The sequence below is a fragment of the Ensifer sp. VA4 genome, assembly GCF_055710065.1.
In genome coordinates this window covers 112,813-168,469 of the sequence record NZ_JBVQPO010000015.1, presented here as the reverse complement: position 1 = coordinate 168,469, position 55,657 = coordinate 112,813, and the positions used below count along the sequence as shown (strand labels likewise).

The following is a 55,657-nucleotide window of genomic DNA, read 5'->3' as shown; positions in this document are numbered from 1 at the left end:
CGGCGCATGGTCGAAACTGGAATGGCCCGTTTCGCAAGACTCCGGGGCGGCTGATCGGGATGGCGCTGATCCGCGCCTACCAGCTTACGCTTTCGAGCTTCATCGGCAATTCGTGCCGGCACCTGCCGACCTGTTCGGAATACGGCTATGAGGCAATCGCGCGTCATGGCCTCTGGGCCGGAGGTTGGATGACGCTGTTTCGCGTCGCCCGCTGCGGGCCAGGCGGGACGCACGGTTTTGATCCGGTGCCGGAACGGCTCGAGTCTCGCCTCGTGTGGTATGCGCCGTGGCGCTACTGGCGACCGCGGCCGAAGGTTGGTTGATCACGATGCCCATGCCGATGGAATACCGCCAGGCCTCGGTCGACTTCGACCGGTTCATCCTCGACGTGCGCGAGCTGGCCGGGCTGCAGACGACGAACCAGGCCTATACGATGGTTCAGGCGGTGTTCCAGACTTTCCGGCGGCGATTGGATCTTGAGGAGGCCATCCTGTTCGCAGATGTCTTGCCGCCGGTGCTGCGCGCGATTTTCGTCGCCGAATGGGACCTCGAAGAACCGAAGAGCCCGTTTTCGGGCCGTATCGCCATGACCCGCGAGGTGCAGGCGTTCCGGCCCGATCACAATCTTTCGCCGGACAGCGCGATCGTCGATGTGGCTGCCGCCCTGCGTCGCAACATCGACGAGGCAAAGCTCGATCGGGTTCTCGCCCGCCTGCCGGCGGGCGCCGCGGATTTCTGGCGTGCATGAACGGAGAAGAGATGAACAGCTACGTTGCCTTGCTCTACAGCATCGTTCTTGGTGCCGGGCGACGGGTCGTGATGGCCGATCTCAGAGAGATGGCTGAAGGCCTCGGCTACCGTTCGCCGCGAACGTTGGTTGCGACAGGCAATCTTGTGTTTGAGGCCGGACAAATGTCCACTAGAGACCTCGAATCGCCGCTTGAGACGGCTTTCGCGAAGACATTTGGCCGGCATGTCGACATAATTGTCCGGTCCGGCGCCGGCTGGCGGAAGCTCGCGGCATCAAATCCGTTTCGCGATGAGGGCGAAGAAGACGCGACGCGTGTCCATGTGCGGGTGATGCGCGATCCGCTGACGGACGCCGCGCTCGCAGGTCTCGAGCGTTACTGTGTCGCCGGCGAACGGCTGGCAATCGTCGACGGCGATCTGTGGGTCCATTTCACCGGCAAGGCGAGCGAATCGAAACTCCTGGGTGCGATGACGACCAAGCGTCTCGGTGTCGGAACGTTCCGCAACTGGAATACGGTGAAGGGGCTTGCCGAGATGCTGCGCCGCTAGGCTCCATCGCTGCCTTCACCTTTACTCACTTTCGAAAACCCTTTATCAGGCTACGCGTGTTTCCCCGGGTCGCCTCCGGCCTGGGGCAAAACATGCAGCAATCCAAAGCACTACAGCGATCTATGCGCGTCCGACGGATGCGACGCTGTATCGTCATTCACCGGTCGTTGCCGGTCAACCATACCACCCGCATTCGTTGGCGGGACTGGATAGGAGATCATTATGTCGAATTCCGTTTCCCTTACATTTCCCGATGGCTCGGTGCGCGAATATCCCTTCGGCACGACCGGCCGTGACGTAGCAGAATCGATTTCGAAGTCGCTCGCCAAAAAAGCCGTGGCGATTGCGCTCGACGACGAACTGCGCGACCTGTCCGATCCCGTGACCGATGGCAGGATCGAGATCGTCGTGCGCGACGACAAGCGCGCGCTGGAACTCATCCGTCACGATGCCGCGCACGTGATGGCCGAGGCTGTGCAGGAATTGTGGCCGGGAACGCAAGTGACCATCGGCCCGGTCATCGACAATGGCTTCTACTATGATTTCGCCCGCAACGAGCCCTTCACTCCGGACGATCTTCCGCTCATCGAAAAGCGGATGAAGGAGATCATCGCACGCAACAAGCCTTTCACCAAGGAAGTCTGGTCGCGCGAGAAGGCTCGCCGGGTCTTTGCTGAAAAGGGCGAGAGCTACAAGGTCGAACTCGTCGACGCGATCCCCGAGGGACAAGATCTCAAGATCTATTATCAGGGCGACTGGTTCGACCTTTGCCGCGGCCCGCACATGGCGTCGACCGGTCAGATCGGCACGGCCTTCAAGCTGATGAAGGTGGCCGGCGCCTATTGGCGCGGCGACAGCAACAACGCGATGCTGACCCGCATCTACGGTACCGCCTGGCACACCCAGGAAGAGCTCGACCAGTATCTGCACGTGCTCGCCGAAGCCGAAAAGCGCGATCATCGTCGCCTCGGCCGCGAAATGGACCTGTTCCATTTCCAGGAAGAGGGCCCGGGCGTCGTCTTCTGGCACGGCAAGGGCTGGCGTATGTTCCAGACGCTGGTGGCCTACATGCGCCGCCGGCTCGCAAACACCTACCAGGAAGTCAACGCGCCGCAGGTGCTCGACAAGTCGCTCTGGGAAACCTCGGGTCACTGGGGCTGGTACCGTGACAACATGTTCAAGGTGACGGTCGCCGGTGATGAGACCGACGACGACCGCGTCTTCGCGCTGAAGCCGATGAACTGCCCCGGCCATATCCAGATCTTCAAGCATGGCCTGAAGTCCTATCGCGAACTTCCGGTTCGCCTGGCCGAGTTCGGCAACGTCCACCGCTACGAGCCCTCGGGCGCGCTCCACGGTCTGATGCGCGTGCGCGGCTTCACGCAGGACGATGCCCACGTCTTCTGCACCGACGAGCAGATGGCGGCGGAATGCCTGCGCATCAACGACCTCATCCTCTCGGTTTACGAGGACTTCGGCTTCAAGGAAGTGGTGGTCAAGCTCTCCACTCGCCCGGACAAGCGCGTCGGCTCCGACGAGCTCTGGGATCGCGCCGAGAGCGTGATGATGGACGTGCTGAAGACGATCGAGGCGCAGTCGGAAGGCCGCATCAAGACCGGCATCCTGCCGGGCGAGGGTGCCTTCTACGGGCCGAAGTTCGAGTATACGCTGAAAGACGCAATCGGCCGCGAATGGCAGTGCGGCACCACCCAGGTCGACTTCAACCTGCCGGAGCGTTTCGGCGCATTCTACATCGACAAGGAATCGGAAAAGCGCCAACCGGTCATGATCCATCGCGCCATCTGCGGTTCGATGGAGCGCTTCCTCGGCATTCTGATCGAGAACTTCGCCGGCCATATGCCGCTCTGGGTTTCGCCGCTGCAGGTCGTCGTCGCGACGATTACCTCGGAAGCCGACGACTACGGTCGCGAGGTTGCCGAGCTCCTGCGTGATGCGGGCTTGACCGTCGAGACCGACTTCCGCAACGAGAAGATCAACTACAAGGTCCGCGAACATTCGGTGACCAAGGTTCCGGTCATCGTCGTCTGCGGCAAGCGCGAGGCCGAAGAACGTTCGGTCAACATCCGCCGTCTGGGTTCCCAGGCGCAGACCGCGATGTCGCTCGACGAGGCGATTGCATCGCTCGCGTCGGAAGCCATGGCGCCGGACCTCAAGCGCAAGGCCGAAAAGAAAGCCCGGGGTTGAGACCCCGGGCACTTGCTTTGTCAGCAAACTGTCATATTAGCGGAATATCCGGATACGAGATGATCCATCGGAGAATTCCGTGCAGTTCAAAGAGCTGTCCTACGCCAACGCAAACGACCGGCGTCTGAAGCGCTGGTTCATCCGCTCCATCGAAGGCCTGTCGGGCCGCAACCGTTACGCAAAGCTCTACACGCGCTGGCGGTCCGACATCGTCGGCAAGAGCGATCGGGTCTTCGGCGAGATGCTGCAGCTCATCGATGTGAAGCTGCGCACCCAGGGCGAGTGGCCGCCGCGGCATTTGCCCGACACGCCGATCGTCATCGTCGCCAATCACCCGTTCGGCATCGGTGACGGCATCGCCGTATTGGCTCTCGCCGAACAGCTTGGCCGACCGTTCCGCGTCCTCATCAACAACGAACTGCTGAAGGTGCCGGAAATGGCGCCGTACTCCCTGCCGGTGTCGTTCGAGGAGACGAAGGAGGCGCTGGCCGTCAACATGGCGACGCGCCATGAGGCGTTGCGGCTGCTGAAGGAGGGCGTGACCATCGTGATCTTTCCCGCCGGCGGCGTCGCGACCGCGCCCAAGGGGTTTGGCCGTGCCGAGGACCTGCCCTGGAAGATCTTCCCGGCGAAACTGATCCAGGCGGCGCGCGCGAGTGTCATCCCGATCTACTTCGAGGGGCAGAACGGTCCCATCTTCCATCTGGCGAGCAAGATTTCACTGACGCTGAGGCTGTCGCTACTGATCCGCGAGTTCCGCCGTCTGTCCGGCACGACGATCGCGGCGCGCATCGGCCGGGTTCTGACGCCCGAGGACCTCGGCGTCTGTAGTGATCGCAAGGATCTGCTGGCCCGCATCTATGACGCGGTCTTCTCCATGGCGCCGCCGCGCCGGCGGTTCATGCGGCGAGCCGGCTGACGTAGCGTCAATCGCTTACCGTTACGCTGGGGTTAGTCCTGTGCTTCAGAGACGGCGCCCGGATTGGTGTTCGCGTCGTTGCCGCCGCTGCTGAGCAGCACTTCGACGTCCGTGTTGACGCCGGCCTTCACGGTGAAGTCCCGTTCGTAGATCTTGTCCTTGTAGCGCGCGACGGCGGAGTAGCTGCCTTCGAGCAGAACCAGCGTCGGGAAGGCGCCGTTTTCTTCATCCACCGTGTCGCCTGCCGACGTCAGGATCGTCCAGGCGGTGTTGGCAATGGCTTCGCCGCCCGGTTCCGACACCAGCTTGAGCGTCAGCTTGGCAGCGCGGTGCTGAATGGTCGCTTCCGTCAGCTTGCCGGCCTCGACCTGGATGTCGGCGGCTGTCGAAGCGTTGGTCGCACCGTAGCTCGAGGTCACGTGATAGGTTCCGGCGCCGAGCCGGATCACCGTATTCGGCTTCACATCCGACATGATGAGCGCCCGCTCGCCGTCGCTTTTGGTATCTGCGGAATAAACGGAGAAGCTGAGTTCTGCCGGCGGTATGCGGACATCGCTGCCGGAGACGGCGTTCAGCTTGATGCCGCCTGCATCCAAGACCAGAGTCTGCTTTTCGAGCGTGCCTTCCTCGGGCACGCGGATCTTGCGCGTTGCTGAGGCGCGTCCGAAGGAAACGTTGACGAAGTAATCACCCGGTGCGACGTTGAATGCCGTCGAGCCGCCCTCCGACGTCGCCAGCAGCGGCAGCTTGCCGTCGCTTCCCGGGATCGGGCTGAACACGCGCCAGGTCAGGCCGGCTTCGACGGGCGCGCCCTTCTCCGTGAGCAAGGCTTCGAGCTTGACATCCTTCAAGGTGCCTTCCGCGATCGGATCGGTCGTCATCGGGCTGAAGCCCGTAAGCTTCGGCATCTTGCGCGGGCCGGCGATCGAGGGAAAACTCTCGAAGGCCTGGGTCGCATCCTCGGCACGCACACTTTCCGCGGCAGCGCCGGCGACAAGGATCGCGAGCCCGGTTCCGAGGAAAATACGAGAGCATGCACGCATGAGAGCAGTTGACTTCCTGACTGAGTGACTCCACTTGGGACGCCGATATGGCATTTTCGTGGCTTCCGATGCTGCGGCAAATTAGTGGAATTCATCCGACATGAAAACCGAAATTAAGCTTGTTGACTACCTTGCGTCCCGCCGCTCGATCCCCGCTTTCCAGATGGGCGAACCCGGCCCCAGCAGGGCCGAGGTCGAGGAGATGCTGAAGCTCGCCTCCCGTGTGCCGGATCACGGCAAGCTCGCTCCCTGGCGCTTCATCGTCTATCGCGGCGAGGAAAGGGCGCGCATCAGCGCCGAATTGAAGGCGCTGGCGCTGGCGGTAAAACCGGATCTTTCGGAGGAAATGATCAAGGTCGAGGAAACGCGGCTGACGCGGGCGCCGGTCGTCGTTGCCGTGGTCAGCAAGGCTGCGCCGCATTTCAAGATCCCGGAATGGGAGCAGTTGATGTCTGCCGGCGCCGTGTGTCTCAATCTGCTGATGGCCGCAAACGCACTCGGCTACGCCTCCAACTGGTTGACCGAATGGTTCGCCTTCGACGAACGCGCCTATCCCTTGCTGGGTGTCAATCCGGGTGAGAAACTTGCCGGCTTCATCCACATCGGTACCGCGATGGTGCCGCCGACGGAACGGCCGCGGCCGGAACTCGCCGAGATCGTCACCTGGGTCGGAGAGGACGCCTGATGTTCTACGATACGGCCTCGAATCGTCACGGCCTGCCGCATGACCCCTTCAAGGCCATCGTCTCGCCACGGCCGATCGGCTGGATCGGCACGCGCGGGGCCGACGACACGCTTAACCTCGCGCCCTATTCTTTCTTCAACGCCATCAGTGATCGGCCAAAGCTCGTGATGTTCTCGTCCAGCGGCCACAAGGATACGGTCCGCAACATCGAGGCGACGGGTGAGTTCACGGCGAGCTTCGCCAGCCGCAATCTTGCCGAGGCTGTCAACAAGACGTCTGTTCCCGCACCGCATGGCGAGAGCGAATTCGAGATCGCCGGGCTTACTCCGGTCGATGGCACCTTGGTGAATGCGCCGTACGTCGCCGAGGCTTTTGCTGCGCTCGAGTGCCGGATGACCGAGATGTTTCAACCAAAAAGCCTGGAAGGCGCGGTGACCGACAACTATGTCGTCATCGGCCAGGTCGTCGGCATTCATATCCGAGAAGAAGCAATCCGCGACGGCCGCTTCGACATGGCGACGGTCAAGCCGCTCGCCCGTCTTGGTTACATGGATTATTGCGACGGTGGTGATGTCTTTCAGATGACCCGCCCGACGCGTTGAGACCCGAGACTTTGGCCGCGTGATGGGTCACGCGTTGCTTAGAATGGCTGCCTGTTCGACCGAGTTGCAGACGACCGAGGCAAAACCGTTGTCACGGCTCTGCGATCGCACCCACCGTGCCGCGGCTTCGTCAGGGGTGGCAGGCAATACTTCATAGGCGGGCACGCCGGCTTCGAACGCCCTCAGGACCACATTCGCGCGTCCGGTGAGGATCGGCGCTGCGACGCGCTGATGGCGAGCGCTGGTCGGCTCCTGACAACCTACGGACTTTGCCAGCGCTAAGCCATTGAAGATCAGAGCCTTCAGGCGGGGCGACGAGTCCGTCAGCGGATGGGGCGACAAGAATCCCTCCGGCGAACCGCCGTATTCTCCATAGATCCGGATAGGATTGGGCGCGGTGCCGTTGGCGGCTTCCGCAACCCGCAGCATCACATCGAGCTGCTGTATATCGGCACGCCCACGACATCCGGAAAGCACGATGCCGTCGGCACCGCTATCGAGCAGCTGTTGCAACGCGTCTTCGCTCAGCCGCTCCAGCGGTCCGACGCGCGCGAGAAGCGCGAAGGTGCGGCCTGCCAAACCTGCCATTCCGGCAAGCGTATCGGTGTCGGAACCAATATCCACGATGATACCGGCGAGCGCATTGAGTGCAACGATGTCCATGGCCGGGAGGGCGCTTTTGACGATCAGCAGCGGCTTCATGGTTTGGGAGCGGTTAACAGACATGGTGAACCAATCTTAAACCTTTGCCCGCTAGGGTTTGAACATCGGTGGCATTGGCGTGGTCTAGTGGGGCGTAGGTGATCATACAAGCATTTCTTCGCTGGGTGGAAACGGCGAGAACGGGTGAGCGCACCCGCGCCGCCAGTGCGCTTGGTCGCGCCTATGTCGATGCGCAGATGAATGGCCTGGATCGCCGCGCCGCGGAGATGGCGATGACCTTCCTGCTCGATGACCCGTCGCCAAAGGTTCGGCACGCACTTGCCGATGCGCTTTGCGGCTGCTCGTCCGTTCCGCGCGCCATTATTCTCGGCCTCGCCGAGGACCAGCCTGAAATTGCCTATGTCGTCATATCCCGCTCGCCGGTCTTGACGGATGAGGACCTCGTCGACCTTGCGGCCAGAGGAACGCTCGAAACACGGGCTCTGATCGCCGCGCGCAGCTTCGTCTCCCGTGCCGTATCGGCCGCGATCGCCGAAATCGGCGGCGAGGAAGAAATTCTGATCCTCCTGGAAAACGCGGGCGCCAACCTGTCGCGCCGGTCGTTGAAACGCATCGCCGAGCGACTTGGCTGTTCCGCGGCCGTGCGTGACCTGTTGCTTGCACGGCCGGACCTGCCGAGCGACGCCCGCCACGCGCTGGTGGAAGAGGTGGGCGCGGCACTGGCCGCCTTCGGCCTGGTGCAGACGGCGATCGGAGAAGCCCGGGGCCGGCGGATCACCCGGGAAGCCTGCGACATCGCTGCCGTCGGCATGGCCGGCACGCTGGCGGTGGAGGAATTGCCTGGCCTCGTGGCACATCTGCGCGAGACCGGGCGCCTGACCCCAGCCTTCCTGCTCCATGCGCTCGTTACCGGCCGCGCGGAATTTTTCTCGGCGGCAATCGTCGATCTCTCCGGCGTTTGCGAAAAGCGCGTGCGCTCCATCCTCTCCGGCGGCCGCATTCATTCGATCCGCGCCCTGTTCGAAAGCGCCGGCCTCGGCCATGATGTCAGCGAAACCTTCGCTGCGGCCGTGCTTCTCTGGCGCCAGGATGCTTCAGCCGGAAACGACAGTGTCGCTTCCGTTTCCGCAGCACTGCTTGCACGCCTTCGGAATGCGCGGACATCGTCGCCGGTCAATTCTGCGATGATCGACCTGCTCGAGCGCCTGGCATTTGCCGAGGAGCGGCAGTCGGCCCGCGACTACGCGGAACTCGCGGCGCGACAGGCCGCGTGACTTTGGTTGCGGTCGATTGCGTCCCGCAGCGTCTCCATCTACTTCTCCGCAGGCGCTCCGGCGACCGGCGCACCTCCGGTAGTACGAAGGCCGCCGCAACCGTCGCTGTGACCGGTATAGGAAATCGCCGTTTCCGGCGCGACTGCCCGCGGACAACCTGCTGAAAGCTCATTTCTCGTTGGTGAACCGGCGGGCGACCCAGGAATAACCGTCTTCGATGTAGTGCACCGGCTTTGTGACGATGGCCTTGAGCTTTTCCCGATCCGGGATGGCACCCGACAGGAAGGCCAGTGTCCGTTTCGGCAAGGTTGGTTCAGGCTCCGGCTCCGCCACCTGCGAGGGCGGCATCCGGCTCTGCTGGGAGCCGGCCGGTGGCGGCGTCAAGTCGGCGAGGGTCGGGCTGGAGCTTTCGCAAACGGCGACGACGACCGGATAGTTTGCGTTCGAGAACTTTGGCAATTGCGCCTGCGAGTCCGTGTCGCATTGGGCGATAGACGGCCATGTGCCGTTGACCGTCGAGATGTACTGGCATTGGCTGACATCGTGGTCGCAGCCGAGAATGGTCATGACAATCAGCGCCGCTTGCATGGTGTTCCTGTCGTTGGTCCCTGGAGCTTGTGAGGGATCAACCTATGCCTGTGCGATTCTCTCCGAATTGCGGCGGAGCAGCGGGTGGCGCGGAACAAATTGTTTCGGCCCGTTAGCCGGATTGATAAGGCGGGACCGGCGTCTGCGTCATTTGACGTATTGGCTGGCGGAAAAGCTGACACTAACGTCCGGCAGAAATAGCTGAGATCGAGAAGGACGAAACAAGTGCCTGCCGTAACCATAGCCCTGGAGTCGCCGCGCCAAGCTCAGGTCGTGCGTCTATTGGAACTCTCCGACGCCTATGCCGCTTCGCTCTATCCCGCCGAGAGCAATCATATGATCGACTTGTCGAGCCTGGAGCAGCCTGGAGTTTCCTTCTATGTGGCACGGCGTGACGGCGACATCGTCGGTTGCTGTGCCCTGGTGAAAGCCGACGACGGCACGGCAGAGATCAAGCGCATGTTCGTCGATCCGGGGGCGAGGGGGCTGAAGATCGGCAAGCTGTTGCTGCAGGCGCTGGAGGCACGCGCGGGTGAACTCGGATATACGGCAATTCGCCTCGAAACCGGCATCTACCAGCCCGAGGCGATCGGGCTTTACAAGGCGGCCGCCTATGTCGAGCGTCCGCCCTTTGGTGGCTACCAGCCGGATCCGCTGAGTCTGTTCATGGAAAAGCCCGTTCGCCGGGCGGTATGATCTCGGCTCGCCGAACCGCGATGCGCTGAAAACCAAAACGGCAGCACTCGTGCCGCCGTTCTCGATCTCGATCGCTGAGCGGTGGAGTGCGACGCGCAAGAACGTCACGCGTCTTCGCGTCCATCCCGCGATCAGATGTCCAGGTTCTCGGCGAACACGGCGCGCTCCTGGATGAAGCGGAAGCGGGCGTCGGCCTTCGTGCCCATGAGATTGTCCACCGCCTCGCGCGTGCCCTCGAAGTCGATCTCGTCGATCTCGACCTTCAGCAGCGTGCGATGGGCCGGGTCCATCGTCGTTTCCTTGAGCTGCGCGGGCAGCATTTCGCCAAGACCCTTGAAGCGACCGATCTCGACCTTGCCGCGGCCGGCAAATTCGGTGCGCATCAGCTCTTCGCGATGCGCGTCGTCGCGGGCATAGAGCGTCTTCGAGCCCTGGCTGATGCGGTAGAGCGGCGGTACGGCGAGATAGAGGTGGCCGCCGCGGATCAGCTCCGGCATCTCCTGGTAGAAGAAGGTGATCAGCAGCGAGGCGATATGCGCGCCGTCGACGTCGGCGTCGGTCATGATGATGACGCGCTCGTAGCGGAGATCCTCGCCGCGATACTTGGTTCTCGTGCCGCAGCCGAGGGCCTGGACGAGATCGGCGATCTGCTGGTTGGCGCTGAGCTTTTCGCGGCCCGCACTCGCGACGTTGAGGATCTTGCCGCGCAGCGGCAGGATCGCCTGGTTGGAGCGGTTGCGCGCCTGCTTTGCCGATCCGCCTGCCGAATCCCCTTCGACGATGAAGAGTTCGGCGCCTTCTGCGGTGTTCTGCGAGCAGTCCGCCAGCTTGCCGGGTAGGCGGAGCTTACGCACCGCCGTCTTGCGGTTGACTTCCTTCTCCTTGCGCCGGCGCACGCGCTCTTCGGCGCGCTCGATCACCCAGTCGAGCAGCTTGGCGGCTTCTCCCGGATTGTCGGCCAGATAGTGATCGAAGGGGTCACGAAGCGCGTTTTCGACGATGCGCTGCGCCTCGACCGTCGCAAGCTTGTCCTTCGTCTGGCCGACGAACTCCGGTTCGCGGATGAAGACCGACAGCATGCCAGCCGCCGAGATCATCACGTCGTCGGTGGTGATGATCGCCGCCCGCTTGTTCTGCGTCAGTTCGGCATAGCTCTTCAGGCCCTTGGTCAGCGCGATGCGGAAACCCGCCTCATGCGTGCCGCCCTCGGGCGTCGGGATGGTGTTGCAGTAGGAATGCACCTGCTGGTCGCCGCCGTACCAGGTGACGGCCCATTCGAGCGAGCCGTGCCCGTTCGCTTTCTCCGACTTGCCGGCGAAGATCTCGCGGGTGACGGTGAACTCCTTGCCGAGCGTCGCGGCGAGGTAGTCCTTCAGGCCGCCCGGGAAGTGGAAGACGGCCTTGTCCGGGATTTCGGAGCCTTCTTGCAGGAGCGACGGATCGCAGGACCAGCGGATCTCGACGCCGCCGAAGAGATAGGCCTTCGAGCGCGCCATGCGGAACAGCCGCCCGGGCTCGAAATGTGCGTGCGGCCCGAAGATATCCGGGTCCGGATGGAAGCGAACGCGGGTGCCGCGGCGGTTGTGCACGTCGCCGAGTTCTTCGAGCCCGCCCTGCGGAATGCCGCGGGAGAAGCGCTGGCGATAGAGCTTGCGGTTGCGGGCGACCTCGACTTCGAGCGCATCGGACAGCGCGTTGACGACGGAAACGCCCACGCCGTGAAGACCGCCCGAGGTTTCGTAGGCCTTGCCATCGAACTTGCCGCCGGCATGCAGCACCGTCATGACGACTTCGAGCGTCGACTTGCCCGGGAATTTCGGATGGTTCTCGACCGGGATACCGCGGCCGTTATCGGTCACGGTCAGGAAGCCGTCGGCATCGAGGTTGACTTCGATGAAGTTCGCGTGGCCGGCGACCGCTTCGTCCATCGAGTTGTCGATGACTTCGGCGAAGAGGTGGTGCAGCGCCTTCTCGTCGGTGCCGCCGATATACATGCCCGGACGACGACGAACCGGCTCCAGACCCTCGAGCACCTCGATCGCCGAAGCGTCATAGTCGCTGCCATCACTGCCTTTCGGCGCAGGGCGCGGCTCTTCGCGCGCGACTGGTGCCGCTGGCACCGCCGGCTTGGCGCTCGGCTGTGCAGGCTTCGGTTGCTCGGGCATTGAGAAGAGGTCGCTGTTGTCGTCCATGGGGCCGTTCGGGTCGTTCCTGTCGTCTGGGGATGCCGGAGGCCATAGCAAGACCTCGGCTTTGCCGCCATCCCCCGGCGGTCGAATCACCTGAATTCTGCCAGACTCTCGCGGGATACGCGAACAAAAGGAGAATGCTGGCCTTGGCCGGGGGCGAAATGCCGCCTTCATGGCCATGTCATGGAGCAAGTGTTGCTTTGGCGTCCGGGCGATGGCAAGGCTTTCGGCGAACGAGGGAGCCCGTCATTGGCCGTGTCCACAATTGTTTTTCCGTTTCGTCGGCTTTTGCTGGCCGTTGCCTTGCTTTCCGCGGCTTCCGTCGCCCAGGCACAGGCTCTGAAGCCCTTCAAGGACGAACTCTTCTCCTATGGCAAGGTGCTGCAGCAGAATGATGACGGCGACGACCTGACCGTCGATTACCAGGAACTGCGCGACATCAACGAACGGGACGAGATCCCGGAGCGCCGGGTGAAACGTGCCTATGTTTCGCTTGGCGTGAAGAGCGAGCAGGTCAACGAGACGCTGGACATTGGCGGCCGTTCGCTCGATGTGACCCGCGTCGGTCCCGACCGTGGCGCTGCCTTCACGGTGATCTTCGTCCACGGCCGCGGCGGCGATCGCCGGCTCGGCACCAACGATTTTTCCTTCGGCGGCAACTTCAACCGGCTGAAGAACCTTGCCGTCGCCAATGGCGGCACCTACTACGCGCCGAGCGTCCGCTCCTTCGATACATCAGGTGCTGCGGATATTGCCGGCCTGGTGAAGCAGGCTTCCGAGCGGTCCGGCGGTCGCCCCGTGGTGCTCGCCTGCGCCTCGATGGGAAGCTTCATCTGCTGGGGCGTTTCGCGCGATGCCTCTGCCGTGGCGGCTCTCGGCGGCATGATGGTGATGGGGGGCGTGAGCGACCCCGATTTCACCAAGAGCGCTGCCTACAAGGCGAAGCTGCCGATGTTCTTCAGCCACGGCAGCCGCGACAGCGTCTATCCGGCCGAAAGCCAGAGGGCGCTCTACCGTGAGCTCAAGTCCAAGGGCTACCCGACACGCTTCGTTCTCTTCGAAACCGGCTCGCACGGCACCCCGCTGCGCATGACCGATTGGCGCGATGCGTTGAACTGGATCGGTCGCCACTGACCTTTGTCGGCGCCGCTGACATTTGTTAACCAGCCCGACAGTTTCCGGGCGAGATTGTGGGCCGTGTTTCCACTCTGGAAAGTTGAAGACGTCATCATGCCCGGCAATTATGGCTGGGGTGGAAATCATGGACGCGCGCACCGAAACACGGCACGTTCCCCTGTGTGTGGATCTCGACGGTACTTTGTTGGCCGCCGATACGCTGTGGGAAGGTGCGGCGATCATCCTCTTGCGCAATCCCCTGATGCTCATTCCCATGCTGTTCTGGCTGGCGAAGGGCAAGGCGCGGCTGAAGCATGAGGTGGCCTTGCGTTCCGGCCGCCAGGCTCAGGACTGGCCTTACCGCCAGGCCGTCATCGATCGGCTGGCGGAGGAGAGAAAATCCGGGCGCGAACTGGTGCTCGTCACCGGAGCGGCGCCATCCGTCGCCAGAGACGTTGCCGATCATGTCGGGCTCTTCTCCTCGGTCATGCATTCGACCGACGCGCTCAATCTTACGAGCAGCCGCAAGCGCCAGGCTCTGGTCGACCGCTACGGCGACGGTGCCTTCGACTACATGGGCAACAGCCGTGACGACATCGCCGTCTTCGAAGCGGCGCGGCGCGCGATCGTGGTTGCTCCGGACGCGGCCGCCGAAAAGTGGCGCCGCAATCATGATTCCGAGCGCCTGGATACCGGCAAGGTGAGCATGCTCGCGCCGCTGAAATCCATTCGGGTGCATCAATGGGCGAAAAACGTGCTCATCGTTGTGCCTATGATCCTCAATCACGAGGTCCTGCATCTCGACGCGATCGTCAGCGTCATCATTGCCTTCTTCGCGTTCAGTTTCCTCGCCTCGGCGGTCTACGTCATCAACGACCTTTCGGACCTTTCGAATGACCGTCGCCACGCGAAGAAGCGTCACCGGCCGCTCGCAAGCGGCCAGATGTCGGTGCCGACGGCGCTCATTCTTGCCGCCTGCCTCGTCCTGGCGTCGCTGTCGCTGACGCTCTTGCTGCCGTGGAAATTCGCCGGTGTGCTGGCGTTCTATGCCTGCGCGACGACGGCCTATACCTTCGTGCTGAAGCGCAAGCTGCTGGTCGACGTCTTCACGCTTGCCGGCCTCTACACCACGCGCATTGTTGCCGGTGCTGCGGCCACGGGCACGGAACTCTCCTTCTGGCTGGTTTCCTTCGCTATCTTCTTCTTTCTCAGCCTGGCGCTGGTGAAGCGCTACGTCGAGTTGCACGATTTTGACGACAAGGACGGCGGCAACGTTCCGGGCCGCGGCTATCTTGCTGTCGATTTCGAGATGGTGGGGCAGGCCGGCGTCGCTTCCGCCTTCACCTCGGCCCTGGTCCTTGCGCTCTACGTGCACAGCAAGGAACTCCAGGAAATGTACACCACGCCCTGGGCGCTGTGGCCGCTTTGCCCGCTGGTGCTCTATATGTTGTTGCGCATCTGGATGCTTGCGCGTCGCGGCATGCTGCATGAAGACCCCGTTGTCTTCATCATGCGTGACTGGCGCAGCCAATTGACCATGCTGGTCGGCGCGCTGTTGATCCTGTTTGGAGCCATCGGGCCGCAATGAGTTTGCTAGATCATGAAAGCTGGGGTCGGCTCGACAATCGCGCGCGGCCGGCCATCTCGCCCGACGACTATGAGGACCGTCTCGGCAGCCTGGAGGCCGGTGGCTACTTGCCCTTCGGCAACGGCCGCAGCTATGGCGACAGTTGCCATAATGACCGGGGCACGCTGATCGAAAGCCGCCGACATGGCCGGATCATCGCCTTCGATCCCGGCACCGGGAAGATGACCTGCGAGGCCGGCGTGACCTTGCGTCAGGTGCTCGAACGCGCGATCGAACATCGCTTCTTCCTGCCGGTCACCCCTGGTACGGCTTTCGTCACCGTCGGCGGCGCCCTTGCCAACGACGTCCACGGCAAGAACCACCATGCGCGCGGCACCTTCGGCAATCACGTGACGGGTTTCACGCTCCTGCGTTCGAACGGGGATCGGCTGACCTGTTCGCCGGAAGAGAACTCTGAACTCTACGCCGCGACCATCGGCGGCATGGGCCTGACGGGCTTGATCCTGACCGTGGATCTGCGGCTGATGAAGGTGCCGTCGCCGCATGTCCAGCAACATGCGATCCGCTTCGACAACCTCGACCAATACTTCGCCCTCGTCGATCGCGTCGACCAGGAGCACGAATATTCCGTTGCCTGGATCGATCAGCTCGCAACCGGTTCCCGCGCGGGCAGGGGTGTATTGCTGGCCGGCGACCACGCCGATGGCTCCTGCGAGTTGCCCGACATCCCAAAGGGACTGAAGCTGTCGGTGCCCTTCGCGCCGCCTTTCAACCTTCTGAACCGGGCAACGCTCAAGGCTTTCAACGAATATTACTTCCGCAAGGAAAAACCGGGTGAAACCGTGACGACGGTTCCCTGGACATCCTATTTCTATCCGCTGGATGCGATCGGCGCCTGGAACAGGCTTTACGGTCCGCGCGGTCTCTACCAGCACCAGAGCGTCTATCCGACGGACCGTGCACCGGAGATCACGGCGAAGCTGATGGAGACCGCTCGGCTTGCCGGCCACGCGTCATTCCTCACGGTTCTGAAGCGTTTCGGCGACATCGGCTCGCGCGGTCTTCTTTCCTTCCCGCGACCCGGTTTTACTTTGACATTGGACTTCGCCAATCAAGGTGAACGGACAGTAAAGCTCCTGGATGCGCTCGATCGCATCGTGATCGAGGCCGGCGGTGCGATCAATCCGTACAAGGATGCCCGCATGAGCCCGCAAGTCTTTGAAAAATCGTTCCCTTCCTGGAAAAAGCTCGAGGCGCTGCGCGATCCTGCGCTCGTTTCCAACTTCTGGAAGCGCACGGCTCTGGCTTTGCCAGAATGAGAATGCAGACAATTTTATTCAATTAAACTTTCAAACTTCACGGAAAATCCGCCTCTTGCCCGTAAGTACATTTGCGGGACTGGGAGTAAAACAATGAAATATATTCCATTCATTCTCTTTACGGTGCTTACCAACGCTGCCGCTCAGCTCATGCTGAAGCAGGGAATGATGACGCTCGGACCGATATCGATGACCGCCGAAACGGCGATCGTCCGGCTGTTCCAGATCGTCTTCAACCCCTGGGTCTTTGCCGGCCTCGCGACCTTCGTCATTTCGATGGCGTCGCATCTCTATGTGCTGTCGAAGGTCGAGCTTTCCTTTGCCTATCCTTTCCTGAGCCTCGCTTACGTTGCCGTCGCGGTCTTCGCCTATTTCGTTTTCCGCGAGGACCTCAATGCCTGGCGCATCGCCGGTATCGCGCTGATCTGTGCAGGAACCGTTCTCATCGCCCAGTCGGGCATCTCATCCCATGCCGATGACAAGTCGGCTGAAGCCGCCGGGGTGGGCACCGCAGAATTCGGGAGCAAGTCATGAAACACATCATCTTTGGTGGCGACGGCTTCGTTGGCCGTCACCTGGCGGAGCGCCTAGTCAAGGACGGCGAGGAAGTCGTGATCGCCGATATCGTCAAGTCCGACCTGCCGCATTACGGCCGCGCCCGCTTCGTCCATTGCGACGTCACCGATCTGGAATCTGTTCAAAAGGTCGGGATCGGCGCGGACGATATGGTCTACAACATGGCGGCGAAGATGCTGTCGCCGCTGCAGATCCGCTCGAAACGATGGGAATTCTTCTGGCCCGTCAACTATTACGGCGCCGAAAACATCATGAAGGCCATGGATGCCGCCGGCGCGTCGCGTCTGGTGCAGTTCACCACCGACATGATCTACGGCCATACGGTCCAGTCGCCGCAGACGGAGGATCACCCGGCAAAGCCGCTCGGTGAGTACGGTAAGTCGAAGTGGGCGACGGAACAGCTCGCGGTGCAATGGCGCAAGCAGGGCATGAACATTGCGATCTTCCGCCCGCGCCTCATCATTGGCCCCGGCCGTCTCGGCATTCTCGAGAAATTGTTCAAGCTGATCGACCTGAACCTGCCGGTGCCGATGATCGGCTCGGGCAAGGTGCCCTACCAGTTCATTTCGGTCTTCGATTGCGCCGAAGCCGCGCGCCTTGCCTGGAAGGGCGGCGTGCCGAACGAAGCCTATAATCTCGGCTCCGACAATCCGCCTTCCGTGCGCGACCTGCTCGGCAATCTGATCAGGCACGCGGGTTCCAAGTCCTTCCTGCTGCCGACGCCCGCCTTCGCGGTCAAGCAGACACTGGCCTTCTTCGACCTGATCAACAGGCCGATCATGGATCCGGAGCAGTATCTGATCGCCGACGAGATGTGCGTGCGCGAAACCGGCAAGCTGAAGCGTGAGCTCGGCTGGCGTGCCGAATACAATGACGGCGACATGCTGATCGCCGCCTACGACGAATATCGGGCGAAGAAGACGGGCGCCGTTTCCACCGCTGCCGTCGCCGTGCCGGCCGAATGAGGGGAGACACCATGCTGGACATACCGAACCGTATCGCCGTTGCCGCCCCCTCGCTTGACGGTGGCGTGACCAAGCCCGACCTCATCACCGTCGAACAGGCGAAAGCCATGTCGATCGGCGACATCACCACGGCTTTCAAGGAGCACCTGAACCCAGGACAGCTCCACTTCATGAAGCTTCTCGGCTTCCACAAGGTGAAGATCGAGAGCGCCGAGGGCATGTTCTACACCGACCAGAACGGCCGAAAGATCCTCGATTTCTTCGGCGGCTTCGGCTCGCTCGCCTTCGGCCACAATCATCCGCGCATCCTCGATGCGCGCCAGAAGTTCCAGGACGAAAAGCGCCACGAGATCGCGATCGCCTTCATGTCGCAATATGCGGCGGCTCTGGCGAAGAACATCGCTGCCTGCTCGCCCGGCGATCTCAACATGGTCTTTCTCGGATCGTCCGGTTCGGAAGCGATGGAGGCGGCGGTCAAGCTCGCCGAGCGCGCCGCCGGTCCGAAGCGGCCGAAGGTCGTCCATGCCGAGAATTCCTTCCACGGCAAGACCAAAGGCGTGCTCGCCATCACCGATGGCCAGCTTTACCGCGCCGACTTCAAGGTCACCGACAATACGGTCCGCGTGCCCTTTGCCGATATCGACGCCGTGGAGAACGCCTTCAAGTCCGATCCGGAAATCGGCGTCATCGTGCTCGAAACCATCCAGGGCGGCGGCGGCATCATCCAGGCGCCGGCCGAATACTGGCAGAAGCTGCGCGCGCTCTGCGACAAATACGGCGTGCTCTGGGTCGCCGACGAGGTGCAGTGCGGCTATGGCCGCTCCGGTCGCTTCTATGCCTTTGAGCATTATGGCGTCGTGCCCGATGTGACCGCGCTTGCCAAGTCGCTCGGCGCCGGCAAGGCCGCCGTTGGTGCGATGATCGCGCGCCGTGAAGTCTACATGAAGGCCTATGGCACGCCGAAGACCGCGATGATCCACGCCATGGCAACCTTCGGCGGCATGGGCGAGGCCTGTGTGACGGCGATCGAGGGCATCAACGTGCTCTACGACGAACACCTGATCGATCGCGCCGCCGACAGCGGCGAATATCTGCTCGAGCGCCTGCAGGCGCTGAAGGAGAAGTATCCGAAGATCATCAAGGACGTGCGCGGCAAGGGGCTGATGGTCGGCCTCGAGTTCCAGGACTTCAGCCAGACGCTGCCGATGGTTCTGCGCCCTGTCGTCTCGATGCTCGACGACAAGCTCAAGGGCTCGCTCTCGGGCTTCATTGGCGCGCTGCTGCTGCGCGACTACGACGTGCTCGTCGCCTTCACTGAATACAATCGCAATGTCATCCGGCTCGAGCCGCCGCTGATTTGCGAGCGCGCCCACGTCGACCAGTTCATCGCTGCGTTGGACGACCTGCTCGGCCGCGGCATCGTACGCATCGTCAAGGATTTCGTCGGCAGCCAGATCGGCTGAACGACGAGCCTATCCTTCGCCAAGGGCAGGGGCGTTCAGCGCCTCTGCCCTTTGATGTTCATGTCGAATTCGACGACGTTGGAATAGATCGGCGTGCCGACATCCATGCCGTAGGGCGAGCGGTGGATATTGCCGCGGATGTTGAAGGCGATCGAACCGCGATTCCAGTCAAGCAGCGTGACGGAGAAGCGCTCCTTGCGGGAGGTGCCGCGGGCCGTCAATGTTCCCTCGACCGCCGCCGTATCGGGGCCGGTCTGCTTCACGTTCGTCGAGCGGAAGGTGACGGTGCTGTAGTTGGCAGTATCGAAGACGGCGCTCGATTTCAGGAAATCCTCGACACGCTTCTCTCCCGTTTTCACACTCGCCGGATAAAGCGTGAACTCGACCGTTGAGCGGCCGACATCATTTCGGTCGATGCGGAAACTTCCGGAAAATTTGCCGAAGTCACCGGCAATTCCTCCACCGCCACCGGTTTGTGCCACCGTGAAATGGATGCGGGAGGCAGAGGTGATGCCATAGTTGCCGGCGGCGTCGGCAAGGTCAGGCGCGGCGGCGAATGTGAGTGACGCACCGGACATGACCGCCAGAAAGGCGAGTGCAATTGCCCTGGGTGATGGTTGCAGGCGCAGTGTCATGGTTTCTTCCTTCCAGCGATCACCGGATCTGCGCTCGCCGCTTGGGAGCGTTTACGGCGGTGCGATCCGGCCGACAGCATGCGAACGAGGACGTCGTCCCGGCGCGCAAAGTGGTGGTGGAGGGCGGCCAATGCGTGAAACGCGACAAAAGCGAGGAGCAGGTAGGCGAGCGTCATATGGACGAGCGTCCAGAAGTCCTCGGCCGGCGCCGATTTCGCCATCGGCAGATGCGGTATGATGAACCAGTTGAAATAGAAGCTGGGAATATTCAGCGTCGAGGTCGACGCGACGGCCCAGCCGGCGAGCGGGACCGCGAGAGCAAGCCCGATGAGCACGATATGGGTGACGCTGCCGGCACGCTGTTCAAGTGGGCTGAGGCCTGCTGGCGGTTGGGGGCGAAGCTCGATCACGTGCCAGAGGGCGCGGATTGCCGCCAGGCCAAGCGCGGTGAAACCCAGCGACTTGTGCCACTGGTAGAGCGAAAACTGCAGCGCTGGGTCGATCGGAACCCGGCGCATGATGAAGCCGAGGGCGAGCAAGGCGAGAATGATCACGGCAATCGTCCAGTGAAGAACGATGGTGACCCAGCCGAACCCGGCCCTGTCGTTGCGCAACATGATCGTCTCCGTGTTCGCCAGCCCGGCCGCTACAATTCGGTTACGGCGGTGAGACCCATGAGCCCATGCTTTTATTCGCCGATAATACCGTAAAATTGCACTGCGATCTTGTTGAGGTCGGCAAGCTGTGGTCCACTTGCAGTGGAGGGGACACGGAGGAGTTGTTCCTAGGAGCAGTTGGGCTGGCATACATGGCGAAGAAAAAAACGACACCAATGAGTCCGCACGAGCGGGAGGCCTACGAGCATGCGTGCAGGGGCATCCGCTTTGGAACCGAAGCCAAATATGGCGAGGCGATCGACGCCTGGCGTCTGGCGTCCGACGTAGCCGACGCGCACCTCGCTTTCACGGACATGTATTACTGGGTCAAGAGCGGCTACGGCGCGGCACTTTGCGATGCCGGCCAGTATCGGGAGAGCATTGCCGTCTCACTGCTGGCCCGAGAATGGACCTTGGAGCGGCGCCAGCCGCTCTCGTCGCTTTCGATCGCGCGCTCCTACCTCGCTCTTGGCGAAGGCGAGGCGGCCGCCCCTTACCTCCGCGAGGTTCACGGCTTGATCGGCGATACGATCTTCGAGCAATTCGACGAAGATCTGGAAGCGGACGTTCACGCGGCGATTGCCGGCTTGGAGAACGGCGGAACGCAGCCGACGGCAGGTCGACCAAAGTGACGTCGGGTTCCTAAACTGGAGCCACGACCCACTCGCGAACCGGATTTCACGGGCGTTCGCCAATGCGAACGGGCAGGCGTTTTCTCGCCATGATTTCATTATAGGCGCCAATTGCCCTTTTTGCGGGTGAATTGATGCCGACCGTCTCGGCCTCGGCTTTTTTACATTTTGATTTTTCTTAGGAGTTTCCCAATGCGTGAGACCGTATTGACGTCTGATGCCGAGATTAGCCTCCGGCGAATTTCAGCCGCGAGCGTCTGTGACGTCTGCGAGCTCAGCGAGACGCTGAGCGACGAACAGCGCGACATGGTAGCGGACAACGGCACCTCGATCGCCGAGGCCCATTTTTCCGAGAATGCCTGGTTCCGCGCGATCTATGCTGAGGAGACGCTGGTCGGTTTCATCATGCTGCATGAAGGTTCCGACTGGGACGACGGCATCGATTGCCCCGGCGTCTATCTCTGGCGCTTCATGATTGCCCGCCCGTTTCAGGGCAGGGGCTTTGGCAAGCAGGCGATTGCCCTTGTCGTGCGCGATCTGACAGCCCGCGGTCTTCGCGAACTCTACACGAGCTACGGGCAGGGTCCCGGCAGCCCCGAAGGATTTTATCGTGGCCTCGGCTTTGAGCCGACGGGCGAACACTATGATGACGAGCTTGAGGCCGTGCTGAGGTTTTAGGAACAGCGCGCACATGGGGCACCGGCCGCATGTCTGCCGACACGATTTTATGAATAGGACTATGGGTAACGATCTTCACGAGGCCAATCGCCTCTCCTGGAACGCGGCGACGGTCGCGCATAACAGCCACAAGGGCGATCAGGCCGCGTTTTTTCGCGCGGCGGTTCCACGCTCTATCCTGAAGAAATCGGCTTGCTCGGCGACGTCGCCGGGCTGGAGCTTCTCCATCTCCAATGCAACTCCGGTCAGGACAGCCTGAGTCTCGCCCGCCTCGGCGCCCGGGTCACTGGTGTCGATATCTCGGACGAGGCGATCGCCTTTGCGACGCGGCTTTCCGAAGAAAGCGGGATTGCGGCCAGCTTCGAACGGTCCGACCTGTTCGAATGGTTCGAGCGTGCGGTGGCGGACGGACGGCGGTTCGATCGCGTCTTCGCGTCCTACGGCACCATCTGCTGGCTGTCGGATCTCGGCGTTTGGGCGCGCGGCATAGCCGACGTGCTGAGGCCGGGCGGGCGCTTCGCCTTCATCGAGTTCCATCCCTTCGCCATGGTCTTCGACCCGGGCTGGAAGCCACACTACGACTATGCTCCCAAGAACCCGGTCGCAGAAGCGGGCGTCGGCGACTATGTCGCCGATTCCGGTACAGGCCTTGCAATCGGCGGCTACCAAGAGGGTGTCGTGGGCTTTACCAATCCCCACCCATCCTTCGAGTTCAACTGGGGTATCGCTGACGTGATCCAGGCGCTCATCGATGCCGGACTCCGGATCGAGCGTCTGACGGAATATCCCTATGCCAACGGCTGGGTCGGCTTCGAAGGCATGCGAGATCTCGGTGACCGGCGCATGGCGCCGCCTGCAACCATGCCAAGCCTGCCTTTGATGTACTCGATTGCGGCCGCAAAGCCGGAAGGCAAGCAGGGAGCCCGTGACGGTGCCGCGCCCATCACCATTCGCCCCTGGCGTCCGGAGGAAGGCGAACGGTTGCTTGCAATCTGGCTCGCGGCATCGCGTATCGGCCATCCGTTTCTCGGTGAGGCGCGCCTTCTCGAACAGCAGCAGCTGGTGCGGGACACTTACCTGCCGATGGCAGACAATTGGGTCGCCGCGATCGACGGGCAGGTCGTAGGCTTCATCGGGCTGATCGAGAACTTCATTGGCGGACTGTTCGTCGATCCGGACATCCACGGCGCCGGCATCGGTCGCGCCCTTGTCGAGGATGCTGCCGCGCGCCTCGGGCCGCTCGAAGTCAGTGTCTATGCCGACAATCAAGCCGCCGTCGACTTCTATCGTCGCCGCGGTTTCGTCGAAACCGCACGCAAGGAGACCGACGACGAAGGGCTGCCCTTGGCGGTGATCGAGATGACACGCAGCGCCTGACAACCGCTCGCGGCGGGGCAGGACAACTTGTTCCGCCGCGGGAATAATCGCCGGCAGAGCTTTTATTTGCCGGGCGCATTTGCTAGGCCGCTTGCGGAGAAAAGTACCCGGAGGAAATTGCATGACGCCCGATATCCGCCCGCTCGTCGCCGGCAATTGGAAGATGAACGGAACCCGCGCCTCGCTCGATCAGATCAAGGCGATGGCCGAAGGGGTCAAGGGCGAACTTTCCGCCAAGGTCGAAACCCTGATCTGCCCGCCGGCAACCCTGCTCTATGTGGCAACGGCGCTTTGTGATGACAGCCCGCTGATGATCGGCGCGCAGGATTGCCATCAGAAGCAGTCGGGTGCCCACACCGGCGACGTTTCCGCCGAAATGATCGCCGATTGCTTCGGCACCCATGTCATCGTCGGCCATTCCGAGCGTCGCACCGACCACGCCGAAAGCGATGCGCTGGTTCGCGCGAAGACGGAAGCGGCACATGCCGCCGAGCTCGTGGCGATCGTCTGCATCGGCGAGACCGGCGATGAGCGCAAGTCCGGCAAGACGCTTGACGTTCTGAAGCGCCAGCTCGCCGAGAGCCTGCCGGATACGGCGACCGCCGAAAACACCGTCATTGCGTACGAACCCGTCTGGGCGATCGGTACCGGCCTGACCCCGACGGCGGCCGATGTCGAGGAGGCGCATGCCTTCATGCGCGAGGAACTCGTTTCGCGCTTCGGCAACGCCGGTGCCAAGATGCGCATCCTCTACGGCGGCTCGGTCAAGCCGTCCAATGCCAAGGAGCTGATGGGCGTCGCCAATGTTGACGGCGCCCTGATCGGCGGCGCGAGCTTGAAAGCGGAAGACTTCCTCGCCATCTACCGGGCTTATGAAGAATTGACGGCCTGATCGCCCGCATCGCCGGGCAGGGGCTTGGAATGGCGCACGGCATGGTATAAAGAGGCGCGAAAATTGCGCCCGGCCATGCCGAGTTTGCGCATGGTTTGATTCGTGTGCCCAAAGGGCAGGACTGGAAGCTGATGCAGACCGTACTACTCGTCATCTATCTCATGGTCGTCGTCGCCCTGATCGGCGTCGTTCTCATTCAGCGTTCCGAAGGCGGCGGCCTTGGTATCGGCGGCGGCTCGGGCTTCATGTCCGCGCGCGGCACGGCCAATGCGCTGACCCGCACGACGGGAATCCTCGCGGCCCTGTTCTTCGTTCTGGCGCTCGCCATGGGCATCCTGGCTCGCTATCAGCCGCAGGCGACCGACATTCTCGACCGTATCCCGGGCACCAGCTCGAATGGCGGCGGCGTTCTCAACTCGCTCGGCGGCGGCAACACCCAGGCTCCCGCCGGCGGCGCCACCCAGCAGCAGCCGGCAACTGCCCCGGCAACGGGCAACGATGTGCCCTCGACGGCACCGGCAACGTCGGGCCAAGCTCCGGCAGGCGGCGCAACGACCGAGACGCCCGCCAACAACAATTCGGGATCGCAAGTTCCCAGCGGCCAATAAGGGCGCAATTCCAAAGAACCCGCCGGCGGATGTTTCATCCGCCGGTTTTGTTTTGTGTGAAATCTGCCTCCATCCCAAGGCGAAAAGTTCTGGAACATGAATTTTTCGGTGGCGGAATCATTTGTGAAAAGGTATCCGGTGACTCCCATGGCGCGATATGTATTCATCACTGGCGGCGTGGTTTCCTCCCTCGGAAAAGGCATCGCTGCAGCAGCTCTCGGAGCATTGCTGCAGGCGCGTGGCTACCGGGTGAGACTGCGCAAGCTCGACCCCTACCTCAACGTTGATCCGGGCACCATGAGCCCGACCCAGCACGGCGAGGTTTTCGTAACCGACGATGGCGCGGAGACCGATCTCGATCTCGGCCACTACGAACGCTTCACGGGGCGTTCGGCGACGAAGACCGACAACATCACCACGGGCCGGATCTACAAGAACATCATCGACAAGGAACGGCGCGGCGACTATCTCGGCGCGACGGTTCAGGTGATTCCGCACGTCACCAATGAAATCAAGAACTTCGTCACCGAAGGCAATGACGACTACGACTTCGTGCTCTGTGAGATCGGCGGCACGGTCGGCGACATCGAAGCGATGCCGTTCATGGAGGCGATCCGCCAGCTCGGCAACGACCTGCCGCGCGGCACCGCAGTTTACGTCCATCTGACGCTCATGCCCTATATCCCGGCAGCCGGTGAGCTGAAGACCAAGCCGACGCAGCATTCGGTCAAGGAACTGCAGGCGCTCGGCATTCATCCCGATATCCTGCTCGTTCGCGCCGACCGCGAAATTCCGGAAGCCGAGCGTCGCAAGCTTTCGCTGTTCTGCAACGTCCGGCAGTCGGCCGTTATCCAGGCGCTCGACGTTGCCTCGATCTATGACGTTCCGATCGCCTACCACAAGGAAGGCCTCGACAACGAAGTACTCGCCGCCTTCGGCATCGAGCCGGCGCCGAAGCCGCGCATGGAAGCCTGGGAACGTGTTGCCGACCGGATCCGCACCCCGGAAGGCGAAGTGACGATCGCGATCGTCGGCAAGTACACGGGCCTCAAGGATGCCTACAAGTCGCTGATCGAAGCGCTTTACCACGGCGGTATCGCCAACCGGGTGAAGGTCAAGCTCGAGTGGATCGAGTCCGAAGTCTTCGAGAAGGAAGATCCGGCCCCCTATCTCGAAAAGGTGCACGGCATCCTCGTTCCCGGCGGGTTCGGCGAACGCGGCTCCGAGGGCAAGATCAACGCGGCCCGCTTTGCCCGCGAGCGTAAGGTGCCTTACTTCGGCATCTGCTTCGGCATGCAGATGGCGGTCGTGGAAGCGGCCCGCAACCTCGCCGGGATCGAGAAGGCTTCGTCCACGGAATTCGGTCCGACCAAGGAGCCGGTCGTCGGCCTGATGACCGAATGGGTGAAAGGCAACGAGCTCGAGAAGCGTTCCGCCTCCGGCGATCTCGGCGGCACGATGCGTCTCGGCGCCTACCGCGCGTCGCTCAAGGGCAACACCAAGATCGCCGAGATCTATGGTTCGACCGATATTTCAGAGCGCCACCGCCACCGCTACGAAGTTAACGTCGACTACAAGGACCGCCTCGAGTCCTGTGGCCTCGTTTTCTCCGGCATGTCTCCGGACGGCGTGCTGCCGGAAACGGTCGAATATCCGGATCATCCGTGGTTCATCGGCGTCCAGTATCATCCGGAACTGAAGTCGCGTCCGCTGGACCCACATCCGCTGTTTGCAAGCTTCGTCGAAGCGGCACTGGAACAGTCCCGCCTCGTCTAAGTCGGGATTGCATGAACCAAGAAAGGCCGGTCGCGAGATCGGCCTTTTTCGTATGCACCGGCGTTCGGAGCTTCCGCCTGAGGGCGGTCAGCGCGCCTCGACCGGCTTGCGCCATTGCGGCGGCCGCCAGATGGTGATGAAGCGCAGGACCCATTCAAGCGGCCCATAGACAAAACGGGCCATCCACCAGCGGCTGATGAAAAGCTGGGCGGTGAAGATGCCGAGCGCAATCAACACCGTTGCCAAGGGCGAGACCTTGCCGATGAGGCCAAGGCCGTAGCCATGGAAGATCAGGGCTGCGAACAGGGACTGCATGAGGTAGTTGGAAAGCGCCATGCGGCCGGCGGGCGCCAGTAGGTTTCGCAGGCGTTCGCCGGCCTTGGACCCGAAGAACAACATCATGCCGCCGACATAGGCGCCGGTCAGGAACGGTCCGGTGATCAGCCCGACCGAGAGCCCGATGATCGCGATCGGCGAATCGAGCATCTCGACGCTGGCATAGGCATAGATGACGGCGCCGGGCAGGCCGATCCACAGGCCGGCGCGAAGCAATCGCCGGAACAATGCCCGGTTTTCCCTCGGTCGCGCCAGCATCTTGTGACGCCCGGCGATCAGCCCGAGCAAGAACATTGCAAGCGCAGAGGGTGCCTGCAGCAGGCCAACGATCACCCAGATGGTCGAAAGCTCCATCAGGTGCTGGACGATCACCGTCTGCCAATTACCCCGAAAGGCAAGTTCGGTTGCCTCTGCGGCGGCGAGGATCGCCGACCGGTCGAGCGGTATCGGTTCCAGCGTCGCGAGAATGCCGAGTGCGCCCCATGCGATGGCAACGAGAATGACCAGCCATTTCGCCAGGCGGAAGAGGGCGTCGTCGCTGCGATTTCTGAGCATCAGCAGGACGACGCCGAGTACGGCATAGGTGGTGAGAATATCGCCATGGAAGAGCAGAACCGCGTGGGTGACACCGATCAACCAAAGGCCTGCCTGCCGGCGCAAGAGCCGCGGCACGAAGGCCTCGCCCGCTTTTTCCGCCGAGCGCATCTGCAAGGTGAAGCTGTAGCCGAACAGGAATGAGAAGAGCAGATAGAATTTCATCTCGAAGAACAGCGCGATCACCAGATGGACGGCGCGATCGAAAATGCTGCTGAAGGTGGGGTCCGCGATTTCCAGGCCATAGAAGGCTGAGGCGAAGGCCATGATGTTGACGAGAAGGATGCCAAGCAGGGCAAAGCCGCGCAGTGCGTCGACATCGTCGATGCGGTCGGGAGTGGTCATTCATGTTCTCCGTTGCGGAAGGCGCGAGAGGAATGCGCCATAACCATTTGAAATAGAAGCCTTTTACAAAAACGAACCTCTCGATCCGGCAGGCACGGGTATGGGTTCATAATAATAAATCGACTAATCAATCTAGTAATGGAGATAACGAAACGTCAAGAGGCGCTCGCGGGTTTATCGCGCGGGGCGTTCAGTTGCAGTGGGAGGGGACGATCAGCCTTTGTGCGAAGCGTTCTGGCGGAGACAGGCAATCTGGCGGCGTGCGCGCAAGAGCGTGGTCAGCGGTGCCCCGATCGAAATCACAAGCAGCGCGATCCAGAGGATTTCGCCGTCGCCGAGCCACAGGCCTTCAAGGGCCGATAGCGCAGCAGCCAGCGTCATCGCCGCCATGCGATGCTGCTTGGCCATCGGCCCGGAGAAGTCGCTCGGAGCACCATTGGCGCGGCCGAGTTCGCGCACATAGGCCGTCAGCACGGCGAAGGCGGCCGCGGCAAAGCCGAGCGCAGGGAAGCCGATGCCATACCCGGCACCGACGAAAATGAAAATGTCCGCGATGCGATCGGGAAATTCGTTCCAAAACGGACCGTCGGCCTCGCCCTTGCCGCCCTCGACGGCGACCATGCCGTCGAAGAGATTGCAGAGCAGACGCAACTGGCAGAAGAGGGCGGCGGCGACGAACAGCGCGACCCTCACCCCATCCTGCGTTTCGCCCGTCAGCCAGAAGGCAAGCCCGGCGAAGGCCGCGGCCAACATGCTTGCCTGCGAGATCCGGTTGGGCGTTACGTTCATCGACGCCAGGCGTCGCGCGATCGCCTGCGCCCAGCGGGTGTTGCGGCTTGCGAGCGGCCTGCGGTCACCGGTCTCGGTCATGCCCAGGCTCTCCTCGGCTGATGGAATAGTTGTAGATGGCGGCGTAGGTGGTCGACACCGCGAGCGGCAGGGCGATCGTCCTCAGGACCTCCGGCGTGCCGCTGGCCGTGTGAATCGCGGCGAGCATTGCCGACGAACCGAGGCAGGCGAGAAGTGGCGGCAGGAACAAACGTTTTGTTCCGCGAAACCGCCTGGAAAGCGCGTCGATCGCTGTCTTGAGGTAGAGGGTCAAAAGCGCCGAGAGCGTTCCTTGCACGATCGCGGCAAGAAGCGGTTTGGGCATCGGATGATGGCGATTGGCGAAAAGTGCCCAGCCGCCCATGGCAAAAAAAGCGAATGCCACGTGCACCATGCCGTTGCCCGCCAGGCCCCTCAGCTTCGCGGTCATGTCAGTGACCACCAGTAACGTGTCAAATGGAAGAAGATCGGTGCGGAGAAGACGACGGAATCCAGCCGGTCGATCAGCCCGCCATGGCCCTCGATCAGATGGCCCCAGTCCTTGACGCCGCGGTCACGCTTGATCGCCGACATGACGAGCCCGCCGAAGAAGCCCATCAGGGTGATGAGAAACGACATCAACGCGGCCTGGGACGGCGTGAACGGCGTGATCCACCAGAGCGACGCGCCGATCAGGGTGGCGCTTGCGACCCCGCCGATAAAGCCCTCGACCGTCTTCGACGGCGAAAGGGTCGGTGCAATCTTGGTCCGCCCGAAGAGCTTGCCCCAGACATATTGCAGCACGTCGCTGGATTGAACGACGATGACCAGGAAGGCAATGAGAAGGACGTTGCGCCCTTCGTAATCCGGGATCTGCAGCGTCAGGAGTGCCGGCACGTGCGAGGCACAGAAGACGCAGATCATCAGCGCCCATTGCACCTCCGCGATCCTCAGCAGGAAATCGCGCGTGTCGCCGCGCATGACCGCGATGATTGGCATCAGCAGAAAGGCATAGACCGGCACGAAGATCGAATAGATGCCGTATTGCTCGGCCCAGAGCAGAACGTAATTGATCGGCAGAACGACGAAGAAAGCGGCAGCAATCGCCCAGTGGTCGCCGCGGCGGGTATTGATGAGCGTGATGAATTCGCGTAGCGCCGCGAAAGAGCAGAAGGCGAAAAGCAGGAGCACGCCGACCCGGCCGGCAACGAAGGCGATGGCAATCAGCACCACCATCGCCCACCATGCCTTGATGCGGGCGTTGAGGTTCTCGATTGCACCGTTCGACCCATCCGGCGAGAGCCTTTGCTTCAGGACGTAGCCGATGCTCGACGCCAGAACGAGAATGCCGCCGACACCCAGGACCAGTTTGAGCATGTCCAGGGTTGCTGCGCTCATGCGTCGTCTTCCGTTGATGAAGGCGCGAGCGCGAGCATGGCAGCCTCGGCGCGGGCGATGAACTCGTCCTTGGTCTCCTGCGCTTTCAGATGCATCGGTTCGCCGAAGGTTACGGTACAGATGAGCGGGATCGGCACGAACTCCCCCTTCGGCATGACGCGGTTGAGATTGTTGATCCAGACAGGAACCAGTGCCACGTCCGGCCGCCTGCAGGCGAGGTGATAGAGCCCGCTCTTGAAGGGAAGCAGCCGTGCCTCGGTCTGATTGCGCGTTCCCTCGGGAAAGAGAATCAGCGACGAGCCGTCGTTAAGAACAGCCGTCATTTGCTCGACCGGATCCTGGGTGCGGGCCGCCGGGTCGCGCTCGATCAACACCGCATCGAAGACGTCGCGGCCAATGAAGGCCGAGAGTTTCGATTTCAGCCAGTATTCCGCGCCGGCAACCGGCCGCGCGCGTTCCCGAAGCCAGGGCGGCAACACCGCCCAGATCAGCACAAAATCGCCGTGGCTGGAATGATTGGCGAAATAGATGCTCTGCTTTGGCGGCAGACCCGTCTCATGCCAGATAGCGCGCGCCGCAGTCAGCGCGCGCGCAAACATCATGATGGCGATGGAGGCCAGCTTGGCCGTCAAATCGCGGATCATGTCGATTCATATCCAAGCGGGAACCAGGTTGGCGTCCTGATGCGCCTTGCGCAGCCTATCGGCCGTGCCCGGATGCGTTTCATGCCTTGCAACAAAAAGATCAAGCGCTGCCCCTCAGCCTGCCGCCTGGCGTAACTCCAGGCTGCATCGAACAACTTTACGCGATTGTGTCCGCTTCTCAAGCGGTTGAAATCACACGCCGCATGATAACGTGCCGGACGCTTTGGGTATTCGCCATCAGCGGGCGGGGATGGATCGCAAAATGAGCGATGCCATGCACAGCAGTCGACCGCAGTGCGCGCCTTGTGGGTCGCACAGGACGAACGGAGCGATCGCGGTGTCTGCGGTGACCCGCGGCTGCATTTCCGGGTAACGCTGCATGTGGATCATCGTCCCTTGTTACGTCGCGTTACTGTTACGTACTCGCCAAACCGTCAGTTTCGTTCTTTTCTGTTCGTCAGCGAAACTGGAAAGGGGCAATACGCATGCGCTTCATCACTTTGTTACTCGTGCCGCTGGCGATCGTGGCGGGGCTTGCGGGCTGTGCCTCCACGTCCTCCACCAATACGACCTATGCGCAGCCCCAAACCTTCGCCCCCGGTCTCGGGGCGGGAAATACCGCCAACTCCACGGCGGCTCCGGGCTACTACTGAGGCAGTCCGGCACTTGCTGGCAAATGTAACTCTGCGGCGGGCGCGGCCCGGCGCGGAGCGTTTCTGTTTGCGGCCCGCGTTCGGCCGTCAGCGACCAATCGGCTCCATGGCCGCGACCCGGCTTGCATTCGCCGGCCAAAAGTTGCAAACAGCGGCGAACCATCAGGGAAAACGCCATGAGCCTCTCCAAGCGCACCACCCGCCCGCTCGATCACCTCGTGCTGCCGGTGGATACGCTTACCCAGGCACGGCGTCGCCTGTCTGATCTCGGTTTTACCGTCGCTGAGGATGCCCGCCATCCTTTCGGTACCGAAAATGCCTGCGTGTTCTTTTCCGATGGCACCTATCTCGAGCCGCTTGCCGTTGCTTCCCGCGAAGAATGCGAAGCCGCCGCACTCGACGGCAATGCCTTTGTCGCGCGCGATCAGGCCTTCCGTTTCCGCCAGGGCCCGGAAGGTCTCTCGGCGCTGGTCTTCGGCACCGAGGATGCCGCGAGCGATCACATCCGCTTTCGCGCCCGCGGCATATCCGGCGGCGATATGCTGGAGTTTTCCCGGCCGATGAAGCTGCCGGATGGCCGTGAGGGATTGGGTTCCTTCCGCCTTGCCTTCGCGGCCGATCTGCGCTCGCCGGATTTCTTCCTCTTCAACTGTCAGCGTGTCCGGGCGCTGCCCACCGATCGGGCCGCACTGGAGCAGCATGAAAACGGCGTGATCGGCATCTCCGAGGTGGTCCTGTCGGAAGCCAACCCGACCGATTTCCAGTACCTGCTGCAGGAGGCGGTCGACGAACGCGAAGTCACGGCGCATTCCTTCGGCATGGATGTGTCGGCCACCAACGCCAAGATTTCGGTGCTGAATCCCGCCGGTATGGAAGCCTTCTTCGGCCGTTCGGTGCGGGGTGCCGAACGCGGCCTGCGCGGTCGCGCCGTCGTTTTCCGCGTCGCCGACCTGGAGGCGACACGCACTCTCTTCGCTGAGAACGATATCGAATTTGCAGAAATGGGCGGACGCCTCATTGTCCCCGAAATGCCGGGGCAAGGGGTGATCTTCGCTTTTGGAGCTTGATGATGAAAACGAATGCCAGAGTAGTTGTCGGCAACGGCGCCCACCAGGTCGCCTTCGCGCAAACCGAGAAGCTGTCGCTGATCGCCGGCCCCTGCCAAATGGAGAGCCGCGAACACGCCTTCATGATCGCGGGTGCGCTCTCTGAACTCTGCAAGAAGCTCGGTATCGGCCTCGTCTACAAGTCTTCCTTCGACAAGGCGAACCGCACGTCGCTCTCCGGCAAGCGCGGCATCGGCCTCGACAAGGCGATGGAGATCTTCGCCGATCTCAAGAAGGAATTCGGTTTCCCGGTGCTGACCGACGTGCACACCGAGGAGCAGTGCGCTCTGGTCGCCCCGACGATCGACGTTCTGCAGATCCCGGCCTTCCTGTCGCGCCAGACCGATCTTCTGGTCGCGGCCGCCAAGACCGGCCGCGCGATCAACGTCAAGAAGGGCCAGTTCCTGGCGCCTTGGGACATGAAGAACGTGCTGGCGAAGTTCACCGACAGCGGCAATCCGAACGTGCTGCTCTGCGAGCGCGGCGCCTCCTTCGGCTACAATACGCTGGTCTCCGACATGCGCTCGCTGCCGATCATGGCTTCGCTCGGCGCGCCCGTCGTCTTCGACGCCACCCATTCGGTGCAGCAGCCGGGCGGGCAGGGCGGTTCTTCGGGCGGCCAGCGCGAATTCGTCGAGACGCTCGCCCGTGCGGCCGTGGCCGTCGGTGTTGCCGGCGTCTTCGTCGAGACGCACGAAGACCCGGACAATGCGCCGTCGGACGGCCCGAACATGGTGCACCTGAAAGAGATGCCGAGGCTGCTTGAAAAGCTGCTCGCCTTCGACGCGATCGCCAAGGGTTGAGCCGTCAGCGACGCTTCGTGAAATTTTCATGAACCGCAATGGCGCGAACGGTTTTACATTTTGCGCGCCATTGTAATTTCGAGGCCTTGGCGTATGACAGGCCCCGACCACCCACCGTCCTCAAGCAGGGAAGAGATCATGACTGCAATCATCGACATCATCGGCCGAGAAATCCTGGACAGCCGCGGCAACCCGACCGTCGAGGTCGATGTGCATCTGGAAGACGGAAGCTTCGGCCGTGCGGCGGTGCCGTCGGGCGCCTCGACCGGTGCGCATGAGGCCGTCGAACTGCGCGATGGCGGCATGCGTTACCTCGGCAAGGGTGTCGAGCGCGCTGTCGAAGCCGTCAACGGCGAGATCTTCGAAGCGATCGGTGGTCTCGATGCCGAGAACCAGATCCAGATCGACAAGACCATGATCGAGCTCGACGGCACGTCGAACAAGTCGCGCCTCGGCGCCAACGCCATCCTCGGCGTGTCGCTGGCCGTCGCCAAGGCTGCGGCCGAAGCTGCCGGCCTGCCGCTCTATCGCTACGTCGGCGGTCCGAACGCCCATGTTCTTCCGGTTCCGATGATGAACATCATCAATGGCGGCGCCCATGCCGACAATCCGATCGACTTCCAGGAATTCATGATCGTTCCTGTCGGTGCCGATACGATGCGCGATGCGGTCCGCATGGGTTCGGAAGTGTTTCACACGCTGAAGAAGCAGCTTGCGGCCGACGGCCACAACACCAATGTCGGCGACGAAGGCGGCTTTGCCCCGGGTCTCGCTTCTGCTCCGGCAGCCCTCGACTTCATCATGAAGTCGATCGAGAAGGCCGGCTACAAGCCGGGCGAAGACATGTTCATCGCGCTTGATTGCGCCGCAACCGAATTCTTCAAGGACGGCAAGTACGTGCTCGAAGGTGAGGGCCGCAAACTGGAGCCGGGCGCCATGGCTGAATACCTGGCGGAACTCGCTGCCAAGTACCCGATCTTTTCGATCGAAGACGGCATGGCGGAAGACGACTGGGACGGCTGGAAGACCGTGACCGACAAGATCGGCTCGAAGGTTCAGCTCGTCGGCGACGATCTGTTCGTCACCAACTCGGCGCGCCTGCGCGATGGGATCAAGATGGGCGTCGCTAACTCGATCCTCGTCAAGGTCAACCAGATCGGCTCGCTCTCCGAGACACTCGATGCCGTCGAGACGGCGCACAAGGCACGCTACACCGCCGTCATGTCGCACCGCTCCGGCGAAACCGAAGACGCGACGATCGCCGATCTCGCGGTTGCCACCAACTGCGGCCAGATCAAGACCGGCTCGCTCGCCCGTTCGGACCGGCTCGCCAAGTACAACCAGCTCATCCGCATCGAAGAGCAACTCGGCCTGCAGGCCAAATACGCCGGCCGTTCGATCCTGCGCGGCTGATCCCAGAGCGGGATGAGGAAAAGTGTGCGCGGTTTCCCGCCCGCATCCCGCTCTAACTTACTAAAGCGCCGCGCGTCCTGTCGGATACGCAACGCAGCAGCTAACAAACGAACCCGCTCACGTTTCCACGTGGGCGGGTTTCTGTTTTCCTGCCATTCATGGTCAACGGTCGGTTAATCAATCGCCGCTAATCTGATTTCCGTATTGCGTATCAGGGCGTGAATGGATGTGGACACGGCATCATAAGAAACGGAAACTGGGTCGGCTGGTGATGCCGCTGATCGCGGTCGCCTTTCTCTCCTACTTCGGCTATCATTCCATCCACGGCGGCTATGGCCTGAAGGCGACCGAGCAATTCGATCGCCAGATAGTCGAGCGGCAGGCGCGGCTGGATGAGCTCACGAAGCGGCGAATGATCCTTGAAAAAGAGGTTCAGCTGATGAGTGACGGGTCGCTGGAACGGGACATGCTGGATGAAAAAGCTCGCCTCGCGCTGAACATGTCGCGAAGCGACGAAATCGTTATTTTTCACCGCGCTGCAAATTAACCTGAATTCAGTTAATCGAAATTTATAGAGCAAATTCAATAATTTGCGTGGAATGCGAGCCATGCAAATATGGCATTGCTGTGGCCGCTTTCTTTCCCTATGGTAACCGCAAAAGGCTAACCATTGGGAGGAACGAATGGCTCCGCGAAAATCCGCGTCCGTTTCCAGCCGCAAGAGTGCCGCAAAGCCGGCCAAGAAAGATTTCAACGGCGGCACCTTCGCCGAATTCTCCAAGGAAGAAGATCTCAACGCCTACCGCGAGATGCTGCTGATCCGGCGTTTCGAGGAGAAGGCCGGCCAGCTCTACGGCATGGGCTTCATCGGCGGCTTCTGTCACCTCTACATCGGCCAGGAAGCGGTCGTCGTCGGCATGCAGGCGGCGCTGAAGGAAGGCGACCAGGTCATCACTGGTTACCGTGATCACGGCCACATGCTGGCCTGCGGCATGAGCGCCCGCGGCGTCATGGCCGAACTCACCGGTCGTCGCGGCGGTCTTTCCAAGGGGAAGGGCGGCTCGATGCACATGTTCTCCAAGGAAAAGCACTTCTACGGCGGTCACGGCATCGTGGGCGCCCAGGTGTCGCTCGGCACCGGTCTCGCTTTCGCCAACCGCTACCGCGGCAACGACAATGTTTCCGTTGCCTACTTCGGTGACGGCGCGGCCAACCAGGGCCAGGTCTATGAAAGCTTCAACATGGCGCAGCTCTGGAAGCTACCGGTGATCTACGTGATCGAGAACAACCGTTACGCCATGGGCACCGCCGTTTCCCGCGCCTCGGCACAGACCGACTTCTCGCAGCGCGGCGTTTCCTTCAACATTCCGGGCTTCCAGGTGGATGGCATGGACGTTCGCGCCGTCAAGGCCGCGGCCGACGAGGCTGTCGCCCATTGCCGCGCGGGCAAGGGCCCGATCATTCTGGAAATGCTGACCTACCGCTACCGCGGCCACTCGATGTCCGACCCGGCGAAGTATCGCTCGAAGGATGAAGTACAGAAGATGCGCTCGGAGCACGACCCGATCGAGCAGGTGAAGGCCCGTCTCATGGAAAAGGGCTGGGCGAGCGAAGACGAGCTCAAGCAGATCGACAAGGAAGTCCGCGATATCGTCGCCGATAGCGCCGATTTCGCCCAGGCCGATCCGGAGCCGGATGCATCCGAGCTCTACACCGACATCCTGCTTTGATCCGGGGAGGGACAAACATGCCAGTAGAAATTCTTATGCCCGCCCTTTCCCCGACGATGGAGGAAGGCACGCTCTCGAAATGGCTGAAGAACGAGGGGGACAAGGTGTCCTCGGGTGACGTCATCGCCGAAATCGAGACCGACAAGGCGACGATGGAAGTCGAAGCCGTCGACGAAGGCACGATCGGCAAGCTGCTGATCGCCGCCGGCACCGAAGGCGTCAAGGTCAACACGCCGATCGCCGTGCTGTTGCAGGACGGTGAAGCCGCCGGCGATATCGCCGTTGCTCCGAAGGCCGAAGCGCCGAAGGCGGCAGCAGCCGAGGCTCCGGCCGCTTCCGCGCCGGCTCCGGTTGCAGCCCAGCCGAAGGTTGAGGTTGCCGCCGATCCGGCAATCCCGGCCGGCACCGAAATGGTTACGATGACCGTTCGTGAAGCGCTTCGCGACGCGATGGCCGAAGAAATGCGCGCCAGCGATGACGTTTTCGTCATGGGCGAAGAAGTCGCCGAATATCAGGGCGCCTACAAGATCACCCAGGGCCTGCTGCAGGAGTTCGGTTCTCGCCGCGTCATCGATACCCCGATCACCGAGCATGGCTTTGCCGGCGTCGGCGTCGGTGCTGCCATGACCGGCCTGCGTCCGATCGTCGAGTTCATGACCTTCAACTTCGCCATGCAGGCGATCGACCAGATCATCAACTCCGCGGCCAAGACGCTCTACATGTCCGGCGGCCAGATGGGCGCCCCGATCGTCTTCCGCGGCCCGAGCGGTGCCGCTGCCCGCGTGGCCGCCCAGCACTCGCAGTGCTACGCTGCCTGGTACAGCCATATCCCCGGCCTCAAGGTCGTCATGCCCTACACGGCAGCCGACGCCAAGGGTCTGCTGAAGGCCGCGATCCGCGACCCGAACCCGGTCATCTTCCTCGAAAACGAAATCCTCTACGGTCACTCCTTTGAAGTGCCGAAGCTCGACGACTTCGTTCTGCCGATCGGCAAGGCCCGCATCCACAAGCAGGGCAAGGACGCAACGATCGTCTCCTTCGGTATCGGCATGACCTATGCCGTCAAGGCGGTTGCCGAGCTCGAAGCCCAGGGCATCGACGTCGAACTGATCGACCTGCGCACCATCCGTCCGATGGACCTGCCGACGGTCATCGAATCCGTCAAGAAGACCGGGCGTCTCGTCACCGTCGAAGAAGGCTATCCGCAGTCTTCCGTCGGCACCGAGATTGCCACCCGCGTCATGCAGCAGGCATTCGACTACCTTGACGCCCCGATCCTGACGATCGCCGGCAAGGACGTGCCGATGCCTTACGCCGCGAACCTCGAGAAGCTGGCGCTTCCGAGCGTCGCAGAGGTCGTCGATGCGGTGAAAGCCGTTTGCTACAAATAAGGGGAGGGCCCTTCGATGCCTATCAACATCACAATGCCTGCCCTCTCTCCGACGATGGAAGAAGGCAATCTGGCCAAGTGGCTCGTCAAGGAAGGCGACAAGGTCAAGTCCGGTGACGTGATTGCCGAGATCGAGACCGACAAAGCGACGATGGAAGTCGAAGCCGTCGACGAAGGCACCGTTGCCAAGATCGTCGTTCCCGCCGGTACCGAAGGCGTCAAGGTCAATGCGCTGATTGCCGTTCTTGCCGCCGATGGCGAGGATGTCGCAGCCGCTGCCAAGGGTGGCAACGGTGCAGCCGCACCGGCTTCCGCGGCCAAGGCGGAAGCGCCCGCACCGGCAGCGCCGAGCGCTCCGGCGGCCGCTCCAGCACCAGCCGCCCCCACCCCGGTTGCCGCGCAGCCGGCGAAGTCCGAGGGAGGCGCGCGCGTCTTCTCTTCGCCGCTCGCACGTCGCCTGGCGAAGGACGCCGGCATCGACCTTTCGGCAATCGCCGGTTCCGGCCCGCACGGCCGCGTCGTCAAGAAGGACGTCGAGGCCGCCGTTTCCGGTGGCACCGCGAAGCCCGCGGCGGCTCCGGCTGCCGGCGCTGCAGCTCCCGCGGCCGCACCGCTCGCCAAGGGCCCGTCGGACGACGCCGTTCTCAAACTCTTCGAGCCGGGTTCCTACGAACTCGTGCCGCACGACGGCATGCGCAAGACGATCGCCAAGCGCCTCGTCGAATCCAAGCAGACGATCCCGCACTTCTACGTGTCGGTCGACTGCGAACTCGACGCACTGCTGGCGCTCCGTGCCCAGCTCAACGCCGCAGCCCCTGAAAAGGATGGCAAGCCGGTCTACAAGCTCTCCGTCAACGATATGGTTATCAAGGCCCTGGCGCTGGCACTCCGCGACGTTCCGAACGCGAACGTTTCCTGGACCGAGAACGCCATGGTCAAGCACAAGCACGCCGATGTCGGCGTTGCCGTGTCGATCCCGGGCGGCCTGATCACCCCGATCGTGCGCCAGGCGGAAGTGAAGAGCCTGTCGGCCATCTCCAACGAGATGAAGGACCTCGGCCAGCGCGCCAAGGACCGCAAGCTGAAGCCCGAGGAATACCAGGGCGGCACCACGGCGGTCTCCAACATGGGCATGATGGGCGTCAAGAACTTCGCCGCCGTCGTCAACCCGCCGCACGCGACTATCCTCGCGGTCGGTGCGGGCGAGGAGCGTGTCGTGATCAAGAACAAGCAGATGGTCATCGCCAATGTCATGACCGTTACGCTTTCGACCGACCACCGCTGCGTCGATGGCGCGCTCGGCGCCGAACTGCTCGGAGCCTTCAAGCGCTACATCGAAAACCCGATGGGCATGCTGGTCTGAGTTGGATAGGGACCGGCCCTCGGGCCGGTCCGTTCCTATTCGCGCAGTCGAAGGCGGACCCGGACGATGAAAACAGTTCTCTGCTATGGCGACAGTCTGACCTGGGGCTATGATGCCGCGGACGGAGGCCGCCACCCGCTTGCCGATCGCTGGCCGAGTGTGCTGCAGAAGGCGCTCGGTTCTGACGTCCAGGTTATCGCCGAGGGGTTGAACGGTCGCACGACCGCCTATGACGATCATCTCGCCGATTGCGATCGCAATGGTGCAAAAGTGCTGCCGACGGTGCTGCACAGCCACGCGCCGCTCGATCTCATTATATTTCTTCTCGGCTCCAACGACATGAAGCCGGTGATCCACGGAACCGCCTTCGGCGCCGTGAAGGGTATTCAGCGTCTCGTCAACCTCGTGCGCCGGCATGACTGGCCGGTCGAGGGCGAGGAGGGACCGGAGATCCTGATCGTCGCGCCGCCGGCGCTCTGCGAAACTGCCGATGCCGGATTTGCCGCCATGTTCGCCGGCGGCGTCGAGCAGTCAGCCATGCTGGCGCCGCTCTATCGCGATCTTGCCGACGAACTTGATTGCGGCTTCTTCGATGCCGGATCCGTCGCGATGACCACGCCGCTCGATGGCGTGCATCTCGATGCGGAGAATACGCGTGCGATCGGCCGGGGTCTCGAACCGGTCGTGCGGATGATGCTTGGGATCTAAGAATGGTGGGGGGCGTCACCATTCGTCCGGCGGAAAGACGTGAGGCGGCCGAGCTCGCCATTCTCGTCGACATCGCCGCGCACGGCTTTGCCTCCTGGCTCTGGTACGGCGCCGTCCTCCATGGAGTGACGGACACGGCTTTCGAGCGCGGCCGCAACAAGCTTCGCGAGGAGCCCGGGCCTGGAAACTGGCGCGACGCGCTGGTTGCCGAAACCGATGACGAGATTGCCGGTCTGTCGGTTGGCTATGCGATCGGTCCGGAGGTTCTGGAGATCGTCGCCAAGCACCCGGTGCTGGAACCCTTGCTCGCGCTGCAAAGGCAGATCGTCGGCCACTGGTTCATCGAAAGCCTCGGCGTCTATCGCCATCAGCGCGCCCGCGGGATCGGTAGCGCGCTCCTGGCAAGGGAATTCGAACGCGCCGGATCGGCGCCGGTGAGCCTGATCACCGAAAGCCACAACGTGAGCGCCCAGGCACTATACAGAGCAAACGGCTTCGGCGAGGCAGCGCGCGCCGAGGCGGTTCCGCTCTTTGACGAAAGCAAGAAACACGACTGGGTGCTGTTCACCCGCAAGGTCGCTTGAGACAAAGGCAGGAAACATATGGCTGAGAATTACGACGTCATCGTCATCGGTTCGGGTCCGGGGGGCTACATCGCCGCCATCCGCGCAGCACAGCTTGGTTTGAAGACCGCGGTCGTCGAGCGCGAGCATCTGGCCGGCATCTGCTCCAACTGGGGCTGCATCCCGACCAAGGCGCTCTTGCGTTCGGCCGAAGTCCTGCACTACGCTCAGCATCCGGGCGCCTATGGCGTCAAGATCGAGGGCACGGTGACGCCGGACCTCAAGGCGATCGTCGCGCGCTCGCGCGGCATTGCCGAGCGCATGAACGGCGGCGTCGGCTTCCTGATGAAGAAGAACAAGGTCGACGTGATCTGGGGCGAAGCGAAGCTGACGAAGCCCGGCGAAATCGTCGTCGGCAAGTCGACGAAGCCGGCCGTCCAGCCGCAGGCGCCGCTGCCGAAGAACACCAAGGGCGAGGGCACCTATACCGCTAAGCACATCATCATCGCGACCGGCGCCCGTCCGCGCGCACTTCCCGGCATCGAGCCCGATGGCAAGCTGATCTGGACCTATTTCGAGGCGATGAAGCCCGAGGAAATGCCGAAGTCGCTTGTCGTCATGGGCTCCGGCGCGATCGGCATCGAATTCGCCTCCTTCTACCGCACGATGGGCGTCGACGTGACAGTTGTCGAAGTCTTGTCGACGGTCATGCCGGTCGAGGACGCCGAGATCTCGGCGATCGCCAAGAAGCAGTTCGAAAAGCAGGGGATGAAGATCCATCTCGAAGCCAAGGTGACGAAGGTCGAGAAGGCTGCCAACTCGATCACCGCCCATGTCGAGATGAAGGACGGCAAGGTCGAGAAGATCACCGCCGACCGCATGATCTCGGCCGTCGGCGTCCAGGGCAACATCGAGAACCTCGGCCTTGAGGCGCTCGGCGTGAAGACGGACCGCGGCTGCATCGTCATTGACGGCTACGGCAAGACCAACGTGCCCGGCGTCTACGCGATCGGCGACGTCGCCGGCCCGCCGATGCTTGCCCACAAGGCCGAGCACGAGGCGGTGATCTGCGTCGAGAAGATCGCCGGCCTGCCGAACGTCCACCCGATGGACAAGCTGAAGATCCCGGGCTGCACCTATTGCCATCCGCAGGTTGCCTCCGTCGGCCTCACCGAAGCCAAGGCCAAGGAACTCGGCCGCGATATCCGCGTCGGCCGCTTCCCGTTCGTCGCCAACGGCAAGGCGATCGCGCTCGGCGAGGACCAGGGCCTGGTCAAGACGATCTTCGACAAGAAGACCGGCGAACTGCTCGGCGCCCACATGGTCGGCGCCGAAGTGACCGAACTCATCCAGGGCTTCGTCGTCGCCATGAACCTGGAGACGACGGAAGAAGACCTGATGCACACGATCTTCCCGCACCCGACGATCTCGGAGACGATGAAGGAAAGCGTGCTCGACGCCTATGGCCGTGCGCTGAACGCCTAACGGTTGTCCGGCGCCGGAACTTTTGCGGCGGCTTCGGCATTGAGGACGGCCATGTTCTCAATGCACGGAGACGAAAATGAGCGTGAACGGCGTCGGTATTCTGGCTGCGATCATCATCGGCGGTTTGGCCGGGTGGCTCGCGGAGAAGTTCATGAGCAGCGACATGGGCCTGTTCATGAACATATTGCTCGGCATCATCGGCGCGGTGGTGCTGAACTTCATCCTGGCGGCCTTCGGCATGGCTTTTGCCGGCTGGGTCGCCTACCTGGTCATCGGCTTCATCGGCGCCTGCCTGTTGATTGCCGCTGGTCGCGCCGTCAAACGATAGTCTGCCGGGCCTTCCGCGCTTCCGTCGGGCATCAAGTAAAGACGGCCTGACATTTCCCGTCGGGCCGTCTATATAGAGCGAAAATGGGTCACCCGGCCTGACGCCGGTCCCGCCGCGACGAGGATGACAGTATGGTAACGGTGTTCGATGCCGTCTCTGACCGGGCGCAACGCGTCCGCCACCCGGAAAAGGCGCACAAGCCCGACACGGAAGTGATGCGCAAGCCGGACTGGATCCGCGTCAAGGCGCCGATGTCGAAGGGCTATCAGGAGACGCGTTCGATCGTGAAGAGCAACAAGCTCGTCACGGTCTGCGAAGAGGCCGGCTGCCCGAACATCGGCGAATGTTGGGACAAGAAGCACGCCACCTTCATGATCATGGGTGAAATCTGCACCCGCGCCTGCGCCTTCTGCAACGTCGCGACCGGCAAGCCGAATGCGCTCGATCTCGAAGAGCCGGCAAACATTGCCAAGGCCGTCAAGCAGATGGGGCTGAGCCACGTCGTCATCACCTCCGTCGACCGCGACGATCTGGAAGATGGTGGTGCCGAGCATTTCGAAAAGGTCATCTGGGCGATCCGCGAGGCTTCGCCGACGACCACCATCGAGATCCTGACGCCGGACTTCCTGAAGAAACCGGGTGCGCTGGAACGCGTCGTCGCCGCCAAGCCCGACGTCTTCAACCACAACATGGAAACGGTGCCGGGCAACTATCTGACGGTCCGCCCGGGCGCGCGCTATTTCCACTCCGTGCGCCTGTTGCAGCGCGTGAAGGAACTGGACCCGACGATGTTCACCAAGTCCGGCATCATGGTCGGCCTCGGCGAGGAACGCAACGAAGTGCTGCAACTGATGGACGACCTGCGCACCGCGGATGTCGACTTCCTGACGATCGGCCAATACCTGCAGCCGACCCGCAAGCACCACAAGGTCGAGAAGTTCGTGACCCCCGAGGAGTTCAAGTCCTACGAGACCGTCGCCTATACCAAGGGTTTCCTCATGGTTTCTTCGAGCCCGCTGACGCGCTCGTCGCACCATGCCGGCGATGACTTTGCCCGTCTGAGGGCGGCGCGCGAGAAAAAGCTGCAGGCTGCCGAGTAAGGCGGACTGCGCGTTTCGAGAACGATCAGCTCCGGCGCTTGCGCCGGAGCTGTTTTGTTTTGAGAGTTTGTTTTTACAGGGACGCTTGCCCAGGCCATGGCGCGACGTTCGGACGCTCGCGCCAAGCTTGCATCGGCCCGCTCGATCGCCTAACGGCTGTCTTCAGAGGAGGCGAGCCGATGCCGCGATTTATGAACGGGGAAGAGGCAGCGTCGCATCTCGGGAATGCGCAACGTATTCTGGTGATCGGCTGTTCCGGCAGCGGCAAGAGCACGCTTTCCCGGCAACTCTCCGAACGGCTCGACCTGCCGCATCTGGCGATGGACCGGGAGTTCTTCTGGATGCCGGGATGGAAGCTTCGGCCGCGACAGGAGATGCTGGCGCTGATCTCGAAGGCTGCGGCCGGCGAACGCTGGATCATGGATGGCACGGGCCCGAAGACGCTGCCGCTCAGGCTGCCGCGCGCGCATGTCGTGATCTGGATGCGGCCGCCGCGCTGGGTCTCGCTGCTCGGGGTGTTTCTGCGCTGGTTCGCCTATTGGAAAAAGACCCGTCCCGATATGGCCGACGACTGCCCGGAGAAGGTCGATCTCGATTTCCTTCGGTATATCTGGAACTTCGAGCGCCGGGATGCGGTTGAGATCGAGATGCAACTGGCGGCCCATGCCGACCTGCCGGTTCTCGTGTTGAAATCGCACGCCGAAACGGCGTTGCTACTTGCTAAGATAAAGCGGGGCCACTAGCTCTCGGACATGCCACATTTCGAAACCAACCACGTCGTCAAGCATAGCGCCGACCAGATGTTCGATCTCGTCGCCGATGTCGAGCGCTATCCCGAATTCCTGCCGCTCTGCGAGGCGTTGACGGTGCGCTCACGCAAGGAGCGCGACGGCAAGCTGCTGCTACTTGCCGACATGACCGTCGGCTACAAGGCGATCCGCGAGACCTTCACGACACAGGTGTTGTTGAACAAGGCCGAGCGTGCGATCGACGTCAAATACATCGACGGGCCGTTCAAGTATCTCGACAACCGTTGGCGTTTCGAACCGGCGGGCGAGGGCCAGTCGGTCGTGCATTTCTATATCGACTACGAGTTCAAGAGCCGCATACTCGGCGCCTTGATGGGCTCGATGTTCGACCGCGCCTTCCGGATGTTCTCCGACGCCTTCGAAAAACGCGCCGACAGAATCTACGCGATCTGAGCGATTTCCGCGAGCATGTCGAGCGCGGTGCGGACGGTCGCAAGCCGGATGCCACTGCGGCCGATGTCGCCATAACGCATCTCTCGATGCAGCATCTCACCATTTCGCCCGGATGCCGCAAGGTGCACGAGCCCGACTGGCTTTTCGGCCGAACCGCCGCTGGGACCGGCAATGCCGGTGACGGCCACCGCAAAATCCGCCGCCGAATGTCGCACCGCGCCTTCGACCATCTCGATTGCCGTTTGGCGCGAAACCGCACCATGGGCGGCAAGCGTCGCCTCCTCGACACCAAGCATGGCGACCTTCGCTTCGTTGGAATAGGTGACGAATCCGCGATCGACGACGGCAGACGAACCGGAAATCTCGGTGAGCGCTCCCGTGATCAGGCCGCCCGTGCAGGATTCGGCCGTCGCGACCTTGAGGCCGCGTGCCGTGAGCTCGGCGATGATTTCGCCAGCCTTGACTTCGATGTCGGCGGGCCACATCACGAAAGGCTCCCATAGATGACGGTGGCCGTGGCGATGGCGGCAATGCCTTCATCGCGGCCGACGAAGCCGAGGCGTTCGTTCGTCGTGGCCTTGACGGAGCAGCGGTCGAGCGAAATCCCCAGCATGTCCGCGAGGTTCTGACGCATCGTCAGGCGATGCGGCCCGACCTTCGGCGCTTCGGCGATGAGCGAGATGTCGGCATTGGTGATGACGCCGCCGCGCTCGCGCACGATGCGTGCGGCGTGTTCCAGGAAAATGCGCGACGGCGCACCCTTCCATTGTGGATCGGACGGCGGGAAATGGTCGCCGATGTCGCCGGCGCCGCAGGTGGCGAGCAGCGCGTCGGTGAGCGCGTGCAGCGCCACGTCCGCATCGGAGTGGCCGGAGAGCTTTTTCGTGTGCGGAATGAAGACGCCGCAGAGCGTGACGCCGTCACCCTCGATCAACTGGTGCACGTCGTAACCGTTGCCCGTACGCACGTCGGGCAGGGCGGTGCGCTTGAGTTTCTCGTCGGCCATGGCGATATCCCTTCTCAACGTAAGCTTGACGTTGTCCACCATGCCCTCGACGAGGACGACCTTGAGGCCGGCCCATTCGGCGATCGAAGCATCGTCAGTGAAATCGGTGCGGCCGCTCTTGGCCGCATCCCGGTGTGCGGCAAGAATGGCCGGAAGATCGAAGGTCTGCGGTGTTTGCGCGCCATAGAGACCGTCGCGCGGCACAGTCTCCAGCACGACGCTGCCCTTGCCCGCGCGCTTGAGCGTGTCCGCGACCGCGACCGCCGGCAGAACGGCCTTGACCTCGCCGCCGAGCGCGGCGGCACAGCGCGAAAGCAGCGCGTGATCGGCAAAGGGGCGAACCGCATCGTGGATCATGACATGGCCTACGCCGGTCCCGGCGAGTGCCTCGAGGCCGGCGAGCACGGATATCTGCCGCGTCGCACCGCCATGGACGATGATCACGTCGCCGGCCACCGAGCGTTTGCGTGCCGCGTCGAACAAGGCCTCGTCGTCCGGGTGGATGACGACGACGATCGGGCCTGCGCCCGGCCATGTCGCGAAAGTGTCAAGCGTATGGGCGATAACGGGGCGGTCGCCGATGGTTCGATACTGCTTCGGACCTTCGGCGGATTGTCCTGCACGTTCGCCGCGCCCGGCTGCAACGATCACCACGCCGCACTTGAGCTGTTCTTGAGGCTGCATCTTCTGTATGAGGTCCCGCATTCGCCGATCTTCGCCGTGATGTACCGCGAAGGATCGTGCTTTGCCAGCCAAGCTAGGAAATTTGCGCAAGGCGCCGAAATCGCTTGGCAAGCTCAAGAACAATGTCTAAAAATAGTGCAGCAACAACATGTGCCTGAAAGATAAGCATTTGCCAATTCCGGCTCTTTCATCACCGCTCCGGATCGGGACGATCGAAATCCGCAACCGGGTTGCGCTTGCGCCCATGTCCGGTGTCACCGATCTGCCATTCCGGCGGCTCGCCTGGCGCTTCGGCGCCGGCTTCGTCGTTACCGAGATGGTTGCGAGCCGCGAGCTGGTCTGCAATGCGTCGGAATCCTGGGCGCGCCTGAAGAATTCGGGCATCAAGCCGCACATCGTCCAGCTCGCCGGTCGGGAAGCGCATTGGATGGCTGAAGCCGCCAGGATCGCCGCTGACAATGGTGCCGATATCATCGACATCAACATGGGCTGCCCGGCCAAGAAAGTGACGGGCGGTTATTCCGGCTCGGCGCTGATGCGCGATCCCGACCACGCGTTGTCCTTGGTCGATGCAACGGTAAACGCCGTCGACGTGCCGGTGACGCTGAAGATGCGGCTCGGCTGGGACGAAAACTCCATCAATGCGCCGCTGATTGCGAAACGCGCCGAAGAGGCGGGCGTGAAGGCGATTACCGTGCACGGCCGCACGCGCATGCAGTTCTACAACGGCAGGGCCGATTGGGATGCAATTCGCCCGGTTCGCGACGTCGTTACCGTTCCGCTGGTCGCCAATGGCGACGTGGAGACGATCGCCGACGCGGAAGAGATTCTTCGCCGGTCGGGTGCCGACGCCGTCATGGCCGGGCGCTCGTCGCAGGGGCGCCCGTGGCACATCGGCTTTCTTGCCGGTGTCGTCGAGCACCCCTCGCAGGCGGAGATCGCCGATACCTTTGCGGAGCACTACGAGATGATGCTCGAATTCTATGGCGTCGACGTCGGCTTGCGGCACGCCCGCAAGCATGTCGCATGGTATCTCGACCGCGCCGCCCCCGACATGGCAGGCGCGGAAAAGGCTGCAATCCTGACGTCGACCGATGTCCGATTTGTCCGCGACAGGGCGCGTGCGGCGATGCTGGATGCGGCGCCGGCCGAGTCTGACGGCGAGATGGTCGCAGAAGGAATTGCCGCATGACCGAGAAACCGAGCGTTCCCGATGCGGCCGCGAATGGTCTGTCGATGGCTGTTCTGAACGCCATTCAGAACCCGGTGATTCTGGTCGATGCCAATGGATTGGTCGCCTTCGCCAACTGGGAAGCCGAATCGTTTTTCGGCGCCAGTGCCAACCACTTGGCGCGCCACAATATCAGCGCCTTCATCCCCTTCGGCAGTCCGCTGCTGACCCTGATCGAGCAGGTCCGCGAACGCAAGGCGCCGGTAAATGAATACCGCGTCGACCTGAGCTCGCCGCGTCTCGGCGCCGACAAGCTCGTCGATCTCTATGTCGCGCCGGTCCTTTCCGAGCCGGGCGCGGTCGTCGTCGTCTTCCAGGAGCGCTCAATGGCCGACAAGATCGACAGGCAGCTGACCCATCGCGGCGCTGCCCGTTCGGTGACGGGCCTTGCCTCGATGCTGGCGCATGAGATCAAGAATCCGCTTTCCGGCATACGCGGTGCCGCACAGCTGCTGGAAACCTCGGTCAATGACGAAGACAGGGCGTTGACGCGGCTGATCTGCGATGAAACTGACCGTATCGTCTCGCTGGTCGATCGCATGGAGGTGTTTTCCGACGAGCGCCCCGTGGATCGCGTGCCGCTGAACATCCACTCGGTGCTCGACCACGTGAAAGCGATCGCCAAGGCCGGCTTCGCGCGACAAATCAAGTTCGCGGAGAACTACGATCCGTCCTTGCCGCCGGTCTTCGCCAACCGCGATCAACTGGTTCAGGTTTTCCTGAACCTGATCAAGAATGCGGCCGAAGCGATCGGCGACCGCAGTGACGGCGAGATCGTGCTGACGACAGCCTACAGGCCGGGCATCCGCCTGTCCGTTGCCGGAACGCGCGAGAAGATCTCTCTGCCGCTCGAATTCTGCGTGCACGACAATGGGCCGGGCGTGCCTTCCGACCTTCTGCCGCTGCTCTTCGATCCCTTTATCACCACCAAGACCAACGGTTCCGGCCTGGGGCTCGCGCTGGTCGCCAAGATCATCGGCGCCCATGGCGGCATCGTCGAATGCGACAGCCAGCAGAACCGCACCACTTTCCGTGTCCTGATGCCGGCCTCCAAGGGCCAGGCAGCGGATGAAGACGACATGCCGATGACAAAAGGAAACCTTGCATGACGGGTGCCACGATCCTCGTTGCGGATGACGACGCAGCCATTCGCACCGTGCTGAACCAGGCGCTGAGCCGCGCCGGCTACGATGTCCGCATCACCTCCAATGCGGCGACGCTGTGGCGCTGGATTGCGGCGGGCGACGGCGATCTCGTCGTGACCGACGTCGTGATGCCCGACGAGAACGCCTTCGATCTGCTGCCACGCATCAAGAAGGCGCGCCCCGATCTGCCGGTGCTGGTCATGAGCGCCCAGAACACCTTCATGACGGCGATCAAGGCTTCGGAGAAGGGCGCTTACGACTATCTGCCGAAGCCCTTCGACCTGACCGAACTCATCGGCATCATCGGCCGGGCGCTCTCGGAACCCAAGCGTCGCCCGGCGAAGCTCGACGACGACACCCAGGACGGCATGCCGCTGGTTGGCCGTTCGGCGGCGATGCAGGAAATCTACCGGGTGCTGGCGCGCCTGATGCAGACGGATCTGACGCTGATGATCACCGGCGAGTCCGGTACCGGCAAGGAACTCGTCGCCCGCGCACTGCACGATTACGGCAAGCGCCGCAACGGCCCGTTCGTGGCGATCAACATGGCGGCGATCCCGCGCGATCTGATCGAATCCGAACTCTTCGGCCATGAGAAGGGCGCCTTCACCGGCGCACAGATGCGCTCGACCGGTCGTTTCGAGCAGGCCGAGGGCGGCACGCTCTTCCTCGACGAAATCGGCGACATGCCGATGGACGCGCAGACCCGTCTGCTGCGCGTTCTGCAGCAGGGGGAATACACGACCGTTGGCGGCCGCACGCCGATTCGCTCGGACGTGCGCATCGTGGCGGCGACCAACAAGGACTTGAAGCAATCGATCAATCAGGGCCTGTTCCGCGAAGACCTCTATTATCGCCTCAACGTCGTGCCGTTGCGTCTGCCGCCGCTGCGGGACCGCGCAGAGGATATTCCGGATCTCGTTCGCCACTTCGTCCAGCAGGCGGAAAAGGAAGGGCTCGACGTCAAGCGCTTCGACCACGAAGCGCTGGAACTGATGAAGGCACATGCCTGGCCGGGCAACGTGCGCGAGCTGGAAAACCTGGTGCGGCGCCTCACGGCACTTTATCCACAGGATGTGATCACCCGCGAAATCATCGAAAACGAGTTGCGTTCCGAGATACCGGACAGTCCGATCGAGAAGACCGCGGCGCGGCCGGGATCGCTCACCATTTCGCAGGCCGTCGAAGAAAACATGCGCCAGTATTTCGCAAGTTTCGGCGATGCCTTGCCGCCGGCCGGCCTCTACGACCGGGTGCTTGCAGAGATGGAGTATCCGCTGATCCTGGCGGCGCTCACCGCAACCCGTGGTAACCAGATCAAGGCGGCCGATTTGCTCGGCCTCAACCGTAACACGCTGCGCAAGAAAATCCGCGAACTCGGCGTTTCGGTCTATCGCAGCTCACGCAGCGCTTGACTTGGTCACGACCACCGTTGCATTTTCGCCACAATGCGTTGCTTGAACGTGTGACGACCGCCGAATCGCCCGTCGTTGCCGTCTCGTTCAATTGATTTGACCCAATTGATTGACTGGGGCCGCAACGCAGCAGCCCATTTGGGCGGTGAGGTCAACCTTTGACCAGAGAATGCCAGCAAGTGATGCCGTCGCCGGCAGGCGGCGGTTGGGGGAACGCTTTTTATGGTGGACGCAATGGCCTTGCCGCTGGGCACAGATGAGGGACTCGCGGCGCAGGACCGGCGCGCGTCCTTTGCTCTCCCGGGGCTGATGCTGGCGACCGGCGCCTTGATCTGCGCCACCGTCTCGCTGCTCGTGCTTCTCGGATTGACGCCGATACGGCTCGAGAGAAATGTCGTCATCGCCTGCGCTGCCATCAACAGCCTGTTCGTCGTCGGCCTTATCTACCTGATCGCCCGAGAAATCCTGCGGCTGCTGCGTGCCCGCAGCAAGGGCCGCGCCGCCGCGCGCCTGCACGTGCGCATCGTTGCCCTGTTTTCGATCGTCGCGATCACGCCGGCGGTTCTCGTCGCGATTTTTGCCAGCATCACCCTCGATGTCGGTCTCGATCGCTGGTTTTCGCTGCGAACCCAGGCGATCGTCCGCTCGTCGATCAACGTCGCCCAGGCCTATGTGCTCGAGAATGCCAGCTACCTGCAGGGCCAGACCGTGTCGATGGCGAACGACCTCGAACGCAACCGGCAGCTCTACAGCCTCGACCGCACCGGCTTTACGGAGCTGATGACCCGCCAGGCACGGGGCCGCGGCATGCTCGGCGCCTTCCTCGTGCGGGCCGACGGTAGCGCCATCATCCAGGCCAACATCTCCACCGACCGCCCGCTGCCGGCCATCCCGCCAGACGCGCTGAAAAGCTCCGTATCCGGCCAGCCGACCCTGATCCCGCCAGGGGTCACCAACCTCGTCGGCGCCGTGATTCCGCTCGACGATATTCCGGGCACTTATCTCTACACGGTTCGCAACGTCGATCCGGAAGTGATGCGCTCGCTGCGGCTGATGGAAGAGAACACGGCCGAGTACAAGATGCTGGAGGCCGGGCGGACCTTCACGCAGATCGCCTTCGGCGTCCTCTACATCGGCTTTGCGCTCATCGTTCTCCTGGCGGCGATCTGGACCGCCATCGCCGTCGCCGACCGGATCGTCCGGCCCATTCGCCAATTGATCGGCGCTGCCGATAGCGTCGCCTCGGGCAATCTCGATGTCGTCGTGCCCGTGCGCGCCGTCGACGGCGACGTTGGCAACCTGTCGCGCACCTTCAACAAGATGGTCTCGGAAATCCGCAGCCAGCAGGAGCAGATCCTGGAGGCGAAGGACGAGGTCGACCATCGCCGCCGGTTCATCGAGGCCGTTCTTTCAGGCGTGACCGCCGCCGTGATCGGTGTCGGCCGCGACCGGCAGATCACCATCGCCAACTCTTCCTCCGAAGACTTCCTGAAGAAGGCGGCGCCTGAGCTCCTGGGGGCCGATCTGCGCACGGTGGCGCCGGAGATCGAAGAGGTCCTGGTCGAGGCCGAAAATCGCCATCGCAACGATTACCGCAAGCAGATCAACATCATGCGCGGCGGAACCGAGCGGACGCTGAACGTTCAGGTAACGCGCGAAGAGGGCGGCGAGTCGAACGAATCCTACGTCATCACCATCGACGACATCACCGACCTCGTCATCGCGCAGCGATCGACGGCCTGGGCCGACGTGGCGCGCCGCATCGCGCACGAGATCAAGAACCCGCTGACGCCGATCCAGCTCTCCGCCGAGCGCCTGAAGCGCCGCTACGGCAAGCAGATCAATCAGGAAGACAAGGCCGTCTTCGACCAGTGCACCGATACGATCGTGCGCCAGGTGGAAGACATCGGCCGCATGGTCGACGAGTTTTCGGCTTTCGCGCGCATGCCGAAGCCGACCAAGGAGAAGGCCGATCTCCGCGCAATCCTGAAGGATGCGATGTTCCTGCGCGAGATGGGCAACAATCACATCGATTTCGTGCGGGACCTCGGCGAAGAGCCGCTCGAAGGCCTGTTCGATGGGCGCATGCTTGGCCAGGCCTTCGGCAACATCGTCAAGAATGCGGTCGAATCGATCGAGGCGGTGCCGGCTGATGCGGTGCGGGGCCACGCGATGATCGTCGCACGAGCGCGAACTGACCTGGCCTCGGGTCGTTTCGTTGTCGATATCATCGACAACGGCAAGGGCCTGCCGACAGAGAACCGGCACAGGATTCTGGAGCCGTACATGACGATGCGCGAGAAGGGCACTGGCCTCGGGCTCGCCATCGTCAAGAAGATCATTGAGGACCATGGCGGACAATTGGAATTGCACGACGCGCCAGCCGATTTCGACGGCGGTGTCGGGGCGATGATCCGCGTGATCCTGCCGCCTGCCGGAGAAACTGGGGGCGAAGACAGTTTGAAGGATAAGGGTGCGAGCGATGGCCGCTGATATTCTGGTTGTGGATGATGAGGAAGATATCCGTGAGATCGTGTCGGGTATCCTCTCTGACGAGGGGCACGAAACCCGCACCGCCTTCGACAGCGACAGCGCGCTGGCGGCGATCAGCGATCGCGTGCCGCGTCTCGTCTTCCTCGATATCTGGATGCAGGGAAGCCGCCTCGACGGACTGGCGCTGCTCGACGAGATCAAGGGACGGTATCCGGATCTCCCGGTCGTCATGATTTCCGGTCACGGCAACATCGAGACCGCCGTCAACGCCATCAAGCGTGGCGCCTACGACTTCATCGAGAAGCCCTTCAAGGCCGACCGGCTGATCCTGATTGCCGAGCGGGCGCTGGAGAACTCGAAGCTCAAGCGCGAAGTCTCTGAGCTGAAGAGGAAGTCCGGCGATCCCGTTGAGCTGATCGGCACGTCGGTTGCCGTGTCGCAGCTTCGTCAGACGATCGAGAAGGTCGCGCCGACCAACAGCCGCATCATGATCCAGGGGCCGTCCGGGTCGGGCAAGGAACTGGTCGCGCGGATGATTCACCGCAAGTCGACGCGCTCCGCCGGTCCGTTCGTGGCGCTGAACGCCGCGGCGATCACGCCTGACCGCATGGAGATCGCGCTTTTCGGGACCGAAGGCACGCCGGGCCAGCCGCGTCGCACGGGCGCTCTTGAGGAGGCTCATGGCGGGATTCTCTATCTCGACGAAATCGGCGAGATGCCGCGCGAGACGCAGAACAAGATCCTGCGCGTGCTGGTCGATCAACAGTTCGAACGCGTCGGTGGCACCAAGCGGGTCCGGGTCGATGTACGGATCATCTCTTCGACGGCCTACAATCTCGAAAACATGATCTCCGAGGGCCTTTTCCGCGAAGACCTGTTCCATCGGCTTGCGGTCATTCCGGTACGGGTGCCGGCGCTCGCCGAGCGGCGCGAGGACATTCCGTTCCTCGTCGACATGTTCATGCGCCAGGTCAGCGAACAGGCGGGTATCCGTCCGCGCAAGATCGGCGACGACGCGCTGGCCGTGCTCCAGGCCCATGACTGGCCCGGCAACATCCGCCAGCTTCGCAACAACATCGAGCGGCTGATGATCCTTGCCCGCAGCGACGGTCCGGATACGCCAATTTCTGCCGACATGCTGCCGACGGAAGTGGGCGATACCCTGCCGAAGATCTCGGCCCAGGGCGACCAGCACATCATGACCTTGCCGTTGCGCGAGGCTCGCGAAATGTTCGAGCGTGATTATCTGATCGCGCAGATCAACCGATTCGGCGGCAATATTTCGCGTACGGCGGAATTCGTCGGTATGGAACGGTCGGCGCTGCATCGAAAGCTGAAGTCGCTGGGCGTCTGAGTCGATACAACTTACGGCCCTGGCACCCGCGCTCCTACAGCGCCGCGCGACTTATATGCAAAAGGTGGCTGTAGCTCCTTGAAAGGTCGACATGAAGGTAGTCATTTGTGGCGCGGGCCAGGTCGGATATGGCATCGCCGAGCGGCTGGCACAGGAAGACAACGACGTATCGGTGATCGATACGTCGGCAGCGTTGATTGCCAACATCACCGAAAGCCTTGATGTGCGTGGCTATGTCGGACACGGTGCGCATCCGGACGTGCTCGCCAGGGCTGGCGCCGACCAGGCCGACATGCTGATCGCCGTCACCCTTTCCGACGAGGTCAATATCGTCGCCTGCGAAGTGGCGCATGCAATCTTCAACGTGCCGACGAAGCTTGCGCGCATTCGGGCGCAAAGCTATCTCGCGCCCGAATATTCGAACCTCTTCTCCCGTGAGAACGTGCCGATCGACGTCACCATTTCGCCCGAGGTCGAGGTTGGGCGGCTGGTATTGCGGCGTATTTCCTTTCCCGGTGCAATTGACATCGTGCGTTTCGCCGAAGACCGCATTGCCATGGTCGCCTTCGAGTGCCTCGAAGATTGCCCGGTTGTCGGCACGCCGCTGCAGCAGTTGAGCGAACTGTTCCCCGATCTGCTCGCGACGGTGACCGGTATCTTCCGCAACGGCAAGGTCATGGTACCGCACTCTGATGACCAGTTGCAGGCAGGCGATATCGCCTATGTCGTTTGCGACCGGGACCATGCCCGCCGGACCCTGGCGCTCTTCGGCCATGAGGAGCAGGAAGCGCGGCGCATCATCATCTTCGGCGGCGGCAATGTCGGCTACTTCGTTGCCAAGACCATCGAGGAGCATCAGCCGCGGACCCGGGTGAAGCTGATCGAGAGCGATCGCGACCGGGCAGTGGTGATGGCGGATAAGCTGAGCAACACCGTTGTCCTCAACGGTTCCGCGATGGATCAGCGAATCCTGGCGCAGGCTGACGTTCAGGATGCCGATCTCGTGGTCGCGCTGACGAACAATGACCAGATCAACATCCTCGGCAGCATGATGGCGAAGCGGCTCGGCGCCAAGTCGACGCTCGTGCTGATCAACGAACCGTCCTATCAGGATTTTGCCGGCACGGCTGGCGTGGACGCCTATGTGAACCCGCGCGCCGTGACGATCTCCCGCGTGCTGCAGCACGTGCGCAAGGGACGCATCCGCTCCATCTACGCGGTGCAGAAGGGAATGGCCGAGGTGATCGAGGCCGAAGCGCTGGAAACGTCGCCGCTGGTTGGCAGGGCCTTGCGTGACCTCGAGCTTCCCGATGGCATCCGCATCGGCGCGCTCTACCGCGACAAGACGTTCATCCGCCCGGATGGCAATACAAAGATCAAGGCAAAGGACCGTGTGGTGCTCTTTGCCGCCGCCGATGCCGTGCGGCATGTCGAACAACTTTTCCGCGTCAGCATCCAGTATTTTTAAGGCCGAGATCCATGCCGAGAATTGCTTATGTCAACGGTGCCTACGTGCCGCATGCCGACGCCGCAGTCCATATCGAGGACCGCGGTTATCAGTTTGCAGACGGTGTCTACGAGGTCTGCGAGGTCCGTCATGGTTACATCGTCGATCTCAACCGGCATCTCGATCGTCTCGACCGTTCGCTTCGTGAATTGCGCATCGCCTGGCCGATGCGCCGTGCGGCGCTCGTGCATGTGATCCGGGAAGTGATCCGGCGCAACCGGGTTCGGAATGGTCTGTTCTATATGCAGGTCACGCGCGGCGTGGCGCGCCGCGACCATGTATTTCCGGCCACGGAGACCAAACCGACGATCGTGGTGACGGCGAAGCGCACCGATGCCGAAGCCATCGCCAAAAAGGCGACGCAGGGGATCTCGGCCATCACCGTACCGGAAAACCGATGGGACCGGGTG

At 62.5% G+C, this 55,657-nt stretch carries 56 protein-coding genes (2 of these 56 running past the window's edge); 43 read left to right on the top strand and 13 right to left on the bottom strand.

From position 1 onward, the window contains the following. From yidD to AC0C6X_RS25540, 5 genes are all read left to right on the top strand, one after another. On the top strand, positions 1-323 hold the 3' portion of the coding sequence (gene yidD / locus AC0C6X_RS25560; RefSeq protein ID WP_173516301.1) for a membrane protein insertion efficiency factor YidD. It extends 52 nt beyond the left edge of the window; the window shows 323 of its 375 coding nt (coding positions 53-375); its start codon lies off the left edge, out of view; its stop codon occupies positions 321-323. Between the two features lie 5 nt (positions 324-328). Beyond that, positions 329-748, top strand: a complete 420-nt coding sequence (locus AC0C6X_RS25555; RefSeq protein WP_173516302.1) for a DUF2267 domain-containing protein — start codon at positions 329-331, stop codon at positions 746-748. Between the two features lie 11 nt (positions 749-759). After that, a complete protein-coding gene (locus AC0C6X_RS25550; protein ID WP_173516303.1) occupies positions 760-1,299 on the top strand; it encodes a DUF1697 domain-containing protein in 540 nt (179 codons plus the stop codon). A 222-nt stretch (positions 1,300-1,521) separates the two neighbouring features. Beyond that, the gene (gene thrS, locus AC0C6X_RS25545; RefSeq protein WP_173516304.1) at positions 1,522-3,504 is read left to right on the top strand and encodes a threonine--tRNA ligase; all 1,983 of its coding nucleotides are present in this window, start codon (positions 1,522-1,524) and stop codon (positions 3,502-3,504) included. A gap of 79 nt (positions 3,505-3,583) precedes the next feature. Then, positions 3,584-4,423: a lysophospholipid acyltransferase family protein gene (locus AC0C6X_RS25540; RefSeq protein WP_173516305.1), complete on the top strand. Its 840-nt coding sequence runs from the start codon at positions 3,584-3,586 to the stop codon at positions 4,421-4,423. A gap of 32 nt (positions 4,424-4,455) precedes the next feature. On the opposite strand, the gene AC0C6X_RS25535 is transcribed toward AC0C6X_RS25540, so the two are convergent. Further along, the gene (locus AC0C6X_RS25535; RefSeq protein ID WP_173516306.1) at positions 4,456-5,466 is read right to left on the bottom strand and encodes a hypothetical protein; all 1,011 of its coding nucleotides are present in this window, start codon (positions 5,464-5,466) and stop codon (positions 4,456-4,458) included. Positions 5,467-5,566: 100 nt separating this feature from the next. Between AC0C6X_RS25535 and AC0C6X_RS25530 the strand changes: the two genes are divergently transcribed. After that, positions 5,567-6,151 (top strand): nitroreductase family protein, encoded by a 585-nt coding sequence (locus AC0C6X_RS25530; protein WP_173516307.1) that lies wholly within the window; start codon positions 5,567-5,569, stop codon positions 6,149-6,151. Then, positions 6,151-6,753 (top strand): flavin reductase family protein, encoded by a 603-nt coding sequence (locus AC0C6X_RS25525; RefSeq protein ID WP_173516308.1) that lies wholly within the window; start codon positions 6,151-6,153, stop codon positions 6,751-6,753. The genes AC0C6X_RS25530 and AC0C6X_RS25525 overlap by 1 nt, the downstream gene beginning before the upstream one ends. A 27-nt stretch (positions 6,754-6,780) precedes the next feature. Here the strand turns inward: AC0C6X_RS25525 and AC0C6X_RS25520 are convergent, their stop codons facing one another. Further along, complete coding sequence (locus AC0C6X_RS25520) at positions 6,781-7,479, bottom strand: aldolase (RefSeq protein WP_173516309.1); 699 nt, start codon at positions 7,477-7,479, stop codon at positions 6,781-6,783. 74 nt (positions 7,480-7,553) lie between these two features. Here AC0C6X_RS25520 and AC0C6X_RS25515 point away from each other — a divergent pair, with 74 nt between their 5' ends. Then, a complete protein-coding gene (locus AC0C6X_RS25515; RefSeq protein WP_173516310.1) occupies positions 7,554-8,690 on the top strand; it encodes a DUF2336 domain-containing protein in 1,137 nt (378 codons plus the stop codon). A gap of 168 nt (positions 8,691-8,858) precedes the next feature. On the opposite strand, the gene AC0C6X_RS25510 is transcribed toward AC0C6X_RS25515, so the two are convergent. Then, the gene (locus AC0C6X_RS25510; protein WP_173516311.1) at positions 8,859-9,278 is read right to left on the bottom strand and encodes a hypothetical protein; all 420 of its coding nucleotides are present in this window, start codon (positions 9,276-9,278) and stop codon (positions 8,859-8,861) included. Between the two features lie 225 nt (positions 9,279-9,503). Between AC0C6X_RS25510 and AC0C6X_RS25505 the strand changes: the two genes are divergently transcribed. Continuing rightward, a complete protein-coding gene (locus AC0C6X_RS25505; protein WP_173516312.1) occupies positions 9,504-9,974 on the top strand; it encodes a GNAT family N-acetyltransferase in 471 nt (156 codons plus the stop codon). Between the two features lie 131 nt (positions 9,975-10,105). Here the strand turns inward: AC0C6X_RS25505 and parE are convergent, their stop codons facing one another. Then, entirely contained in the window at positions 10,106-12,166 is a 2,061-nt protein-coding gene (gene parE, locus AC0C6X_RS25500) for a DNA topoisomerase IV subunit B (RefSeq protein ID WP_173516313.1), read from the bottom strand. A gap of 252 nt (positions 12,167-12,418) precedes the next feature. Between parE and AC0C6X_RS25495 the strand changes: the two genes are divergently transcribed. The 6 genes from AC0C6X_RS25495 to AC0C6X_RS25470 all read left to right on the top strand — a co-directional run bounded on the left by AC0C6X_RS25495 (position 12,419) and on the right by AC0C6X_RS25470 (position 19,190). Further along, on the top strand, positions 12,419-13,297 hold the full coding sequence (locus AC0C6X_RS25495; RefSeq protein WP_472955892.1) for an alpha/beta hydrolase: 879 nt from the start codon (positions 12,419-12,421) through the stop codon (positions 13,295-13,297). Positions 13,298-13,424: 127 nt separating this feature from the next. After that, positions 13,425-14,867 (top strand): UbiA family prenyltransferase, encoded by a 1,443-nt coding sequence (locus tag AC0C6X_RS25490; protein WP_472955889.1) that lies wholly within the window; start codon positions 13,425-13,427, stop codon positions 14,865-14,867. Then, on the top strand, positions 14,864-16,186 hold the full coding sequence (locus tag AC0C6X_RS25485) for an FAD-binding oxidoreductase (protein WP_173516316.1): 1,323 nt from the start codon (positions 14,864-14,866) through the stop codon (positions 16,184-16,186). Before AC0C6X_RS25490 ends, AC0C6X_RS25485 begins: the two co-directional genes overlap by 4 nt. Positions 16,187-16,279: 93 nt before the next feature. Continuing rightward, positions 16,280-16,720, top strand: coding sequence for an EamA family transporter (locus AC0C6X_RS25480; RefSeq protein WP_472955887.1), 441 nt, complete (start codon positions 16,280-16,282; stop codon positions 16,718-16,720). Beyond that, positions 16,717-17,727, top strand: a complete 1,011-nt coding sequence (locus AC0C6X_RS25475; protein WP_173516318.1) for an NAD-dependent epimerase/dehydratase family protein — start codon at positions 16,717-16,719, stop codon at positions 17,725-17,727. The genes AC0C6X_RS25480 and AC0C6X_RS25475 overlap by 4 nt, the downstream gene beginning before the upstream one ends. Before the next feature lie 107 nt (positions 17,728-17,834). Beyond that, positions 17,835-19,190 (top strand): aspartate aminotransferase family protein, encoded by a 1,356-nt coding sequence (locus AC0C6X_RS25470; protein WP_472955913.1) that lies wholly within the window; start codon positions 17,835-17,837, stop codon positions 19,188-19,190. A 35-nt stretch (positions 19,191-19,225) separates the two neighbouring features. Here the strand turns inward: AC0C6X_RS25470 and AC0C6X_RS25465 are convergent, their stop codons facing one another. Continuing rightward, complete coding sequence (locus AC0C6X_RS25465) at positions 19,226-19,825, bottom strand: YceI family protein (RefSeq protein ID WP_472955884.1); 600 nt, start codon at positions 19,823-19,825, stop codon at positions 19,226-19,228. Then, a complete protein-coding gene (locus AC0C6X_RS25460; protein ID WP_472955881.1) occupies positions 19,822-20,442 on the bottom strand; it encodes a cytochrome b in 621 nt (206 codons plus the stop codon). Before AC0C6X_RS25460 ends, AC0C6X_RS25465 begins: the two co-directional genes overlap by 4 nt. Before the next feature lie 191 nt (positions 20,443-20,633). Between AC0C6X_RS25460 and AC0C6X_RS25455 the strand changes: the two genes are divergently transcribed. The 6 genes from AC0C6X_RS25455 (at position 20,634) to AC0C6X_RS25430 (ending at position 26,444) form a co-directional block, all read left to right on the top strand. Further along, positions 20,634-21,113, top strand: a complete 480-nt coding sequence (locus AC0C6X_RS25455; RefSeq protein ID WP_247959085.1) for a hypothetical protein — start codon at positions 20,634-20,636, stop codon at positions 21,111-21,113. A gap of 192 nt (positions 21,114-21,305) precedes the next feature. Then, positions 21,306-21,791 (top strand): GNAT family N-acetyltransferase, encoded by a 486-nt coding sequence (locus AC0C6X_RS25450; RefSeq protein WP_472955879.1) that lies wholly within the window; start codon positions 21,306-21,308, stop codon positions 21,789-21,791. A 192-nt stretch (positions 21,792-21,983) separates the two neighbouring features. Further along, positions 21,984-23,168, top strand: a complete 1,185-nt coding sequence (locus AC0C6X_RS25445; protein WP_472955877.1) for a GNAT family N-acetyltransferase — start codon at positions 21,984-21,986, stop codon at positions 23,166-23,168. A 121-nt stretch (positions 23,169-23,289) separates the two neighbouring features. Then, on the top strand, positions 23,290-24,060 hold the full coding sequence (tpiA, locus tag AC0C6X_RS25440) for a triose-phosphate isomerase (protein WP_472955875.1): 771 nt from the start codon (positions 23,290-23,292) through the stop codon (positions 24,058-24,060). A gap of 131 nt (positions 24,061-24,191) precedes the next feature. Beyond that, positions 24,192-24,668, top strand: a complete 477-nt coding sequence (gene secG / locus AC0C6X_RS25435) for a preprotein translocase subunit SecG (RefSeq protein ID WP_472955874.1) — start codon at positions 24,192-24,194, stop codon at positions 24,666-24,668. 138 nt (positions 24,669-24,806) lie between these two features. Then, the gene (locus AC0C6X_RS25430; RefSeq protein ID WP_312033043.1) at positions 24,807-26,444 is read left to right on the top strand and encodes a CTP synthase; all 1,638 of its coding nucleotides are present in this window, start codon (positions 24,807-24,809) and stop codon (positions 26,442-26,444) included. A gap of 87 nt (positions 26,445-26,531) precedes the next feature. Here AC0C6X_RS25430 and AC0C6X_RS25425 read toward each other — a convergent pair whose 3' ends face one another. From AC0C6X_RS25425 to AC0C6X_RS25405, 5 genes are all read right to left on the bottom strand, one after another. Then, positions 26,532-27,719: a DUF418 domain-containing protein gene (locus AC0C6X_RS25425; RefSeq protein WP_472955873.1), complete on the bottom strand. Its 1,188-nt coding sequence runs from the start codon at positions 27,717-27,719 to the stop codon at positions 26,532-26,534. Between the two features lie 213 nt (positions 27,720-27,932). After that, positions 27,933-28,589, bottom strand: coding sequence for a CDP-alcohol phosphatidyltransferase family protein (locus AC0C6X_RS25420; protein ID WP_472955871.1), 657 nt, complete (start codon positions 28,587-28,589; stop codon positions 27,933-27,935). Continuing rightward, the gene (locus AC0C6X_RS25415; RefSeq protein WP_173516329.1) at positions 28,573-28,977 is read right to left on the bottom strand and encodes a hypothetical protein; all 405 of its coding nucleotides are present in this window, start codon (positions 28,975-28,977) and stop codon (positions 28,573-28,575) included. Before AC0C6X_RS25415 ends, AC0C6X_RS25420 begins: the two co-directional genes overlap by 17 nt. Then, a complete protein-coding gene (locus AC0C6X_RS25410; protein WP_472955870.1) occupies positions 28,974-29,924 on the bottom strand; it encodes a phosphatidate cytidylyltransferase in 951 nt (316 codons plus the stop codon). Before AC0C6X_RS25410 ends, AC0C6X_RS25415 begins: the two co-directional genes overlap by 4 nt. Beyond that, positions 29,921-30,568 (bottom strand): lysophospholipid acyltransferase family protein, encoded by a 648-nt coding sequence (locus AC0C6X_RS25405; protein WP_247959078.1) that lies wholly within the window; start codon positions 30,566-30,568, stop codon positions 29,921-29,923. Before AC0C6X_RS25405 ends, AC0C6X_RS25410 begins: the two co-directional genes overlap by 4 nt. 485 nt (positions 30,569-31,053) lie before the next feature. Between AC0C6X_RS25405 and AC0C6X_RS25400 the strand changes: the two genes are divergently transcribed. The 15 genes from AC0C6X_RS25400 (at position 31,054) to AC0C6X_RS25330 (ending at position 44,412) form a co-directional block, all read left to right on the top strand. After that, entirely contained in the window at positions 31,054-31,221 is a 168-nt protein-coding gene (locus AC0C6X_RS25400; protein ID WP_173516331.1) for a hypothetical protein, read from the top strand. A 176-nt stretch (positions 31,222-31,397) separates the two neighbouring features. Beyond that, positions 31,398-32,288, top strand: a complete 891-nt coding sequence (locus tag AC0C6X_RS25395) for a VOC family protein (protein ID WP_472955868.1) — start codon at positions 31,398-31,400, stop codon at positions 32,286-32,288. Further along, positions 32,288-33,130, top strand: a complete 843-nt coding sequence (gene kdsA / locus AC0C6X_RS25390) for a 3-deoxy-8-phosphooctulonate synthase (RefSeq protein ID WP_173516333.1) — start codon at positions 32,288-32,290, stop codon at positions 33,128-33,130. Before AC0C6X_RS25395 ends, kdsA begins: the two co-directional genes overlap by 1 nt. A 138-nt stretch (positions 33,131-33,268) precedes the next feature. Next, a complete protein-coding gene (eno, locus tag AC0C6X_RS25385; RefSeq protein ID WP_472955867.1) occupies positions 33,269-34,543 on the top strand; it encodes a phosphopyruvate hydratase in 1,275 nt (424 codons plus the stop codon). A gap of 226 nt (positions 34,544-34,769) precedes the next feature. Beyond that, a complete protein-coding gene (locus AC0C6X_RS25380) occupies positions 34,770-35,090 on the top strand; it encodes an FtsB family cell division protein (RefSeq protein ID WP_429816877.1) in 321 nt (106 codons plus the stop codon). A gap of 136 nt (positions 35,091-35,226) precedes the next feature. Then, positions 35,227-36,273, top strand: a complete 1,047-nt coding sequence (gene pdhA, locus AC0C6X_RS25375; protein ID WP_173516336.1) for a pyruvate dehydrogenase (acetyl-transferring) E1 component subunit alpha — start codon at positions 35,227-35,229, stop codon at positions 36,271-36,273. A gap of 17 nt (positions 36,274-36,290) precedes the next feature. After that, positions 36,291-37,664: a pyruvate dehydrogenase complex E1 component subunit beta gene (locus tag AC0C6X_RS25370; protein WP_247959076.1), complete on the top strand. Its 1,374-nt coding sequence runs from the start codon at positions 36,291-36,293 to the stop codon at positions 37,662-37,664. A gap of 15 nt (positions 37,665-37,679) precedes the next feature. Further along, on the top strand, positions 37,680-39,026 hold the full coding sequence (locus tag AC0C6X_RS25365) for a pyruvate dehydrogenase complex dihydrolipoamide acetyltransferase (protein ID WP_472955866.1): 1,347 nt from the start codon (positions 37,680-37,682) through the stop codon (positions 39,024-39,026). A 66-nt stretch (positions 39,027-39,092) separates the two neighbouring features. Then, positions 39,093-39,734: an SGNH/GDSL hydrolase family protein gene (locus AC0C6X_RS25360; RefSeq protein WP_173516339.1), complete on the top strand. Its 642-nt coding sequence runs from the start codon at positions 39,093-39,095 to the stop codon at positions 39,732-39,734. 2 nt (positions 39,735-39,736) lie between these two features. Then, positions 39,737-40,318, top strand: a complete 582-nt coding sequence (locus tag AC0C6X_RS25355; RefSeq protein ID WP_173516340.1) for a GNAT family N-acetyltransferase — start codon at positions 39,737-39,739, stop codon at positions 40,316-40,318. Positions 40,319-40,336: 18 nt separating this feature from the next. Continuing rightward, positions 40,337-41,782: a dihydrolipoyl dehydrogenase gene (lpdA, locus tag AC0C6X_RS25350; protein ID WP_173516341.1), complete on the top strand. Its 1,446-nt coding sequence runs from the start codon at positions 40,337-40,339 to the stop codon at positions 41,780-41,782. A gap of 76 nt (positions 41,783-41,858) precedes the next feature. Further along, entirely contained in the window at positions 41,859-42,110 is a 252-nt protein-coding gene (locus AC0C6X_RS25345; protein ID WP_173516342.1) for a GlsB/YeaQ/YmgE family stress response membrane protein, read from the top strand. Positions 42,111-42,241: 131 nt separating this feature from the next. Further along, a complete protein-coding gene (gene lipA, locus AC0C6X_RS25340) occupies positions 42,242-43,210 on the top strand; it encodes a lipoyl synthase (protein ID WP_173516343.1) in 969 nt (322 codons plus the stop codon). 179 nt (positions 43,211-43,389) lie between these two features. Next, a complete protein-coding gene (locus AC0C6X_RS25335) occupies positions 43,390-43,953 on the top strand; it encodes a P-loop NTPase family protein (RefSeq protein ID WP_247959072.1) in 564 nt (187 codons plus the stop codon). 9 nt (positions 43,954-43,962) lie between these two features. Then, positions 43,963-44,412 carry a type II toxin-antitoxin system RatA family toxin gene (locus AC0C6X_RS25330; protein ID WP_173516344.1) on the top strand — a complete coding sequence of 150 codons (450 nt, stop codon included), beginning with the start codon at positions 43,963-43,965 and terminating at the stop codon, positions 44,410-44,412. Here AC0C6X_RS25330 and AC0C6X_RS25325 read toward each other — a convergent pair. Next, complete coding sequence (locus AC0C6X_RS25325; protein WP_472955911.1) at positions 44,400-44,897, bottom strand: CinA family protein; 498 nt, start codon at positions 44,895-44,897, stop codon at positions 44,400-44,402. The genes AC0C6X_RS25330 and AC0C6X_RS25325 overlap by 13 nt on opposite strands. Continuing rightward, positions 44,897-46,102: a bifunctional 2-C-methyl-D-erythritol 4-phosphate cytidylyltransferase/2-C-methyl-D-erythritol 2,4-cyclodiphosphate synthase gene (locus tag AC0C6X_RS25320; RefSeq protein ID WP_472955910.1), complete on the bottom strand. Its 1,206-nt coding sequence runs from the start codon at positions 46,100-46,102 to the stop codon at positions 44,897-44,899. The genes AC0C6X_RS25325 and AC0C6X_RS25320 overlap by 1 nt, the downstream gene beginning before the upstream one ends. A 148-nt stretch (positions 46,103-46,250) precedes the next feature. Between AC0C6X_RS25320 and dusB the strand changes: the two genes are divergently transcribed. From dusB to AC0C6X_RS25285, 7 genes are all read left to right on the top strand, one after another. Next, positions 46,251-47,294: a tRNA dihydrouridine synthase DusB gene (gene dusB / locus AC0C6X_RS25315; RefSeq protein ID WP_173516346.1), complete on the top strand. Its 1,044-nt coding sequence runs from the start codon at positions 46,251-46,253 to the stop codon at positions 47,292-47,294. Beyond that, positions 47,291-48,442 carry a two-component system sensor histidine kinase NtrB gene (locus AC0C6X_RS25310; RefSeq protein WP_173516347.1) on the top strand — a complete coding sequence of 384 codons (1,152 nt, stop codon included), beginning with the start codon at positions 47,291-47,293 and terminating at the stop codon, positions 48,440-48,442. Before dusB ends, AC0C6X_RS25310 begins: the two co-directional genes overlap by 4 nt. Continuing rightward, a complete protein-coding gene (ntrC, locus tag AC0C6X_RS25305) occupies positions 48,439-49,893 on the top strand; it encodes a nitrogen regulation protein NR(I) (protein WP_173516348.1) in 1,455 nt (484 codons plus the stop codon). The genes AC0C6X_RS25310 and ntrC overlap by 4 nt, the downstream gene beginning before the upstream one ends. 222 nt (positions 49,894-50,115) lie before the next feature. Further along, on the top strand, positions 50,116-52,386 hold the full coding sequence (locus AC0C6X_RS25300; RefSeq protein ID WP_173516349.1) for a sensor histidine kinase NtrY-like: 2,271 nt from the start codon (positions 50,116-50,118) through the stop codon (positions 52,384-52,386). Next, positions 52,376-53,740, top strand: a complete 1,365-nt coding sequence (ntrX, locus tag AC0C6X_RS25295) for a two-component system response regulator NtrX (protein WP_173516350.1) — start codon at positions 52,376-52,378, stop codon at positions 53,738-53,740. The genes AC0C6X_RS25300 and ntrX overlap by 11 nt, the downstream gene beginning before the upstream one ends. Positions 53,741-53,831: 91 nt before the next feature. After that, entirely contained in the window at positions 53,832-55,208 is a 1,377-nt protein-coding gene (trkA, locus tag AC0C6X_RS25290; RefSeq protein ID WP_173516351.1) for a Trk system potassium transporter TrkA, read from the top strand. Positions 55,209-55,219: 11 nt separating this feature from the next. Further along, positions 55,220-55,657: the 5' portion of a D-amino-acid transaminase gene (locus tag AC0C6X_RS25285; RefSeq protein WP_472955860.1), read on the top strand. 426 nt of this gene lie beyond the right edge of the window; the window shows 438 of its 864 coding nt (coding positions 1-438); the start codon lies at positions 55,220-55,222; the stop codon falls past the right edge of the window.

What these genes read in the sequence shown, in the direction of transcription:
- AC0C6X_RS25555 (WP_173516302.1), top strand. Translation starts at nt 329, where the DNA reads ATGCCCATGCCGATGGAATACCGCCAGGCCTCGGTCGACTTCGACCGG.
- AC0C6X_RS25550 (WP_173516303.1), top strand. Translation starts at nt 760, where the DNA reads ATGAACAGCTACGTTGCCTTGCTCTACAGCATCGTTCTTGGTGCCGGG.
- thrS (WP_173516304.1), top strand. Translation starts at nt 1,522, where the DNA reads ATGTCGAATTCCGTTTCCCTTACATTTCCCGATGGCTCGGTGCGCGAA.
- AC0C6X_RS25535 (WP_173516306.1), bottom strand. Translation starts at nt 5,466, where the DNA reads ATGCGTGCATGCTCTCGTATTTTCCTCGGAACCGGGCTCGCGATCCTT.
- AC0C6X_RS25530 (WP_173516307.1), top strand. Translation starts at nt 5,567, where the DNA reads ATGAAAACCGAAATTAAGCTTGTTGACTACCTTGCGTCCCGCCGCTCG.
- AC0C6X_RS25525 (WP_173516308.1), top strand. Translation starts at nt 6,151, where the DNA reads ATGTTCTACGATACGGCCTCGAATCGTCACGGCCTGCCGCATGACCCC.
- AC0C6X_RS25520 (WP_173516309.1), bottom strand. Translation starts at nt 7,479, where the DNA reads ATGTCTGTTAACCGCTCCCAAACCATGAAGCCGCTGCTGATCGTCAAA.
- AC0C6X_RS25510 (WP_173516311.1), bottom strand. Translation starts at nt 9,278, where the DNA reads ATGCAAGCGGCGCTGATTGTCATGACCATTCTCGGCTGCGACCACGAT.
- parE (WP_173516313.1), bottom strand. Translation starts at nt 12,166, where the DNA reads ATGGACGACAACAGCGACCTCTTCTCAATGCCCGAGCAACCGAAGCCT.
- AC0C6X_RS25490 (WP_472955889.1), top strand. Translation starts at nt 13,425, where the DNA reads ATGGACGCGCGCACCGAAACACGGCACGTTCCCCTGTGTGTGGATCTC.
- AC0C6X_RS25485 (WP_173516316.1), top strand. Translation starts at nt 14,864, where the DNA reads ATGAGTTTGCTAGATCATGAAAGCTGGGGTCGGCTCGACAATCGCGCG.
- AC0C6X_RS25480 (WP_472955887.1), top strand. Translation starts at nt 16,280, where the DNA reads ATGAAATATATTCCATTCATTCTCTTTACGGTGCTTACCAACGCTGCC.
- AC0C6X_RS25475 (WP_173516318.1), top strand. Translation starts at nt 16,717, where the DNA reads ATGAAACACATCATCTTTGGTGGCGACGGCTTCGTTGGCCGTCACCTG.
- AC0C6X_RS25470 (WP_472955913.1), top strand. Translation starts at nt 17,835, where the DNA reads ATGTCGATCGGCGACATCACCACGGCTTTCAAGGAGCACCTGAACCCA.
- AC0C6X_RS25465 (WP_472955884.1), bottom strand. Translation starts at nt 19,825, where the DNA reads ATGACACTGCGCCTGCAACCATCACCCAGGGCAATTGCACTCGCCTTT.
- AC0C6X_RS25460 (WP_472955881.1), bottom strand. Translation starts at nt 20,442, where the DNA reads ATGTTGCGCAACGACAGGGCCGGGTTCGGCTGGGTCACCATCGTTCTT.
- AC0C6X_RS25455 (WP_247959085.1), top strand. Translation starts at nt 20,634, where the DNA reads ATGGCGAAGAAAAAAACGACACCAATGAGTCCGCACGAGCGGGAGGCC.
- AC0C6X_RS25450 (WP_472955879.1), top strand. Translation starts at nt 21,306, where the DNA reads ATGCGTGAGACCGTATTGACGTCTGATGCCGAGATTAGCCTCCGGCGA.
- tpiA (WP_472955875.1), top strand. Translation starts at nt 23,290, where the DNA reads ATGACGCCCGATATCCGCCCGCTCGTCGCCGGCAATTGGAAGATGAAC.
- secG (WP_472955874.1), top strand. Translation starts at nt 24,192, where the DNA reads ATGCAGACCGTACTACTCGTCATCTATCTCATGGTCGTCGTCGCCCTG.
- AC0C6X_RS25425 (WP_472955873.1), bottom strand. Translation starts at nt 27,719, where the DNA reads ATGACCACTCCCGACCGCATCGACGATGTCGACGCACTGCGCGGCTTT.
- AC0C6X_RS25420 (WP_472955871.1), bottom strand. Translation starts at nt 28,589, where the DNA reads ATGACCGAGACCGGTGACCGCAGGCCGCTCGCAAGCCGCAACACCCGC.
- AC0C6X_RS25415 (WP_173516329.1), bottom strand. Translation starts at nt 28,977, where the DNA reads ATGACCGCGAAGCTGAGGGGCCTGGCGGGCAACGGCATGGTGCACGTG.
- AC0C6X_RS25410 (WP_472955870.1), bottom strand. Translation starts at nt 29,924, where the DNA reads ATGAGCGCAGCAACCCTGGACATGCTCAAACTGGTCCTGGGTGTCGGC.
- AC0C6X_RS25405 (WP_247959078.1), bottom strand. Translation starts at nt 30,568, where the DNA reads ATGATCCGCGATTTGACGGCCAAGCTGGCCTCCATCGCCATCATGATG.
- AC0C6X_RS25400 (WP_173516331.1), top strand. Translation starts at nt 31,054, where the DNA reads ATGCGCTTCATCACTTTGTTACTCGTGCCGCTGGCGATCGTGGCGGGG.
- AC0C6X_RS25395 (WP_472955868.1), top strand. Translation starts at nt 31,398, where the DNA reads ATGAGCCTCTCCAAGCGCACCACCCGCCCGCTCGATCACCTCGTGCTG.
- kdsA (WP_173516333.1), top strand. Translation starts at nt 32,288, where the DNA reads ATGATGAAAACGAATGCCAGAGTAGTTGTCGGCAACGGCGCCCACCAG.
- eno (WP_472955867.1), top strand. Translation starts at nt 33,269, where the DNA reads ATGACTGCAATCATCGACATCATCGGCCGAGAAATCCTGGACAGCCGC.
- AC0C6X_RS25380 (WP_429816877.1), top strand. Translation starts at nt 34,770, where the DNA reads ATGTGGACACGGCATCATAAGAAACGGAAACTGGGTCGGCTGGTGATG.
- pdhA (WP_173516336.1), top strand. Translation starts at nt 35,227, where the DNA reads ATGGCTCCGCGAAAATCCGCGTCCGTTTCCAGCCGCAAGAGTGCCGCA.
- AC0C6X_RS25370 (WP_247959076.1), top strand. Translation starts at nt 36,291, where the DNA reads ATGCCAGTAGAAATTCTTATGCCCGCCCTTTCCCCGACGATGGAGGAA.
- AC0C6X_RS25365 (WP_472955866.1), top strand. Translation starts at nt 37,680, where the DNA reads ATGCCTATCAACATCACAATGCCTGCCCTCTCTCCGACGATGGAAGAA.
- AC0C6X_RS25360 (WP_173516339.1), top strand. Translation starts at nt 39,093, where the DNA reads ATGAAAACAGTTCTCTGCTATGGCGACAGTCTGACCTGGGGCTATGAT.
- AC0C6X_RS25355 (WP_173516340.1), top strand. Translation starts at nt 39,737, where the DNA reads ATGGTGGGGGGCGTCACCATTCGTCCGGCGGAAAGACGTGAGGCGGCC.
- lpdA (WP_173516341.1), top strand. Translation starts at nt 40,337, where the DNA reads ATGGCTGAGAATTACGACGTCATCGTCATCGGTTCGGGTCCGGGGGGC.
- AC0C6X_RS25345 (WP_173516342.1), top strand. Translation starts at nt 41,859, where the DNA reads ATGAGCGTGAACGGCGTCGGTATTCTGGCTGCGATCATCATCGGCGGT.
- lipA (WP_173516343.1), top strand. Translation starts at nt 42,242, where the DNA reads ATGGTAACGGTGTTCGATGCCGTCTCTGACCGGGCGCAACGCGTCCGC.
- AC0C6X_RS25335 (WP_247959072.1), top strand. Translation starts at nt 43,390, where the DNA reads ATGCCGCGATTTATGAACGGGGAAGAGGCAGCGTCGCATCTCGGGAAT.
- AC0C6X_RS25330 (WP_173516344.1), top strand. Translation starts at nt 43,963, where the DNA reads ATGCCACATTTCGAAACCAACCACGTCGTCAAGCATAGCGCCGACCAG.
- AC0C6X_RS25325 (WP_472955911.1), bottom strand. Translation starts at nt 44,897, where the DNA reads ATGTGGCCCGCCGACATCGAAGTCAAGGCTGGCGAAATCATCGCCGAG.
- AC0C6X_RS25320 (WP_472955910.1), bottom strand. Translation starts at nt 46,102, where the DNA reads ATGCAGCCTCAAGAACAGCTCAAGTGCGGCGTGGTGATCGTTGCAGCC.
- dusB (WP_173516346.1), top strand. Translation starts at nt 46,251, where the DNA reads ATGTGCCTGAAAGATAAGCATTTGCCAATTCCGGCTCTTTCATCACCG.
- AC0C6X_RS25310 (WP_173516347.1), top strand. Translation starts at nt 47,291, where the DNA reads ATGACCGAGAAACCGAGCGTTCCCGATGCGGCCGCGAATGGTCTGTCG.
- ntrC (WP_173516348.1), top strand. Translation starts at nt 48,439, where the DNA reads ATGACGGGTGCCACGATCCTCGTTGCGGATGACGACGCAGCCATTCGC.
- AC0C6X_RS25300 (WP_173516349.1), top strand. Translation starts at nt 50,116, where the DNA reads ATGGTGGACGCAATGGCCTTGCCGCTGGGCACAGATGAGGGACTCGCG.
- ntrX (WP_173516350.1), top strand. Translation starts at nt 52,376, where the DNA reads ATGGCCGCTGATATTCTGGTTGTGGATGATGAGGAAGATATCCGTGAG.
- trkA (WP_173516351.1), top strand. Translation starts at nt 53,832, where the DNA reads ATGAAGGTAGTCATTTGTGGCGCGGGCCAGGTCGGATATGGCATCGCC.